Source organism: Luteimonas sp. MC1750, from assembly GCF_016615955.1.
Taxonomy (GTDB): domain Bacteria; phylum Pseudomonadota; class Gammaproteobacteria; order Xanthomonadales; family Xanthomonadaceae; genus Luteimonas.
Genome location: NZ_CP067113.1, coordinates 57,672 through 112,726, shown reverse-complemented (window position 1 = coordinate 112,726; position 55,055 = coordinate 57,672). Strand labels below are relative to the sequence as shown.

At 70.1% G+C, this 55,055-nt stretch carries 54 protein-coding genes and 1 pseudogene (1 of these 55 only partly in view); 26 read left to right on the top strand and 29 right to left on the bottom strand.

Annotated elements, in window-relative coordinates:
• Positions 1-455 precede the first annotated feature (455 nt).
• On the bottom strand, positions 456-1,802 hold the full coding sequence (locus JGR68_RS00545) for a lytic murein transglycosylase (protein WP_234446538.1): 1,347 nt from the start codon (positions 1,800-1,802) through the stop codon (positions 456-458).
• Positions 1,803-1,968: 166 nt separating this feature from the next.
• On the opposite strand from JGR68_RS00545, the gene JGR68_RS00540 reads away from it, so the two are divergent.
• The 5 genes from JGR68_RS00540 (at position 1,969) to JGR68_RS00520 (ending at position 4,170) form a co-directional block, all read left to right on the top strand.
• Entirely contained in the window at positions 1,969-2,451 is a 483-nt protein-coding gene (locus JGR68_RS00540) for an MgtC/SapB family protein (RefSeq protein WP_199363026.1), read from the top strand.
• Between the two features lie 56 nt (positions 2,452-2,507).
• Positions 2,508-2,846 (top strand): I78 family peptidase inhibitor, encoded by a 339-nt coding sequence (locus tag JGR68_RS00535; RefSeq protein ID WP_199363027.1) that lies wholly within the window; start codon positions 2,508-2,510, stop codon positions 2,844-2,846.
• Between the two features lie 5 nt (positions 2,847-2,851).
• Positions 2,852-3,319 carry a ribonuclease domain-containing protein gene (locus JGR68_RS00530; RefSeq protein ID WP_199363028.1) on the top strand — a complete coding sequence of 156 codons (468 nt, stop codon included), beginning with the start codon at positions 2,852-2,854 and terminating at the stop codon, positions 3,317-3,319.
• Positions 3,316-3,738, top strand: a complete 423-nt coding sequence (locus JGR68_RS00525; protein WP_199363029.1) for a barstar family protein — start codon at positions 3,316-3,318, stop codon at positions 3,736-3,738. Before JGR68_RS00530 ends, JGR68_RS00525 begins: the two co-directional genes overlap by 4 nt.
• 87 nt (positions 3,739-3,825) lie before the next feature.
• Positions 3,826-4,170 carry a hypothetical protein gene (locus tag JGR68_RS00520; RefSeq protein WP_199363030.1) on the top strand — a complete coding sequence of 115 codons (345 nt, stop codon included), beginning with the start codon at positions 3,826-3,828 and terminating at the stop codon, positions 4,168-4,170.
• Between the two features lie 27 nt (positions 4,171-4,197).
• On the opposite strand, the gene folE is transcribed toward JGR68_RS00520, so the two are convergent.
• On the bottom strand, positions 4,198-4,797 hold the full coding sequence (gene folE, locus JGR68_RS00515) for a GTP cyclohydrolase I FolE (RefSeq protein WP_199363031.1): 600 nt from the start codon (positions 4,795-4,797) through the stop codon (positions 4,198-4,200).
• A gap of 179 nt (positions 4,798-4,976) precedes the next feature.
• Here folE and JGR68_RS00510 point away from each other — a divergent pair, with 179 nt between their 5' ends.
• Positions 4,977-6,875 (top strand): DUF885 domain-containing protein, encoded by a 1,899-nt coding sequence (locus tag JGR68_RS00510; RefSeq protein ID WP_199363032.1) that lies wholly within the window; start codon positions 4,977-4,979, stop codon positions 6,873-6,875.
• Positions 6,876-7,165: 290 nt separating this feature from the next.
• On the opposite strand, the gene JGR68_RS00505 is transcribed toward JGR68_RS00510, so the two are convergent.
• Positions 7,166-10,603: an amidohydrolase family protein gene (locus JGR68_RS00505; RefSeq protein WP_199363033.1), complete on the bottom strand. Its 3,438-nt coding sequence runs from the start codon at positions 10,601-10,603 to the stop codon at positions 7,166-7,168.
• 119 nt (positions 10,604-10,722) lie between these two features.
• Between JGR68_RS00505 and JGR68_RS00500 the strand changes: the two genes are divergently transcribed.
• Both JGR68_RS00500 and htpG read left to right on the top strand, forming a co-directional pair.
• Complete coding sequence (locus tag JGR68_RS00500) at positions 10,723-11,250, top strand: YetF domain-containing protein (protein ID WP_199363034.1); 528 nt, start codon at positions 10,723-10,725, stop codon at positions 11,248-11,250.
• Positions 11,251-11,304: 54 nt separating this feature from the next.
• Entirely contained in the window at positions 11,305-13,236 is a 1,932-nt protein-coding gene (htpG, locus tag JGR68_RS00495) for a molecular chaperone HtpG (protein WP_199363035.1), read from the top strand.
• 5 nt (positions 13,237-13,241) lie between these two features.
• Here the strand turns inward: htpG and JGR68_RS00490 are convergent, their stop codons facing one another.
• Entirely contained in the window at positions 13,242-13,466 is a 225-nt protein-coding gene (locus JGR68_RS00490) for a hypothetical protein (protein WP_199363127.1), read from the bottom strand.
• Between the two features lie 143 nt (positions 13,467-13,609).
• On the opposite strand from JGR68_RS00490, the gene JGR68_RS00485 reads away from it, so the two are divergent.
• From JGR68_RS00485 to dcp, 4 genes are all read left to right on the top strand, one after another.
• Positions 13,610-14,062, top strand: a complete 453-nt coding sequence (locus JGR68_RS00485; RefSeq protein WP_199363036.1) for a PA2169 family four-helix-bundle protein — start codon at positions 13,610-13,612, stop codon at positions 14,060-14,062.
• 135 nt (positions 14,063-14,197) lie between these two features.
• The gene (locus JGR68_RS00480) at positions 14,198-14,632 is read left to right on the top strand and encodes a DUF3597 domain-containing protein (protein WP_199363037.1); all 435 of its coding nucleotides are present in this window, start codon (positions 14,198-14,200) and stop codon (positions 14,630-14,632) included.
• A gap of 108 nt (positions 14,633-14,740) precedes the next feature.
• A complete protein-coding gene (locus tag JGR68_RS00475) occupies positions 14,741-15,568 on the top strand; it encodes a hypothetical protein (RefSeq protein WP_199363038.1) in 828 nt (275 codons plus the stop codon).
• A 95-nt stretch (positions 15,569-15,663) separates the two neighbouring features.
• Complete coding sequence (gene dcp / locus JGR68_RS00470) at positions 15,664-17,817, top strand: peptidyl-dipeptidase Dcp (protein WP_199363040.1); 2,154 nt, start codon at positions 15,664-15,666, stop codon at positions 17,815-17,817.
• A 71-nt stretch (positions 17,818-17,888) separates the two neighbouring features.
• Here dcp and JGR68_RS00465 read toward each other — a convergent pair whose 3' ends face one another.
• On the bottom strand, positions 17,889-18,815 hold the full coding sequence (locus tag JGR68_RS00465; RefSeq protein WP_234446667.1) for an alpha/beta hydrolase-fold protein: 927 nt from the start codon (positions 18,813-18,815) through the stop codon (positions 17,889-17,891).
• Between the two features lie 205 nt (positions 18,816-19,020).
• Between JGR68_RS00465 and JGR68_RS00460 the strand changes: the two genes are divergently transcribed.
• The 3 genes from JGR68_RS00460 to JGR68_RS00450 are packed head-to-tail and all read left to right on the top strand — an operon-like array spanning position 19,021 to position 20,036.
• The gene (locus JGR68_RS00460) at positions 19,021-19,485 is read left to right on the top strand and encodes a hypothetical protein (protein ID WP_199363045.1); all 465 of its coding nucleotides are present in this window, start codon (positions 19,021-19,023) and stop codon (positions 19,483-19,485) included.
• 27 nt (positions 19,486-19,512) lie between these two features.
• On the top strand, positions 19,513-19,785 hold the full coding sequence (locus JGR68_RS00455) for a hypothetical protein (protein ID WP_199363047.1): 273 nt from the start codon (positions 19,513-19,515) through the stop codon (positions 19,783-19,785).
• Between the two features lie 11 nt (positions 19,786-19,796).
• Positions 19,797-20,036 (top strand): hypothetical protein, encoded by a 240-nt coding sequence (locus JGR68_RS00450; RefSeq protein WP_199363049.1) that lies wholly within the window; start codon positions 19,797-19,799, stop codon positions 20,034-20,036.
• A 162-nt stretch (positions 20,037-20,198) separates the two neighbouring features.
• Here JGR68_RS00450 and JGR68_RS00445 read toward each other — a convergent pair whose 3' ends face one another.
• From JGR68_RS00445 to JGR68_RS00435, 3 genes are all read right to left on the bottom strand, one after another.
• Positions 20,199-21,416 (bottom strand): RtcB family protein, encoded by a 1,218-nt coding sequence (locus JGR68_RS00445; protein WP_199363051.1) that lies wholly within the window; start codon positions 21,414-21,416, stop codon positions 20,199-20,201.
• A gap of 62 nt (positions 21,417-21,478) precedes the next feature.
• Positions 21,479-22,033: a YdeI/OmpD-associated family protein gene (locus JGR68_RS00440; RefSeq protein ID WP_199363053.1), complete on the bottom strand. Its 555-nt coding sequence runs from the start codon at positions 22,031-22,033 to the stop codon at positions 21,479-21,481.
• 130 nt (positions 22,034-22,163) lie between these two features.
• On the bottom strand, positions 22,164-22,547 hold the full coding sequence (locus JGR68_RS00435) for a YchJ family metal-binding protein (protein WP_199363055.1): 384 nt from the start codon (positions 22,545-22,547) through the stop codon (positions 22,164-22,166).
• Positions 22,548-22,690: 143 nt separating this feature from the next.
• Between JGR68_RS00435 and JGR68_RS00430 the strand changes: the two genes are divergently transcribed.
• Positions 22,691-23,086, top strand: coding sequence for a hypothetical protein (locus tag JGR68_RS00430; protein WP_199363057.1), 396 nt, complete (start codon positions 22,691-22,693; stop codon positions 23,084-23,086).
• 46 nt (positions 23,087-23,132) lie between these two features.
• Here the strand turns inward: JGR68_RS00430 and JGR68_RS00425 are convergent, their stop codons facing one another.
• Together JGR68_RS00425 and JGR68_RS00420 are read right to left on the bottom strand one after the other, a co-directional pair.
• A complete protein-coding gene (locus JGR68_RS00425) occupies positions 23,133-23,351 on the bottom strand; it encodes a polyprenyl synthetase (protein ID WP_199363059.1) in 219 nt (72 codons plus the stop codon).
• A 323-nt stretch (positions 23,352-23,674) separates the two neighbouring features.
• Entirely contained in the window at positions 23,675-24,304 is a 630-nt protein-coding gene (locus JGR68_RS00420; protein ID WP_199363061.1) for a rhomboid family intramembrane serine protease, read from the bottom strand.
• Positions 24,305-24,427: 123 nt separating this feature from the next.
• On the opposite strand from JGR68_RS00420, the gene JGR68_RS00415 reads away from it, so the two are divergent.
• Positions 24,428-24,832 (top strand): hypothetical protein, encoded by a 405-nt coding sequence (locus JGR68_RS00415; RefSeq protein ID WP_199363063.1) that lies wholly within the window; start codon positions 24,428-24,430, stop codon positions 24,830-24,832.
• A gap of 12 nt (positions 24,833-24,844) precedes the next feature.
• Here the strand turns inward: JGR68_RS00415 and recD are convergent, their stop codons facing one another.
• The 3 genes from recD to recC all read right to left on the bottom strand — a co-directional run bounded on the left by recD (position 24,845) and on the right by recC (position 34,231).
• Entirely contained in the window at positions 24,845-26,656 is a 1,812-nt protein-coding gene (gene recD, locus JGR68_RS00410; RefSeq protein ID WP_199363129.1) for an exodeoxyribonuclease V subunit alpha, read from the bottom strand.
• Between the two features lie 152 nt (positions 26,657-26,808).
• Entirely contained in the window at positions 26,809-30,678 is a 3,870-nt protein-coding gene (locus JGR68_RS00400) for an exodeoxyribonuclease V subunit beta (RefSeq protein ID WP_234446537.1), read from the bottom strand.
• A 34-nt stretch (positions 30,679-30,712) separates the two neighbouring features.
• The gene (gene recC, locus JGR68_RS00395; RefSeq protein ID WP_199363066.1) at positions 30,713-34,231 is read right to left on the bottom strand and encodes an exodeoxyribonuclease V subunit gamma; all 3,519 of its coding nucleotides are present in this window, start codon (positions 34,229-34,231) and stop codon (positions 30,713-30,715) included.
• Between the two features lie 335 nt (positions 34,232-34,566).
• Between recC and JGR68_RS00390 the strand changes: the two are divergent.
• The 6 genes and pseudogenes from JGR68_RS00390 to JGR68_RS00365 form a co-directional block, all read left to right on the top strand.
• A pseudogene (locus JGR68_RS00390) lies at positions 34,567-35,349 on the top strand (ATP-binding cassette domain-containing protein); the annotation flags it as partial.
• A 161-nt stretch (positions 35,350-35,510) separates the two neighbouring features.
• On the top strand, positions 35,511-36,260 hold the full coding sequence (locus JGR68_RS00385; RefSeq protein ID WP_199363071.1) for an MlaE family lipid ABC transporter permease subunit: 750 nt from the start codon (positions 35,511-35,513) through the stop codon (positions 36,258-36,260).
• 164 nt (positions 36,261-36,424) lie between these two features.
• Positions 36,425-36,946, top strand: coding sequence for an outer membrane lipid asymmetry maintenance protein MlaD (gene mlaD / locus JGR68_RS00380; protein ID WP_199363073.1), 522 nt, complete (start codon positions 36,425-36,427; stop codon positions 36,944-36,946).
• Entirely contained in the window at positions 36,943-37,620 is a 678-nt protein-coding gene (locus JGR68_RS00375; RefSeq protein ID WP_199363075.1) for an ABC transporter substrate-binding protein, read from the top strand. Before mlaD ends, JGR68_RS00375 begins: the two co-directional genes overlap by 4 nt.
• Complete coding sequence (locus tag JGR68_RS00370; RefSeq protein ID WP_199363077.1) at positions 37,607-37,900, top strand: STAS domain-containing protein; 294 nt, start codon at positions 37,607-37,609, stop codon at positions 37,898-37,900. Before JGR68_RS00375 ends, JGR68_RS00370 begins: the two co-directional genes overlap by 14 nt.
• 16 nt (positions 37,901-37,916) lie before the next feature.
• On the top strand, positions 37,917-39,053 hold the full coding sequence (locus JGR68_RS00365; RefSeq protein ID WP_199363079.1) for a VacJ family lipoprotein: 1,137 nt from the start codon (positions 37,917-37,919) through the stop codon (positions 39,051-39,053).
• A gap of 185 nt (positions 39,054-39,238) precedes the next feature.
• Here JGR68_RS00365 and rmuC read toward each other — a convergent pair whose 3' ends face one another.
• The 3 genes from rmuC to JGR68_RS00350 all read right to left on the bottom strand — a co-directional run bounded on the left by rmuC (position 39,239) and on the right by JGR68_RS00350 (position 43,146).
• Positions 39,239-40,816 (bottom strand): DNA recombination protein RmuC, encoded by a 1,578-nt coding sequence (rmuC, locus tag JGR68_RS00360; protein WP_199363081.1) that lies wholly within the window; start codon positions 40,814-40,816, stop codon positions 39,239-39,241.
• A 98-nt stretch (positions 40,817-40,914) separates the two neighbouring features.
• On the bottom strand, positions 40,915-41,697 hold the full coding sequence (locus JGR68_RS00355; RefSeq protein ID WP_199363083.1) for a hypothetical protein: 783 nt from the start codon (positions 41,695-41,697) through the stop codon (positions 40,915-40,917).
• A gap of 279 nt (positions 41,698-41,976) precedes the next feature.
• Positions 41,977-43,146 carry a class I SAM-dependent rRNA methyltransferase gene (locus JGR68_RS00350; RefSeq protein WP_199363085.1) on the bottom strand — a complete coding sequence of 390 codons (1,170 nt, stop codon included), beginning with the start codon at positions 43,144-43,146 and terminating at the stop codon, positions 41,977-41,979.
• A gap of 123 nt (positions 43,147-43,269) precedes the next feature.
• On the opposite strand from JGR68_RS00350, the gene JGR68_RS00345 reads away from it, so the two are divergent.
• The 3 genes from JGR68_RS00345 (at position 43,270) to JGR68_RS00335 (ending at position 46,964) form a co-directional block, all read left to right on the top strand.
• A complete protein-coding gene (locus tag JGR68_RS00345) occupies positions 43,270-44,064 on the top strand; it encodes a rhomboid family intramembrane serine protease (protein WP_199363086.1) in 795 nt (264 codons plus the stop codon).
• A gap of 124 nt (positions 44,065-44,188) precedes the next feature.
• Complete coding sequence (locus JGR68_RS00340) at positions 44,189-45,190, top strand: serine hydrolase domain-containing protein (protein WP_234446666.1); 1,002 nt, start codon at positions 44,189-44,191, stop codon at positions 45,188-45,190.
• A 31-nt stretch (positions 45,191-45,221) separates the two neighbouring features.
• Positions 45,222-46,964 carry a M20/M25/M40 family metallo-hydrolase gene (locus tag JGR68_RS00335; protein ID WP_199363088.1) on the top strand — a complete coding sequence of 581 codons (1,743 nt, stop codon included), beginning with the start codon at positions 45,222-45,224 and terminating at the stop codon, positions 46,962-46,964.
• A gap of 83 nt (positions 46,965-47,047) precedes the next feature.
• Here JGR68_RS00335 and JGR68_RS00330 read toward each other — a convergent pair whose 3' ends face one another.
• From JGR68_RS00330 to JGR68_RS00270, 13 genes are all read right to left on the bottom strand, one after another.
• Positions 47,048-47,380, bottom strand: a complete 333-nt coding sequence (locus tag JGR68_RS00330; protein WP_199363089.1) for a YnfA family protein — start codon at positions 47,378-47,380, stop codon at positions 47,048-47,050.
• A gap of 159 nt (positions 47,381-47,539) precedes the next feature.
• Positions 47,540-47,710 carry a hypothetical protein gene (locus tag JGR68_RS00325; RefSeq protein WP_199363090.1) on the bottom strand — a complete coding sequence of 57 codons (171 nt, stop codon included), beginning with the start codon at positions 47,708-47,710 and terminating at the stop codon, positions 47,540-47,542.
• A gap of 122 nt (positions 47,711-47,832) precedes the next feature.
• Complete coding sequence (locus JGR68_RS00320; RefSeq protein ID WP_199363092.1) at positions 47,833-48,144, bottom strand: hypothetical protein; 312 nt, start codon at positions 48,142-48,144, stop codon at positions 47,833-47,835.
• 179 nt (positions 48,145-48,323) lie between these two features.
• Positions 48,324-48,611 (bottom strand): hypothetical protein, encoded by a 288-nt coding sequence (locus JGR68_RS00315; protein ID WP_199392538.1) that lies wholly within the window; start codon positions 48,609-48,611, stop codon positions 48,324-48,326.
• Between the two features lie 98 nt (positions 48,612-48,709).
• Positions 48,710-49,078: a hypothetical protein gene (locus JGR68_RS00310; protein ID WP_199363096.1), complete on the bottom strand. Its 369-nt coding sequence runs from the start codon at positions 49,076-49,078 to the stop codon at positions 48,710-48,712.
• Positions 49,079-49,204: 126 nt separating this feature from the next.
• Entirely contained in the window at positions 49,205-49,600 is a 396-nt protein-coding gene (locus JGR68_RS00305) for a DUF1801 domain-containing protein (protein WP_199363098.1), read from the bottom strand.
• 499 nt (positions 49,601-50,099) lie between these two features.
• On the bottom strand, positions 50,100-50,432 hold the full coding sequence (locus JGR68_RS00300; protein WP_234446536.1) for a hypothetical protein: 333 nt from the start codon (positions 50,430-50,432) through the stop codon (positions 50,100-50,102).
• 193 nt (positions 50,433-50,625) lie between these two features.
• Complete coding sequence (locus JGR68_RS00295) at positions 50,626-50,841, bottom strand: hypothetical protein (RefSeq protein WP_199363103.1); 216 nt, start codon at positions 50,839-50,841, stop codon at positions 50,626-50,628.
• 148 nt (positions 50,842-50,989) lie between these two features.
• Positions 50,990-51,490: a hypothetical protein gene (locus JGR68_RS00290; RefSeq protein WP_199363104.1), complete on the bottom strand. Its 501-nt coding sequence runs from the start codon at positions 51,488-51,490 to the stop codon at positions 50,990-50,992.
• A 431-nt stretch (positions 51,491-51,921) separates the two neighbouring features.
• Positions 51,922-52,215, bottom strand: coding sequence for an addiction module antidote protein (locus tag JGR68_RS00285; RefSeq protein ID WP_199363105.1), 294 nt, complete (start codon positions 52,213-52,215; stop codon positions 51,922-51,924).
• A 2-nt stretch (positions 52,216-52,217) separates the two neighbouring features.
• Complete coding sequence (locus tag JGR68_RS00280) at positions 52,218-52,514, bottom strand: type II toxin-antitoxin system RelE/ParE family toxin (protein WP_199363106.1); 297 nt, start codon at positions 52,512-52,514, stop codon at positions 52,218-52,220.
• Positions 52,515-52,626: 112 nt separating this feature from the next.
• Positions 52,627-53,298, bottom strand: a complete 672-nt coding sequence (locus tag JGR68_RS00275) for a PhoU domain-containing protein (RefSeq protein WP_199363107.1) — start codon at positions 53,296-53,298, stop codon at positions 52,627-52,629.
• A gap of 1,299 nt (positions 53,299-54,597) precedes the next feature.
• Positions 54,598-55,055: the 3' portion of a hypothetical protein gene (locus tag JGR68_RS00270; RefSeq protein ID WP_199363108.1), read on the bottom strand. The gene runs 49 nt beyond the window's last position; only the last 458 of its 507 coding nucleotides appear in the window; the start codon falls outside the window, past its right edge; its stop codon occupies positions 54,598-54,600.

Below are 55,055 nucleotides of genomic sequence, written 5' to 3'. Positions count from 1 at the left end.
GCCGCCCCCGTAGCACCGAGGCGCCAAGCCAGCCTGCGCGTGGCACAGCCGTCGCAAGGCGTCCCAGCGTGCGAACCCGCACACCCCCGCACACCCCGCGCAGACCCCCGCAGGCACGCCGGGCGCGACGTGCCCACCGAGCACAGGCTGCGAATGGGTGCGGCGCGCCCGGCGTGCCCTGCCCCGGCTCCCGCACCGCGAGTCCTTGACCTGCCAACCAGCGAACCGAGGTGATCCGCAGCGGCGCGTGGCCTGCGCGACAACCAAGCGAATCACGTGGAGCGACTTGTCGCGTAGGCCACGCGCCGCCGCTGCGAGCCAGCTGTCCGTGGCGGGGAGGGGAAGTCGCGGCTGCGATCCAACTGTCCTTGACCGGGAAGGGGATCGCGGCTGTAGCCGCTCCTACAGATGGGTTGGCGCAGATGGGTTGGTGTCAGCGCGGCGTCGGCGAGGCGTCAGCGCGGCGGAGGAGTGCCGGCCGCGGCGTCGGCGCGCAGGGCCTCCAGGACCCGCAGGCCCGCGCGCCCATCCACCGGCAGCAGGCCCAGGCGGCGCTGCTCCTCCGCGATCGCCCGCCGCGTCAGCGTCCCGACCATGCCGTCCGCCTCGCCGATCGCGTGCCCCCGCCCCAGCAGCAGCGTCTGCAGCTCCCGGCGTTCGGCGCGCCCGATGCCCGGATCATCCGTCGGCCATCGCGTCGCGAACGCCCCGCCGCCGCGCAGCCGGTCGGCCAGGTGCGCGATCGCCAGCGCATAGCTTTCCGCCGCGTTGTACGAATAGATCGCATCGAAATTCCTGAACACCACGAACGCCGGCCCCGCGCCCCCGGCTGGCAGGATCACCGCCGCGCGTGCATCGGCCGCGACGCCGTCGAACGCCTTGCCGTCGACACGCCGCACGCCCTGCGCCACCCAGTCGGACAGGGGCCTGCGGTTCGTGCGCCCCGCCTGGCCCGCGTTGAACCCCGGTGGCAGGGTCACTTCGTGGCCCCAGGGCTCGCCCGTCCGCCAGCCCGACCGCTTCAGGTAGTTCGCCGTCGAACCCAGCGCATCCGGGATGCTGCCGACCAGGTCGCGCCGCCCGTCGCCATCGAAATCCACCGCGATCCGCTGGTACGTCGTCGGCATGAACTGGGTATGGCCGAAGGCGCCCGCCCAGGACCCCGTGATGCCCGGATCGCGCAGGTCGCCGCGCGCCAGGAGCTGCAGCGTGGCGATGAACTCGCCCTGGAAGAACGGCTGCCTGCGGCCAAAGCACGACAGCGTCGACAGCGAGACCAGCAGCGGGCGCTTGCCGAAGCTGCGGCCGTAGTCGCTTTCCACGCCCCACACCGCCACCACCGTCGCCGGGTCGACCCCGTACGCGGCCTGCGCGCGCTGCAGGGTGGCCTCGTGCGTGCGCAGCATGGCCAGGCCGTCATCGACGCGCTGCTGGTCGACCAGGGCCGCCAGGTAGTCCCAGATCGGCGTGGTGAACTCGGGCTGCTGGTCGAGCAGCGGCAGCACGGTCATGTCGGGCGCCAGCCCCTCGGCCAGGCGATCGAAGGTGGCGGAATCGACGCCCTTGCCGGCGGCCGCGGTGCGCAGCCGGCCCATGCATGCGCGGAAGGTGGCGGACTCGGCGTCGGTGGGCGCGGGAGGCGGCGCCGGCGCTGCAGGCGCAGGGCTCGCAACCTCCGGGACGGCAGGCTCGGGCGCCGGGCTGGGCGTGGAGGTCGGCGTCGTGGCCGTCGGCAGCGGCGGCTGCGCGCAGGCCACACCCAGTGGCAGGACCAGCAGCAGGGACTTGGCAAACAGGCGCATTGCGGGCTCCGGGTCGAATCGCCCGGATTGTAGGCATGCCCCCGCATGCGCCGGCGTCACGGCGCGCAGGCATGGCGGCTTCATGGCTTCATGGCTTCGGCTTCGGCTTCACGGCCACGAGACTGTCACTGCGTTGTCATCGCCGTCCCCCACAGGAACGACTTCGATGGACGCACTGCACAACGGCGAACTCTGGATCCTGGCGCGCGTCGCCGCGGCGATGGCCCTTGGCGGCGTGCTCGGCATCGAACGCGAGCTCGGCCGCCATGCCGCGGGCCTGCGCACCCACATGCTGATCGCCGGCGCGGCCGCGCTGATCGTCGGCCTCGGCGACGTCGTGGCCCAGCACTTCACCCAGGAGCAGTACCGCGACCTGCTGCGCATCGACCCGACCCGCCTGATCGAGTCGGTGGTCGCGGCGGTCGGCTTCGTCGGCGCCGGCGCGATCCTGCGCGCGCGCGGCGAACAACAGGTGTCCGGCCTGACCACCGCCAGTTCGCTGCTGATGGCCGCGGCCATCGGCATCGCCGCCGGCCTGGGGAACTACCTGCTCGCGCTGGGCGCCTCGCTGCTGTGCGTCGTGGTGCTCGCCGTGTTCCGCCGCCTCGAGCACCGCATCGGCACCGCCACGCCGCCGGAGCGCGACTGAGCGCAGCCCTGCCGCCGTTGCGGCATGATCCTTCCACGACCCCGCGAGGAGTTCCCATGCAGACCATCTCCACCGCACGCCGCTTCGCCACCCTGCTGTCCGCGCCGCTCCTGCTCATGGCCACGGCGTGCGCGTCGACCGATGTCGGCAGCGGCGGCCAGCGCGAACCCGTGGTGCGGGACGGTTTCAGCGGCAGCTGCGACGGCAAGGCGGCAGCCGCCTATGTCGGCCAGACGCTCAGCGAGCAGGTCGCCGGGCAGGCCAGGCAGGCGGCCGGCGCCAGCGGCGTCCGCATCATCCGGCCGGGCATGGCCGTGACCATGGACTACCGCGCCGGCCGGCTGAACCTCGAGGTCGATGACGAGGGCCGCATCATCAAGGCCAGCTGCGGCTGACGCCGATGGCGCGCGGTCGCCCCGGCGGGAGGACACCGCGCAGCTGGATCTGGCTGGTGGCGGTGCTGGTGCTGGCCGGCAGCTGGCAACTCCTGCAGCGCGAAGCCGGGCCGGGCACGCCGTCGGTGGCCGAAACCTACCGCGCGCCGGCGGGCGGTGCCCAGGGTGAATCGACCGACACGCGCGACCCCGCGCTCGCCTTCCTGCCGCCCGAGGCCCACGCGACCCTGGCGCTGATCGATCGCGGCGGGCCGTTCCCGCACCGGCAGGACGGCGGCGTGTTCCAGAACCGCGAACGCCTGCTGCCGCCGCGCCCGCGCGGCCACTACCGCGAATACACCGTCGACACCCCCGGCCTCGACCACCGCGGCGCGCGGCGCATCGTCACCGGCGGCGATCCGCCCGTGGAATGGCACTACACCGCCGACCACTACCGCAGCTTCCGCGCCTTCGAGCGCAGGCCGGCGCCATGATCGACGTCGAACTCGGGGCCCTGCTGGCCGACGCCAGCCAGTCCGCCGCCTACTTCGTCGACGTCCGCGACCGGGCCGCGGTGGTCGAGGCGGCCACCGCGCTCGACTTCCACGTCGCCACGGCCAATCTCGCAACCGCCGACGACAAGGCCGCGCTCCTCGCCGAGGTCGCCGAGGCGCTGGAGTTTCCGGGCGACTTCGGCGGCAACTGGGATGCGCTGGCCGACAGCCTGGGCGACCTGTCCTGGCTGGGCGCGCCCGGCTACCTGCTGCTGATCGACCACTGCGGCGACCTGCGCGAGGACGCGCCGGAGGATTTCGCCACCCTGCTGGACATCCTCGACGAGGCCGCGCGCGTGCATGCGGGCCAAGGCGTGCCGTTCTGGGCCGTGCTGCCGGTGGCGACGCCCGACCACTGAGCGCCGCGGCGCATTCACATCACGACGACATCCCCGACACGCCGGGGCCGGGATACTCGGCCCACGCCCATCCCGTGGGATCCCGCCATGAACCGACTCGTGCCCGTCGCCGCCATCGCCACCCTGGCGCTGGCCCTCACCGCCTGCAACGATCCGTCCGAGGCCTACACGCCGGTGGACCAGCTGCCTTCGGCCAGTGACCCCGCCGCCACTCCGCCGCCGACCACCACGACGCCGACGCCGCCGCCGTTCGAGGACGACACCACCGCCGATCCGGTCGATCCCATGGATCCCATGAACCCGACCCCGGTGCCGACCGATCCCGAAGTGCCGCCCCCGATGGATCCGGTGCCGCCGATCGATGACGCGACCCGTCCGCCGCCGGTCGACCCGACGATGGACGAGGATCCGCAGACCCAGCCCACGACCTGACGCATCGGGCCAGCGCCCGCGCGCGGCTCAGCCGCGCCGGTCGCCGATGAAGCGCAGGAATTCCTGGCGGGTGCGGGCGTCGTCGCGGAAGCCGCCCAGCATCTTCGACGTGACCATGCTGACCCCGCGCTTGTGCACGCCGCGGGTGGTCATGCATTCGTGGCTGGCTTCGACCACCAGGCCGACGCCGCGGGGCTTGAGCACGTCCTGGATCACCGCGGCGATCTGCGCGGTCATCTTTTCCTGCACCTGGAAGCGCCGCGCATAGGCCTCGACCACGCGCGCCAGCTTGCTGATGCCCACCACCTTGCCGTCGGGCAGGTAGCCGACGTGGGCGCGGCCGATGATCGGCGCCATGTGGTGCTCGCAGTGGCTCTCGAACTGGATGTCGCGCAGCACGATCATCTCGTCGTAGCCGCAGACTTCCTCGAAGGTGCGCTCCAGGTAGGCGCGCGGGTCTTCGGCATAGCCGCTGAACCAGTCGCCATAGGCATCGGCCACGCGCTTGGGCGTGTCGAGCAGGCCCTCGCGCGACGGGTCGTCGCCGGCCCAGCGCAGCAGCGTGCGCACGGCCGCCTCGGCCTCGTCGCGGCCCACGCCGTTGCGCTGATCGTCCGGATTGGCCATGGCCCTGCTTTCCTGTCGGCGAAAAACGCCATGGTACCCCGGCGCACGCGTGCGCCCGGGCGGCGACCGGGACCTATGGGCGTGATCCGGAGGCGGATTTCGTGGGACAGTCGGCGCGGTCCGGGTTCCACCGCCCCCGTCCCGACCCTTCCCGCCATCCTGTTCCGGAGAGAGCCCCGATGCCCATCGCTTCCGCCCGTTCGCCCCTCGCCATCGCGCTGGCGCTGGCGCTGCCCCTCGGCCTGGCCGCCTGCGACGGCCCGGCCAACGCGGCCACCGCCGGCCAGCCGGCCACGCCCGCCGCCGCCAGCGCGTCCCCGGCCGACCTCGAGGCCGAGACCGCCCGGCTCAACGCCTGGTTCGAGACCAAGTACGAAGAGCAGCTGCAGTTCAGCCCGATCCGCCTGACCTTCCTCGGCCGCAAGGAGCTGTACGACCAGATCGACGACGCCTCCGACGCCGGCATCCGCCGCCAGCTCGACTGGCTCGAGGCCTCGGTGAAGGAGATGGAGGCGCAGTTCGACTACGACCGCCTGGAGCCCGAGGCCCAGCTGTCGTGGAACCTGTGGAAGAAGGAGTACGAGAGCGCACGCGACGGCATGCCCTTCCTGCTCAACGGCTACCCGTTCGACCAGATGAACGGCATGCACAGCATGGCCCCGACCTTCATGATCAATTTCCACAAGGTCGAGGACGAGTCCGACTACCTGGCCTATGTCTCGCGCCTGCGCAAGCTGCCGGCGACCTTCGACATCCTGCTCGAGCGAACGCGCCAGGCGGCCGCACAGGGCATCCGCCCGCCCGGCTTCGCCTGGGAAGGCGTGGCCGACCAGTCGCGCAAGATCATCACCGGCGCGCCCTTCGACGACGGCGCCGACAGCGCGCTGTGGGCCGATGCCCAGGCCAAGGCCGACGCGCTGGCCACCTCGGGCAAGGTCAGCGCCGGACGCGCCGCGGAGCTGAAGGAAGACGCCCGCAAGGCGCTGCTCGAGGACGTGAAGCCGGCCTACGAACGCATCCTCGCCCTGGCCGCCGAGGAGCTGCCCAAGGCCGCGGTGAACCCCACCGGCGTCGGCAGCACGCATCCCAACGGCGCGGCGTACTACGCCTACCAGCTGGGCGAGAACACCTCGACCGACATGACCGCCGACCAGATCCACGCGCTCGGCCTGGCCGAGGTCGCGCGCCTGCGCCGCGAGCTGGAGGCGGTGCAGAAGCAGATCGGCTTCGAGGGCGACCTGCAGGCCTTCTTCAAGCATGTCCAGGCCGACCCCAAGCGCCTGTACCCCAACACCGACGCCGGCCGCCAGGCCTATATCGACGACGCCACGAAGGCGATCGACAACATCAAGCAGCAGCTGCCGAAGTACTTCGGCCTGCTGCCCAAGGCCGACCTGGTGGTGAAGCGCGTCGAGGCCTTCCGCGAGCAGGACGGCGCCGCCCAGCACTACAACCCGGCCTCGCCGGACGGCAAGCGCCCGGGCGTGTACTACGCGCACCTCTCCGACATGAACGCCATGCCGAAGACCGAGCTGGAGGTGATCGCGTACCACGAGGGCCTGCCGGGCCACCACATGCAGATCTCGATCGCGCAGGAACTGACCGGCGTGCCGACCTTCCGCACCCAGACCTTCGACACCGCCTACAACGAGGGCTGGGGCCTGTACTCGGAGTGGCTGGCCAAGGAGATGCCCGACACCTACCAGGATCCGTACTCGGAATACGGCCGGCTGATGTCGGAGATGTGGCGCGCGATCCGGCTCGTCGTCGACACCGGCATGCACGCCAAGGGCTGGACCGAGGAACAGGCGGTGGCCTACTTCCGCGAGAACAGCTCGGTGCCCGACGCCGCGATCCGCTCGGAGATCCGCCGCTACCTGGTGTTCCCGGGCCAGGCCACCGCCTACAAGATCGGAATGATCCGGATCCAGGAACTGCGTCGGAAGGCCGAGTCCGAGCTGGGCGCAGCCTTCGACATCCGCGGCTTCCACGACACCATCCTCGGCGGCGGCGCGATGCCGCTCGACCTGCTGGAACAGCGCGTCGACCGCTGGATCGCCGCGAAGAAGGCCGGCTGACGCGCGCAGCCGGGCGCGCCCGCACCTGCAGGCCCGCATCCGCGGGCCTGCCTTGCGCCGCCGGCCGAGGCCGGCCTGCCGACACGGACCTCCCGCGCCCTTGCACCTGCCTGCCACGCCCTTGCACCTGCAGGAGCGGCTACAGCCGCGATCGGCATCACGGCGAAACCGCATCGCGGCTGTAGCCACTCCTACAGTGGAGGTTTTCGCGCCGCCATCCGCGTGGCTTCATCCGCGTAGATCCGCGCTTGATCCGCGTGGATCCGTGGCAAAGGCTTTTGACCCGTCCCTCAGTGCACCCCGTGGCACACCGACGTCGGCCCGAAGCTTTCGCCGAACGTGTTCCCGTGGCCATGGTGCTGCCAGTAGAACGTCGGTGCCGGCACCGCCTGGTTGCCGATCTCCGCCATGTCGGCGGCCACGTCGAACAGGCGGCCATCGACCATCACGTAGCGGGTGTCCGCGGTGTGGCGGATGTTCTCCAGCGGGTTGCCGTCCAGCACCACCAGGTCGGCACGCTTGCCGACCTCCAGCGAGCCCAGCTGCGATGACAGCCCGATGTAGTCGGCGCCATCGATGGTCGCCGCGCGCAGCGCCTCGAAGTTCGAGAAGCCACCCTGGGTCAGCATCCAGGTCTCCCAGTGCGTGGCCATGCCCTGCAGCTGGCCGTGGCCGCCGACCTGCACCTTGACCCCGGCGTCGCGCAGCACCTTCAGCGACTTCGCGACCTCGATGTGGTGGTAGTCCCAGTCGGGCGCGGTCTCGCGGCGGATCGAGCGCGCGTCCAGCGTCTCGCGCGGGAAGAAACGGTTGAGCTTGGCGTCCTCCCAGACGTTGTCGCGCGCATACCACCAGTACTCGCCGGACAGGCCGCCGTAGCTCACCACCAGGGTCGGCGTGTTGCGCACGTCGGTCTCCTTCCACAGGTTGACCACGTCGGCGTACAGGGGGGCGATCGGCAGGTTGTGCTCGATGCCGGTCGCGCCGTCCAGGATCATGGTCATGTTGTGGTGGAAGGTGGAGCCGCCCTCCTCGACCACCAGCATGCCGAGCTCGCGCGCGGCCTGGTTGACCTGCTGGCGCTGCGCGCGCCGCGGCTGGTTGTAGCTCTTGACCGAGAACGCACCGTGCGCCTGCATCCGCCGCAGGTGGCTGCGCGCGTCGTCGAGTGAATCGATCTCGGCCTTGAAGCCACCGTCGGCGCCATAGAGGATCGTGCCGGTGGAGAACATGCGCGGGCCGACCATGCGCCCGGCCTGCAGCAGCTCGGACTGCGAGTAGACGAACTCGCTGGTCGCCGACGGGTCGTGCAGGGTGGTGATGCCGAAGGCGAGGTTGGCGTAGTAGGCCCAGTTCTGCTGCGGCACCACGCCCTGGCCGAAGTTGGACGCGTGCGCATGCACGTCGATGATGCCGGGGATGATGGTCTTGCCGGCGACATCGACCACCCGCGCGCCCGAAGGCACCTGCACCGATCCGCCGGCGCCGATCGCGGTAATGGTGTTGCCGTCGACGACGATCGTGCCGCCCTCGATCACTTCCTGTGCCTGCTCCGCGTCGCGCATGGTGACGATGCGCGCGTTGGTGAAGGCCACCACGTCGCGCGCCGCGTACACCGGCGCGTCCAGGCCCACGGCGGTGCCGCCGCCGGCCGCCGGGGCCGCGATGTCCGCCGGCGCACCGGGCAGGAAGTCGAAGGTCTGGTCGAGACGGCGCGAGTGGTAGCGGTCGCCGACCATCCAGTGCAGCGAGCCGGAATCCGCGGCCCAGTGCAGGTAGCTGCCGACATCCGCGCTGACCGCGCGCACCGGCACGGCCTTGGTCTTGCGGTCCAGCGCGATGGTGCGGCCGGTCTCCGGCATCGGCGCCACGTAGGCGTTGAAGAGCTCGGTGAAGGCGACCCACTTGCCGTCCGGACTCACCTGCACCGAGTCGACGTACTTCAGGTCGAACACCGCGCGCGGCTCCTCGCCGTGCAGGCCGACCGACATCAGCTTCTTTTCCATGCCGTTGCCGGCCAGGTACAGCACGCGCGTGCCGTCATGGTTGAACTGCGGCGACTGGCCGGTCTCGGCCACGCGCACCGGCTTGCCGCCGGCCACGGGCAGCACGTAGATGCCGCGCTCACCCGACCAGAGGCTGCCAGTCAGGCCGCCGCCGCCGCTGCGGCTGTAGACGACCTGCCGACCGTCCGGCGAGAAGCGCGGGTGGTAGTAGAAGCCGGGCTCCTGGGTCAGCTTGCGGCCCTCCGCGGTGCCGCCGGCGCCGCGGACGTGGATGGCGCCCAGGCCCTGGTCCGACCAGGTCGTGTAGAGCAGCTGGCGACCATCGGCGCTGAAGCTGGGCTGGTACTCGTAGACGCCGCTGCCGCCGGTCAGCCGCGTCGGCGCGCCGCCCGGCAGCGGCTTGCGCCACAGCTGGCCCAGCGCATGGAAGACCAGGCTGCCGCCGTCGGCCGAGGTGGCCACGTCGCGGATCATCCGCGGCTGGAAGCGGCCCTCGGGCAGCGTGTGCGCGAACTGCAGCGGCTGCGAAACCACCTGCTCCACCTGGGCGGTGAACGGAATCTTCGATGCCGCGCCGCTGGTCATGTCGACGCGCCACAGTCCGCCCTGCGCCCACAGCACCACCGACTTCGAATCCGGCGTCCAGTTGAACCCGCTGTAGGGCCCGAAGATCGCCCAGGCCTCCTGCTGGTCGTGGCTGAGGCCGTCCCATACCGGGCGCACCTCGCCGCTGGCGATGTCCATGCGGTGCAGCACGCTGGCATCGCGCACGCGCTTCACGAAGGCCAGCGTCTTCCCGTCCGGCGACACCTGCGGGCGCACCGCGCCGCCCGGCGTGGCGACGATGGTCTCGGTCTTGCCGGTCTGGCGGTCGAAGCGCTTGATCGCGTAGATCACGCCGTGCGGGTCGCGGTTGTAGTCGAACGCCCCGCCGCCGCTCACGTCCTGCGAGAAGTACACGTAGCGCCCGTCGGGCGACACGCTGGGCTCGCCGATGTCCTGCTGCTCGTTCGGCTTCTCCACCAGCTGGATGCCGCCGGTGGTGCCGGCCGCGTGGTACAGCCAGAGTTCCCCGGCACCCAGGGAGCGCGTGGAGGTGAAGTGCTTGCGCGCCACGATGTACTGCCCGTCGGGCGTCCACGTGGCGTTGTTGAGCAGGCGGAAGTCCTCGTCGGTCACCTGGCGCGCGTCGCCGCCGTTCGTCGCCACGGTCCAGATGTTGTTGGCGCCGTTGCGGTCCGAGGTGAAGGCGATGCGGCGCCCGTCGGGCGACCAGCGCGGCTGCACGTCCCAGGCGCGGCCGCTGGTGATTCGGGTGGCGGCGCCACCGCCAATCGGCATGCGGTAGAGGTCGCCCAGCAGCGAGAACGCCAGTTCGCGGCCGTCGGGCGAGACGTCCACGTCCATCCAGGTGCCTTCGCTCGTCTCGAAGCGCACGGTCTTCGCCTGGCCCTGGGTCGATTCGACGTTCCACTTCGCGTCCGCGTCCTGGCCGTTGGCGTCCTGGCGCAGGCCGCGCGCGCTGTCCAGCGGCGCCTCGGCCGGATCCTGGCCGGTGCGATCGAGGGCTTCCTGCTCCAGCTCGATGTTGTCCGCGCGGTCCTGCGCATCGTCCTGTGGTGCCGGCGCCGGCGGTGGCGCGGGCGGCGGCGGGTCCTGGGCGAGCGCGGGAGCGGCGGCAAGCGCGGCGGCCAGGGCGAGGGCGAGCGTGGTTCGGGTCATGGGGTCGTCCGGTGGGCAAACCCGCGCAACATAGCCCGTCGTGGCCCCCCGGCGCCCGGGACGAAAGTCGTGCCCGGGCGTTCACGCCGGACTCCCGGCCGCCGGACCAGCATCGCCGCATGGAGTTCCTGCCCGACAGCTGGTCCACGCTGTGGACGCTCGAGACGCCCGTTCTGGAGCTGCTGGCACGCGGCGCCTTCATGTACCTCGGCATCCTGTTCCTGCTGCGGGTGATGCCGCGGCGCTCCGGCGGCGAGCTGGCGACGATGGACCTGGTGATGCTGCTGCTGGTCACCGAGAGCGCCACCCACTCGCTGGGCGACTACAGCTCGCTCGCCGACGGCTTCTTCCTGATCCTGACCGTCATGGGGATTGATTACGCGGTCAACGCCCTGAGCTACCACGTGCCGTGGTTCGAGCGCCTGGTGTCCTCGCCGCCCCTGCCCCTGGTGCTCGACGGCAAGCTGCAGCGGCGCAACATGCGCCGCGAGTTCGTGACCGAGGAGGAGCTCAACGGCCTGCTGCGCGCCCATGACGTCGACGACCTGTCGCAGGTGAAGCGCGCATACGTGGAGAGCGAAGGCGAGATCACCGTGGTCACCCGGAAGGACGGCGACCGGAACCGGGCGGGCGCCCCGCGGCCTTGAAATCCGGGGCGTGCGCGCGCATATCCGCGGCTCCCAGGCTTCAATGGACCGCCCATGAGCTCCACCACCGAAACCCGCCGCTTCGAGGCCGAAGTGGCCCAGGTGCTGCACCTGGTCACCCATTCGCTGTACTCGCACAAGGAGATCTTCCTGCGCGAGCTCGTCTCCAATGCCTCCGACGCCTGCGACAAGCTGCGCTTCGAGGCGATCGCCCAGCCGGAGCTGCTCGGCGGCGCCGGTGACCTGCACATCGACGTCAGCTGCGACCGCGAGGCGCGGACCATCACCATCCGCGATACCGGCATCGGCATGTCGCGCGACGAGGTGGTGGAGAACATCGGCAGCATCGCCAGCTCGGGCACCCGGCGCTTCCTCGAGGCCATGGGCAGCGAGCAGAAGGCCGACGCGCGCCTGATCGGCCAGTTCGGCGTCGGCTTCTATTCCGGCTTCGTGGTCGCCGACCGGGTCACCGTGCTGACCCGGCGCGCCGGCGCGGCGCCGGATACCGGCGTGAAGTGGACAAGCGACGGACGTGGCGAGTACACGCTCGAGGACGTCAGCCTGCCCGAGCGCGGCACCACGGTGGTGCTGCAGCTGAAGGACGGCGAGGACGAGTTCCTCGAGGACTGGACGCTGCGCTCGCTGGTCCGCAAGTACTCCGACCACGTGGCCTTCCCGATCCGGATGCCGAAGGAGGTCGCGGGCACGGACGCGGATGCGGATGCCGCAACCGATGGCGAAGCCGCGGCCGCGGCGGAAACCGGATCCGTGGCCGCGCCCGCGTGGGAGGCCGTCAACGACGCCTCGGCGCTGTGGACGCGCCCCAAGTCGGAGATCAGCGACGAGGAATACCAGGGCTTCTACAAGGCGCTCGGCCACGACTTCAACGATGCAGCGGCCTGGACCCACAACCGCGTCGAGGGCAGCCAGAGCTTCACCACCCTGCTGTACCTGCCGGCGCAGCCACCGTTCGACCTGATGATGGGCGGCCGCGACGAGCGCAAGGGCCTGAAGCTCTACATCAAGCGCGTCTTCATCATGGACGCGGCGGAAGAGCTGCTGCCGAACTACCTGCGCTTCGTGCGCGGGGTGGTCGACGCCGACGACCTGCCGCTCAACGTCAGCCGCGAGATCCTGCAGCACAACCGCCAGCTCGAGCGCATCAAGGGCGCCTGCGTCAAGCGCGTGCTGGACCTGATCGAGAAGCTCGGGCGCGACGATCCGGATAAGTTCACCACCTTCCTCAAGGCCTTCGGCAACACGCTGAAGGAAGGCATCGTCGAGGATTCCGGCAACCGCGAGCGCATCGCGAAACTGCTCCGCTTCAGCTCGACAAAGGGCGAAGGCGAGGCGCGCGACGTCGCGCTCGACGACTACGTCGGCCGCATGCAGGAGGACCAGGACGCGATCTGGTACGTCACCGCCGACGGCCACCGCGCGGCCGCGGGTAGCCCGCAGCTCGAGGCGTTCATGGCCCGCGACATCGAAGTGTTGCTGATGTCGGACCGCATCGACGAGTGGATGCTCGGCCACCTGCGCGAGTACGCCGGCAAGCCGCTGAAGCACGTGGCCAAGGGCGAGCTGCCGCTGGACGAGGCCGGCAAGCAGAAGCTGGCCGACGCCGCCGGCGCCGCCGCCCCGCTGCTGGAGCGCATCAAGACGCTGCTCGGCGAGCGCGTCGACGAGGTCCGCGTCTCCACGCGCCTGACCGACTCGCCGTCCTGCCTGGCGCTGTCGGAATGGGAGATGGCGCCGCACCTCGCACGCCTGCTGCGCGACGCCGGCCAGGACGTTCCGGAGCAGAAGCCGGTGCTGGAGATCAACCCGCAGCACGCGCTGGTGCGCCGGCTGCAGGGCGAGGCGGACGACGCCCGCGCCACCGACCTGGCGCACCTGCTTCTCGAGCAGGCGGAACTCGCCGCCGGCGCGCCGCTGCCGGATCCCGGCGCGTTCCTGCAGCGCATGAACCGGCTGCTGGCGGGCTGACCTGCCTATTCGAGCCGCGCCGCGTAGCGGTCCCGCACGTGCTGGTTGATGTAGGTGTTGAGTCCCTCGCCGGCCTCGGCGAGTGCCTGCATCGCCAGCACGTCGCGACGGCCGGGCCTGGTGGCGTCGTACAGGTAGGCGCCACCGTGGTGGAAGCGGACCGAGATCCAGCCCGGACCCAGCGCGTAAGCGGCGACGCCCGAGTCAGCGCCGCCGCGGTAGGCCTTCATCCTGTCCATGCGCGCGAACTTGGCCGGGCGCGGCGCACGCGAGCGTGAACCGCAGCATGCGCGCGCGTGGCGATGCCGCTGCGTTCCACGTGGACTTCATGGCCGCTCCGCCAGAGTGGGGTTCTCTTTCCACGGAGATCCCCATGACTGACCGCAAGATCCAGCACACCCTCAACGACCTGATCGAGATCGCCCGCGACGGCGGCGAGTTCTACACCGAGGCCGCCGGCAAGGTGGAAAACGCCGAGCTTTCGGCGCTGTTCACCCGCATGGCCGGGCACAAGCGCGAGATCGTGAGCGGCCTGAGCGCGGAAGTCGCCGCCGCCGGTGGTGATCCGGCCGACCACGGCACGATGGTCGGCTCGATGCGCCAGGTCTATGCCAAGGCGCGCGCCGCGCTGGGCGAGACGAACTACGCCTACGTCGCCGAACTCGAAGAGCTGGAAGATCGCCTGCTCGACGCGTTCAAGGACACGCTGGAAGACAGCGACACCCCGGTTGTGGCCCGTGCCGCGGCGCAGAAGTTCATGCCACGCGTCACGGAGTGCCACGACATCATGCGCAACCGCAAGCTGGCGATGAAGACCGCGCACTGATGCAGCCACGGTGGCGTGCCTCGCACGCCGCCAACCGACGCGAGGCCCCGGCTTGCCGGGGCCTTCGTCCTGACTGGCCATGCAATTTCCCCGCCACCGCTGCAGAATCGCAGCCACCTCTCCAGGAGTCCGCCCATGGGCCTGTTCTCGAAGATCCGCGACCGCATCCTCGGTCGGAAACCCGAAGCGCCGTCCACCCCCGCCGCGAGCAACAAGCCGGCGCCGGTCATTTTCGACGGCGGCGTCGATGACCCGAAGGTCGCCCCTCCGGCCTTGCGTCCGGCCCCGGCCACCCCGGCCCCGGCGCCCGAACCCGTCGACGTGGAAGCCGTGCTCGGCGACATGGCGCGCGCAAAGGGCGGCGAGAGCAACTGGCGCAGCTCCATCGTCGACCTGCTGAAGCTGCTCGACCTGGATTCCAGCCTCGACGCACGCAGGGAACTGGCCACCGAGCTCGGCGTCAACGCCGGCGCCCACGGCAGCGCCGAGCAGAACATCGCCCTGCACAAGGCGGTGATGCGCAAGCTGGCCGAAAACGGCGGCAAGGTGCCCGACGACCTCAAGGACTGAGGCGCCCGCCCGTACTGACGTGGCGATCCCGCCGCGCCATGCACTGCCTCACGCACCCCGGCCCCGGCCGGGGTGCTTGCGTCTGCGCGCTGCGTGACCGCGCGCCGCATGACAGCAGGCCCCGCGACACCGACTGCGCCGCGTGCGCCGCGCGGCGACCGCCTGCAGCGCCAGGCCGCCGCGGTCGCCACCCTGCTGCTGCATGCGCTGCTCCTGCTGCTGGCGCTGACCGCCCGGCCGCTCACGGTCTCCAACCCCGAAGGCGGCTCCGGCGGGGGCCGGATCGAGGTGGTGTTCATCGATGCGCCGCAGGACATTCCCTCGCCGCCGCCCCCGTCGCCGGCGCGCACCGCGCGCAGGCCGCGGCCGGTCGAGCCCGACCCGGCCGAACGTCCCGATCCCTCGCGCCTGCAGGTGGTGGAAGTGGAGCAGGCCGACGCCCCGCTGCCCGAGGCGCCCGAGCGCCCGCGCGAGGCCGCACCGCCTCCGGCGCCGGCCAGTCCGCCGCGCCGGCATGCCAGCCAGCGCGCCTGGGGCCAGCCGCCGGGCACGCTCCCCGAGCAGCACGCGGCGGTGAACGCCGGCCCCGCGCCCAGCCCGAACGTGGCCTCGGGCCGCCGCCACCAGGGTTCGTCCTCCGAACCCAACCTCGAGGCCGGCGGCTTCCAGGTGGTCTACGACCTCATGGCCGAGACCCGGTTGCGCGGATGGCGCGACGCCGGCATGACCGAAGTCTCCCTGCCGCTGCCCGGCGTGCGCCAGCTCATGGTCTGCCCGCTCGAGACCGCGCTGCGCCGCGGCTCCGGCCCCTGCCGCCTGGTCGAGCCCGACGATCCGGCGCTGGACGCGATCGGCGACGCGCGCGAAGTGATCGCGATGTACCAGGTCTACCGCCGCGGCGAGCCGGTCTGGCGCGGCCCCGGCCCCTACCGCTGAACCCCGGCGAGGTGTCGAACGGCACGTCCACGGCCACCGCCGGCAGGCGCATCCTCACCGCCACCCTTGCCTCGGCCGCTCCGGAGCCCCATCCCATGCTGCGTACCCTCCTGCTTTCTTCCGCGATCGCGCTGGCCCTGAGCGCCTGCGACCGCGCCGCCACCGAGTCCCCGATGCCCACGACCGCCGCCGCGCCCGCCGAGCCCGCCCAGGGCAAAAATCCGCTCCTCGTCGCCAGCACCCTCGCCTTCCAGGCCCCCGTGTTCGACCGCATCCAGGACGGCCACTACCAGCCGGCGATCGAGGAAGGGATGCGCCAGCACCTGGCCGAGGTGCGCAGGATCGCCGACAACCCCGAACCGCCGAGCTTCGCCAACACCATCGAGGCGCTCGAGCGCAGCGGCGAACTGCTGAGCCGCGCCGGCGCCGTGTTCTTCGCCATGACCTCGGCGCATACCAACGAAGCGCTGCAGGCCGCCGAACAGGCGCTGGCGCCGAAGCTGGCCGAGCATGCCGACGCGATCCACCTCGACCCGACGCTGTTCGCGCGGGTTAAGACCCTGCACGACGGGCGCGCGCAGCTGGGCCTGACGCCCGAGCAGCTGACCGTGCTCGAGCGCACCCATGACAACTTCGTCCGCGCCGGCGCCGAGCTGGACGCCGACAGCCAGGCCGAACTGCGCAAACTCAACAGCGAGGAGTCTTCGCTCACCACCGCGTTCTCCAACATGCTGCTGGCCGCGACCAAGGCCGGCGGCGTGCTGGTAGACGATGTCGCGAAGCTTGATGGACTCGACGAGGCCACCATCGCCGCCGCCGCCGAAGCCGCCAAGGCCGACGGCAAGGACGGCCAGTGGCTGCTGGTGCTGCAGAACACCACCCAGCAGCCGGTGCTGGCGTCGCTGACCAACCGCGAACTGCGCGAACAGGTGATGGCCGCATCGCTTGCGCGCGCGCAGAAGGGTGATGCCAACGACACCCGCGCCACCATCCAGCGCCTGGCCGAGCTGCGCGCGCGCAAGGCCGAGCTGCTGGGCTACCCGAACTACGCCGCCTACAGCATCGCCGACCAGATGGCCGGCACGCCCGAAGTCGCGCTGAAGCTGCTGACCGACACCGTGCCCGCCGCCACCGCGCGCGCCCGCGCGGAGCTCGCGAAGATCCAGTCCGTGGTCGACGCGCAGGGCGGTGGCTTCCAGGCCGGCGCCGCCGACTGGGACTTTTACGCCGAGCAGGTGCGCAAGACCGAGTTCGATCTCGACGCCGAACAGATCAAGCCCTACTTCGAGCTCGACCGCGTGCTCAAGGACGGCGTGTTCTTCGCCGCCGGACAGTTGTACGGCATCACCGCCAAGGAACGCACCGACCTGCCGGTCTATCACCCCGACGTGCGCGTCTTCGACATCTTCGATGCCGACGGCACCCAGCTTGCCCTGTTCTACCTCGATCCGTTCCAGCGCGAAAGCAAGCAGGGCGGCGCCTGGATGGGCAACTTCGTCGAACAGAACGGCCTGACCGGCACCATCCCGGTGATCTACAACGTCGAGAACTACACCAGGCCGGCCGCAGGCCAGCCCGCGCTGCTGAGCTTCGACGACACCACCACCCTGTTCCACGAATTCGGCCACGCGCTGCACGGGATCTTCTCGAAGACCACGTATCCCAGCGTGGCCGGCACCAACGTGCCGCGTGACTTCGTCGAGTTCCCCTCGCAGTTCAACGAACACTGGGCGCTGGACCCGAAGGTGTTCGCCAACTATGCGAAGCACTACCGGACCGGCGAGCCGATGCCGCAGGAACTGGTGGAGAAGATCGTGCGCGCGCGCACCTTCAACCAGGGCTATGCGACCACCGAGTACCTGTCGGCGGCGCTGCTGGACATGGCCTGGCACACGCTGCCGGCGGGTGACGCGAAGAAGGATGTCGAAGCGTTCGAGAAGGAGGCGCTGGCGAAGTACAGGGTCGACCTGGCGGCCGTGCCACCGCGCTACCGCACCAACTACTTCAGCCACATCTGGGGCGGTGGCTATGCGGCCGGCTACTACGCCTACTTCGGCGCCGAGGTGCTGGACCACGACGCCTTCCAGTGGTTCCGCGAGAACGGCGGGCTGACGCGCGCGAACGGCCAGGTGTTCCGCGAGAGGATCCTCTCGATCGGCCACTCGCGCGACCTGGCCCAGGCCTACCGCGAATTCCGCGGCAAGGAGCCGAGCGTCGAGCCGCTGCTCGAGCACCGCGGCCTGAAGTGACGCACGAAGCCGGAGCGTCGTGGTGGACAAGGCCCGCGCTTGCGGGCCTTCTTCCGTCCCGCCGTCGCGAACTACTTCGCGCCCAGCAGGAACTTCAGGCCGTGGGTGAAGCCGCGTGGCGCGACGCTCAGGTGGTCCTCGTCTTCCAGCACGTCAAGCCGCAGGCGCAACGACGGATAGCCCCGCGCCGTCAGGGCGGCCTCCATCCTTCTTGCGTCGCCCACCATGTCGTAACGCTTCCCGGACCGGGGTGACTCGTACTCGCCGATGTACATGTAGATCGAGGCCGGCAGGTCGGCGTGGGCCTCGGCGTAACGGCGTTCGAAGTCGTCCATGACGTTGCCGTCGTACCAGAACGACGGGCTTCCCAGCACGTAGCCCGAGAACAGCGCCGGCTCCGAGAACAGTATCTGCGCGCCCAGCAGGCTGCCGTACGAGTGCCCAAGCAGCAGCCGCCTCGCCTCGTCGCTGCGGTAGCGGGACGCCACTAACGGCAGCACCTGGTCGCGCAGGTAGGCGGCGTAGGCTGCTCCCTCGCCGTGGAGATCGCCGGCTCCGGACTGGCCGTGGCGCGGCGCCGTCGGCGTGTAGTCGCGGCGGCGGCTGGTCATGCCCCCGTCCCCGAGCGCATAGGACAGGCCGACGAGGATGAAGTCCTCGATCGCCGGCCCTTCCACGTTCAGGCGCCTGGCGATGCTGCGCACCACCGGGAAGGCGTAGTCCGCGTCGGTGACGTAGAGCACGGGATAGCGCCGGTCGGGTTGCTCCCCGTAGGCGGCAGGCAGCGACACGAACACCTGGTAGTCCCGCCCGGAGACAGGGTCCGGCACGGTCCAGGTTTCGCTGTCGCCGATCTCATAGGGCTGGCCCTGACCGCGCTGGCCAGCGCGTGCCGATGCGTTGGGGGCCGGCGCGTCCGCCGACGCGGCGGGCGGCGCGCCGTCCTGGACGGGCCTGACCGCTGCATCTTCGGTCTTCGCGCAAGCCACGGCGCAGATCAATGCAGGTAGCAGAACAAGCAGGTGCTTCAAACTGTGGCCTCGCGGGTTGGTGTCACCAGGCCGGCATCGTACTGGCGTTACCCGCGGTCGAGCACTGATGTCCGTGCCATGCGCCCCCGCGCGTTCCTCCACACGCAGGGGTTCAAACGCGTCGTGTCGCCGCACACCGCAACGGTGCAGGCACGCCGCCCAGGAGCACGCCGTGGCTACCGCCCGATCCCATGCACCGACCCGCCCGATCCCGAACCTGCCCACTTACGAGGAACCCAACGTCACGCGCCTGCTGGTCGTTTCCGGCTCGGACGGCGGCTTCCTGATCCCGAGCGACGCGCACCCGCTCGGTGACGTCCACATCCAGGGACTCGACGCCCCGGGCGTCGCGCCCGGCATGCCCGCGGTCCTGCTGTTCCGCACCCAGTACACCCGCGGCGCGCGCTTCTCCGTGCGCCTCAACAGCTCATCCGAGTTCCGGTTCCAGGCCGATGAATCCGCCGCCAAGTCGTGGCACGAACTGCTCGCCCCCGGCGTGCTGCGCGAACAGGACAACGCGCTGACCCTGGCGGTCGGCCCGGAGGGTCAGGTCGTGTTCTCGGAGATCGCCATCCTCTACACGTCGAACAAGCTCACGGTGACCCGGCCGATCGTCCTGGAACCCACGCCCGGCTGAGGCCCCCAACCTGCTGGAGACATGCACATGGCAGATCTCGCACGCCATCATTTCGGCTGGGTCGGACACGGGTTCCATCCCGGCGTCGAGCACCACTGGTGGTTCGGCCCGATCGCGTTCGGCGACGTCGTGCACGTCACCGCCCATCCCGTGCAGCGCGTGGACCGGGAGGCGATGGTGCAGGACCTCCGCGCACGCGTCGACGCCGCCGGTACGCGCACGCTCCGGTTCACGGTGCGCAACACCGGCGCGAACAGCATCAGCGGCTACGGCCTGGATTTCAGCATCGTCAGCGACTGAAGGACACCACGATGAAACTGATTGCACACGTCGCGCCGGACGGCCGCCTGGACGCGCTGGTCGCGGCGCCCGATGGCAGGCTGGAGGCCGGCCTGGTCCCCGGACCGGGCCTCCAGGTCTGCGAGCTCCATGGCCACGGCCTCGAGGGCGATGACTTCGAGCTTGAACGGCTCGCATCCCTGCTCGAGACCCACACGGTGCGGCTGACGCCGGCACGGGGCGAGCTGGTGCGCGACAGGCTGGCTGACTGACCAGCGGGTAGACCCGCGCACAGGCGCCGGAGGTCACGCGCCGGAATTGAAGTGGTCTTGAAGTCGACCCGGCGCGACGCGGGCGTGCAGCGCCTGCTCGCCCAGACCTGGGACAACGGCGCGGTGCTGGCGGCGGTGTGCCTCCGCGACCATAAGCCGCCCCTAGCCCTTCACGCACACCACCTGCCGCAGCGTGTGCACCACTTCCACCAGGTCGGCCTGCGCCGCCATCACCGCATCGATGTCCTTGTACGCGGCCGGCGATTCGTCGATCACCGCCTGGTCCTTGCGGCATTCCACGTGCGCGGTGGCCTCGCGGTGCTGCTTCAGGGTGATGCTGTTGCGCGCCGCGGTGCGGCTCATCACCCGGCCGGCGCCATGGCTGCAGCTCTCGAAGCTTTCGGCATTGCCGAGGCCGCGCACGATGAAGCTCTTCGCACCCATGCTGCCGGGAATGATGCCGAGCTCGTCCCTGCCGGCGCGCACCGCGCCCTTGCGGGTGACGTACACCTCGCGGCCGGCGTGCGTCTCCTTCTGCACGTAGTTGTGGTGGCAGTTCACCGCCATGGCCTGCAGCTTGAACCTGGGCAGTTCCGCGCGCATGGCGTGCAGCACGCGCTGCATCATCGCCTCGCGGTTGGCGCGGGCGTAGTCCTGGGCCCAGCCGACGGCTTCCACGTAATCGTCGAACAGCGGCTCGCCTTCCATGAAGAACGCCAGGTCCCTGTCGGGCACGTGGTAGCCGAGCACGCGCCTGCCCAGCTCCTCGCGCGCGCGCTGCATGAAGTACGTGCCGATCAGGTTGCCGGTGCCGCGCGAGCCGGAGTGCAGCATCACCCACACCGCCTGGCCCTCGTCCAGGCAGACCTCGATGAAGTGATTGCCGCCGCCGAGCGTGCCGAGCTGCTTCTCAACCTTGTCGAGGCGGATCTTCGGGTGCTTCGCCTTGATGCGCTCGAGCCGCTGCCACAGGCCGGAACCGGCGAGCGCGGTTTCGACGCTGTCGGGCAGCTTGCGGTGCTCCCCGCCCGGACCGGTGCCGACCGGAATCGCACGCTCGATCGCCGAGCGCAGCCGAGTCAGGGAGTCCGGCAGGTCACGCGCGTTGAGCGTGGTGCGCACCGCCGCCATGCCGCAGCCGATGTCCACGCCCACCGCGGCCGGGATGATCGCGCCCTGCGTCGGCACCACCGAGCCCACCGTGGCGCCGATCCCCAGGTGCACGTCCGGCATCACCGCCACCCACGGCCCGACGAAGGGCAGGCTCGCGATATTGCGCAGCTGCGCGCGCGCCTGGTCTTCCAGCGGCACGCCGCGGACCCAGCCCTTGATGGGGGTCTCGCCTTCGCGGTGCAGCCAGTCGTAGTGGGAGGTGTCCATGCCGCCCATGGTTTCCGATCGGCGATGAATCGTGCGTGGCCGTCGCAGCACTGCTGGGCAGGTCAGTCCGCCGCTTCGGGCGGCCCCAGCTTGCCGCGGCTGTACCTGCCGGAGCGGTCGAAACAGCAGGCGCGGCGCTTGCCCGAAGCCAGCATGTCGCAGGCGGTGGCGATGCGCTTCACGCGGGTCTCCGCTTTCTTGCCCGAGGTCATCCACTGGATCCAGTCGCGACGGGCGATGGCGGTGATGTCGTCCCAGGTGGTCTTCGCGGTCGGATGCTCCGCCAGGGCCTTGCGGACATCAGCGGGCACATCCGGCTCCGGCTCCTCGGCCACCGGCGTGACCTCGAGCGCCACCGCATCGCCAACCTGCGCGCCTGCGGCCTCGAGCAGCGGTTTCTCGACCTTGAGCCAGTGGCTGCCTTCGCCGTCCGGCTCCAGCGTGGCCTGGAACGCCTGGCCGGCGAAGCGTCCGTCCACCGTCACCTGGCCGCGCGCAGGCAGCTTGCGGCTTGCCGCTGCCGGCAGAAGCAGGAAGGCCCAAGTGGCGCGCTGCGGCCGGGCCGGCCGGCGCAGGACGGCTTCGAAGGACACCGTGGCGGGCGCGCGCTTGGCCATGGGCGCAACGGTAACACCGGCTCCTGCGGGGATCATTTGCATGCCGGGCCACGCCCGCGGAGCCACAGTTCCCGCAGTCACCATGGGTCATGGCCCCGCCTCAGAACCTGCAAAGTCGGCGCGCGGCGCCTTACCGCGGAAACTCGCCGTCGACGTACAGCCAGCGCCCATCCACGCGCTCGAAGCGGCTGACCTCGTGCAGACGCACCGCTGGTGCGCCACCGGGTTTGTAGCGCGCGACGAACTCGACCACCGCGGTCTCGGCCCCCATTTCGGCCTGGCGCCTGATCTCCAGCCCGAGCCAGCGCAGGCCCGGCGTGTCATCCAGCTCGAACGGATCGGGGCGCGTGGAGGGGTGCCAGGTGGCTGCGAGGTAATCGCGCAGGCCGAGCACGTAGGCGCTATAGCGGGAGCGCATGAGGGCCTCGGCGCTGGCGGCGGGCGTGCCGTCGTGCAGCGGCTGGCAGCAGGTGGCGTAGGCGACCGAAGGGTTGCAGGGACAGGTTTTTGGCATGGTGCCCGCAGGGTACGGCGCATCGCTGTCGATCGCATCGCCCGCACCCGCAACACGCCGCTTGCGGGCCTTCACAACGCTGCATGGCCCACCGGACAAGACTCCCGCTGGGCCCGTACCCGCCAGACGAAAGGAGCGACGCCATGAATCCGGACGACATGATGCGCCTGCTGCAGGCCGCCGCCGTGCTGTTCACCCTGGCCGCCCTCGGCGGACTGGTGATGGCCTGCATCCGCTTCATGGGCCGCCACAACCCCCCGGCCTGGATCGCCATGCTGCATGGACTGCTGGCAGCCGCGGGCATCACCCTGTTGGCCTATGGCTGGTACGCGTATGGCATCCCGGCTGCGGCCCTGCTGGCACTGCTGCTGTTCCTGCTCGCGGCCGCCGGCGGCGCCGTGCTGAGCCTTGCCTACAAGTGGAAGCAGCGGCTGCTGCCCGCCGGCCTGGTGATCGGCCATGCGGTCGCGGCGGTGGCGGCGTACGTGCTGCTGTTGCTTGCGGTGCTTGGCGATGGCGGTGCCCTCGCCGGAGGCTGATGGCGAGAGGCGTGCGGCCTTGAGGAACCGGCCGGGTGCCGCAGGCTCAGCGCTTGAGGCCAGCCACGATCTCCGAGACATCGACGCCGACTTCCAGCTGCACCCGCACGTACTCGCGCTCCTTGCGCGACAGCGTGCGGCCGACTTCGACGCGCACGTCCTCCGCCTGCAGGATCCGCATGATCCGCGGCAGCGCGGACCCGATCGCATCGGGCCCGTAGCCCGCTTCGCGGAGAGCGGCGCGGAGGAGAGCTTCAACGTCCATGGCAGATCCTGGTGTTGCGAGGGGGAGCATTGTGCGGCATGGGAGGGGGTGCGGACGCGCCGTCAGCACAGGCCGAAGCTGGCTCGGTCCGCCGCTTCGGGCGGTCCGGCATTGCCGCGGCTGTACATGCCGGACGGCCATTCCTGACCTTATCGGCGTGATGGGCGCTCATCGCATTTCCCATTGCGTGGCACCGTCAGATCTGTGCGAAGTGTGAGGGACTCGGTGTTCCTCAGCATCATCGAAGCACTTCGGACGACGGCTGGCGCGCCGCAGGAGGAATCGCTTCGACCGGCGCATCGGCCCGGAGCGGGCCTTTATCCTTATCGTCGTGTCGCAGTCCTACTCTGTCTTTCGGACACCGAGGCGATCAAGTAGCCGAGCAAGAGGCCCGTAACATGGCCAGGTTTCGGATAATGGGCATCGATCAGATCGAGCGTCAGCGCCAAGGCAATCGTAAGCGTGACCGGCAGCAGCAGAGACTTCGAACGATCCATGCCCGTGATGGCCAGCCAAAGCCCAGCGCCGGCAATCGCCATGATCGCCTGGGATGCACCGGTTCCGAGGTTCCACGGCGGCGGCGCGAAAAGCGTGCTGATCAACGTTGCCATCGAGCCACCAATCAGCCAGAGCACAAGCAGGCGGATGGGGCCCATGTGTCGCTCGACAATCGTGCCAACTAGGAGCAGGCAAAACACGTTCGACAGCATATGCAGTTGCTTGACATGGACAAGCTGAGCCGTGATCAGTCGCCAGAGCTCGAGGTCCTGGATGTGCTTGAAGCGCAGACCGTAGCGCTCGAGTTCGACGATCCGCACTCCTCCGAGCCACGTTCCGCTGACTTCAATCGCCGCGTCAAGGCTCATGGTGACGGTCGCTGCACAAAGCAGAAGCGTGATCCAGGGAAGGCGGCGCGACTTCGAGGGCGCGGCGGTTGTTTGCGCGTGGGTCATGCCAAGTCCTGTTGTGGTCGTGCCCCCAGCCGTGCCGCATTGGCCCGCAGCTGTGACACGAGACCGCCGGCCGACGGGTGGTTCGGCTAGCCAATGCATGGCTTGACGCATAGTCTCATTCACATGGCCCTGCTCTTCATCCTTCTGCTGCTCGCACTGACCTGGAGCCTCGGCGGCCTGCAGCTGTGGCCGCGCATGGGCTGGACCCGCGAGCTGCCGTTGTGGCTCGGCGGCGCACTGGCGCTGGGCGCGGCAGCGTGCGTGGCCTGGGGGTTCGCAGGCGTGCTCCGGTTTGCCGACTGGCAGGCCCTGTCGATGGACCAGGCCGCACATCGCATCTTCGGTACCGGGTCGCTGTGGTTCCAGCGCTCCGGCTGGGCGCCGCTCGACCAGGTGACGAATGCCTACGTGACGCTCGATCTGATGTTCACGCTGGTGGCATTGAGCGCTGCTTCCATGCATGGATACGTGTTCTGGGCCGGGGCAGCGGAGCGCCGGCGGCAGGCGGGGGTGCGTCGGCGACGCTGAGGGGCCGTCCAGCTAGCTGCTCAGTCTCCAGCCAAGGCCGGACCATCGCCCGGCGTGCCGTGCCAGCGCATCACCGATGGCATCCGCATGCGCGACCACGTGCAACTCGCTCCGCGCCCGCGTGAGCCCCGTGTACACCAGCTCCCGCGTCAGCACGCGGTTGGCGCGTTCGGGCAGCACCAGCCACACCTCGTCGAACTCGCTGCCCTGGGCCTTGTGCACCGTCATCGCGAACGCGCTGTCGTGCGCAGGCAGCGCAGCTGGATGGAACGGTCGCGGGTTACGCGGGTCATCGCCGGGGAACCACGCCATCAACGTGCCGCTGCCGTCGCGCAGGCAGATGCCGATGTCGCCGTTGAACAGGCGGTGGCGGTAGCTGTTCTCGGTGACCAGCAGCAGGCGGCCGTGGAAGTAGCGGCTGGAGGCCGAAGCGGGGCCGGCGCCGCGGCGCATGCCGGCGAGCATGTCTTCGATCCGGGCATTCAGGCCGCGCGCACCCTGCGGGCCATCGCGCACGGCGGTGAGGATGCGAAGACGACCGGCGAGCGCGAGCGCGTCGGCAGGGTCGGTGGTGTTGGCCAGCGCGGTCCAGTGGGCGAGCAGGTGGTCATGCTGGGACTGCAGCGGTTCGGCGAGGGCTTCGTGGAAGTGGACTCCGACGAGCGTGCCGCCGCGCAGCAGTGACAGCGCGCTCGCGACGTCGCCGTCGCGGACGGCGGTGGCGAGTGGCGCGAGGTCGAGCGCCGCGCTCTGCCGATAGCCGCGGGTGAGGTGCACATGGCGCGCCGGGAAGTTGGCGTCGAGCCCGCCGGCTTCCGCTGCGCGCAGGATGCCGGCGAGCACGTCGCCTGCCTCCACCGAGGGCAGCTGGTCTGGATCGCCCAGAAGCACCAGGCGCGCGCCGTTGGGCACGGCTTCGACCAGCTTGGCCATCAGCGGCAGGTCGATCATCGAGGCTTCGTCCACCACCACCACGTCGAACGGCAGGGGGTTGTCGGCGTGGTGCCGGAAGCGCGGCGAGTCGGGGATGGTGCCGAGCAGGCGGTGCAGCGTGGTGCCGGTGGTGGGCAGCCGCGCGCACAGCGCTGGCTCGACGCCGAGCGCGGGCAGCGCCTGCACGGCGTTGCGCACGCTCTCGGCCATGCGCTCGGCGGCGCGGCCGGTAGGCGCGGCCAGGGCGATACGCGGCGGCGCGGCGCCGGCTTCCAGCGTCTGCGCGGCCAGCAGCACCAGCATGCGGGTGATGGTGGTGGTCTTGCCGGTGCCGGGGCCGCCGGTGACGAGCAACAGGCTGTGCCGGAGCGCGGCGGCGGCGGCGTGGGATTGCGGATCGTCGCTGGTGGCGGCCTCGGGGAAGAGCTGAGCGAAGAGCGGCGCGAGGCTCGCGGGGACGTGCGCGTCGTCGCCATCGCTTGCGGCTGCGCCTGTGCGCGGGACGGCGCGGCCGATGCGGCGCAGACCGTCGGCCAGGCGGCGCTCGTACTCGCGGTAGCGGCGCAGGTAGACGAGGCCGTGTTCGTACACGAGCGGGGCGTCGGCGGCGGATTCGGCATCGCCGGTGTCGGGGCGGGCGACCCAGCGCGAGGTTTCGAGCGCGGCGGTCCACGCGTCGGGCGTGGGCCAGTCGATGGCGGCGTCGACCAGGCGCTGCGGCTCCGCGGGGTCGAAGCCGGCGTGGCCGGAGGCGACCGCGAGCGAGGCCAGCGCCGCCGCCGCGAGCACGCTGTCTGGCGTTTCCGGATCCAGCCGGCGCAGGCTCTGCGCCAATGCGTGGTCGAGGGTGCGCAACGCGCCGACCTTGGCAAGTTGTTGCAGCAAGCCCAAGCGGCGCGTTTCGTGTGCCTGGTCCGGCGGCAGCGCATGGTGCACGTCTGGCGCGATCGCTTCCGCGTCGACGACCGTGTCGGCCTTTTCGGCCTTGTCGGCCTTGTCGACTGCGTCGCCAGCCTGGCTTTCAGGAAACAGCGGGAGCGTGCTCATGCCGCAACCTCCACGGAGTGGCCAGAAAACAGCGCGTCGAGTTCTTCGACCAGCTCCGGATCAAAGCGCCAAGCCTGCACGCCCTGCGCATCCGTGCGCGCGGCATCCAGGCCGCGGCAGAACACGTAACGCACGCCGCCGAAGTCGCGGGCGTAGTCGTACCTGTCATCCAGCCGGAAGTGCAGCCAGCGATGCAACGCCAGCGTGTAGATCAGCGCCTGCAGGTCGTACTCGCTGTGCGCCATCGCCTCATCCAGCTGCGCGGAGCCGTAGCCGGGCAGGCGGTTGGACTTGTAGTCGAGCACGTACCAGCGACCGTCGTGCACGTAGGTGAGGTCGATCAGGCCGGTCATCAGGCCTTCCAGCCGGCGGCGCGCGCCGAAGCCCTGGCGCGCGGTGAGCAAGCCGTGGCGGTGCAGCAGCGCGAGCAGCGCGTCGACGCGCGTGGGCGCGAGCGCGAACTGGAATTCGATCTCCGGGCGGCGCCGGTCCGCGGGTACGTCGGCCAGGCGCACGCCTTCGGGCAGGGCCACGGTGAGCGTGTGGCCGATGAGCGGGGTGAGCACACTGATGCCGTCGTCGATGTCTTCGGCCGGGTAGCCGCCGGCGCGCAGGCGTTCGGCGATCAGCGCGGTGTCGTCGGTCGTGGGCGCGGGCGCACCGGGCGTCCACGTGGACCAGCGCGCGAAGTCGGTGTGTTCCAGCACGTCATGCAGCACCACGCCGAAGCGGGTTCCGGCGAAGCGCGGGTCGAAGACGTGGGCCGCTGCGCCGGCGCTTGGCGGATGCAGGGCGTCTCGCGCGCCGATGCCTGCGTCCCCGGCGACGTCGTCGTGCGCGTCCGCGCCCGCGGCGGCGGCGTCGCGAATGCCCTCATCCGCAGGGACGGCGTCGCGAATGCCCCGGCCCGCATCAACGCGCGCGCTCGCGGACATCGTCACGTCCACGTCGGCATCGACCTCGCCCGAGGGCTCGTCCTGCCCACCCGCCGCCGGCTGCGTCGCACTGGCCGCCGTGTCCTCCTGCCCTTCGGCATTCGCCAGCTGGGTGAAGCTGTAAACCCACCAGTCGCTGGCGAGCGACCGCGCGGCGGTGCGTGCCGGCGGCACGACGTCGGCGGAGGCCGGCGGCAGCCACGGCAGCGAGGCCGGCGGCGCGTCGCTGTCGATCGCGACGACGTCGGGACCCAGTGCGTCCACCAGCGCCTCCGGCTTGGCCACCATGTGCTGCAGCGGCGACCTGTCGTGGTTGCACAACATCCCCGTCGCCAGCCACAGCGCATGGCGCGCGCGGGTCAGGCCGACGTAGAGCAGGCGCGCGTCCTCGGCGCGCTGGGCGAGCGTCCACGCATCCTTCGCCTCCTCCCAGCCCGACTGCGACGCCAGCAGCTTCCAGTGCAGCACGCGCCGGCCCTCGATGTTGACCACGGCGCGCTGGCCCGGATTGCGCGCATGCGCGCCGATGGCGGCGAAGGGCATGAACACCAGCGGGTATTCGAGGCCCTTGCTCTTGTGCAGGGTCACCACCTGCACGCGCTTCGCGTCCGACTCCAGGCGCAGCAGCTGGCTCTCGTCGTTGGCGTTGGCGTCGGCGATGGCGTTCGCCAGCCAGTCGACGAGGCCGTGCAGGCCGAGCGCGCGTGACTGCGCGTCCTGCAGCAGCTCGGCCAGCTGCAGATAGTTGGTGAGGCGCCGCTCGCCGTCGAGCAGGCCGAGCACGCGGCCGGCGTGTTCGGCGCCCAGCGCATTGACCAGGGCCAGCGGGCCGCCGCGCTGCAGGCGCTCGCGCCAGCCCAGGGCTTCGAGCTGCCAGTGGCGCAGCGCGTCGCCGTCCTGGTCCATCGCGGCGATGGCGGTCGCGTCCAGGCCGACCAGCACGGTCGACAGCGCCATGCGCAGGCGGCCGTCGTCGGCGCCGTGCAGCAGTGCGAGCAGCAGGGCGTGCAGGTCGCGCGCCTCGGGCGTGGCGAACAGGCTCTGCTTGCCGGCGGCCACCGCGGGGATGCCGGCCATCGCCAGCGCGTGGCGGATGCGCGTGGCCTCGCTGTGGGTGCGCACCAGAACGGCGATGTCGCCGGCCTGCACGGGGCGGCCCTCGATGCTCGCCCTGCCGGCGCGCGCATCGCACAGCACGCGGTGGATCGCGGCCACGCAGGCGGCGCTGGCGAGCTCGCGCGAGCGGCCGGCCCTATGCGGCTTCAGCTTGCCCTTGCTGTCGACGTCGTCCGGCAGCGGCGCGCGCCACAGGGTGAGTGCGGGTGCAGCAGCGCCATCGCGCAGGAAGTCCGCGTCGCTGCGCACGCCGCCGGGCAGCACTTCGCGGAAGCCGATGCGCGGGTCGATGAAGGGCGGCGGGATCGTCCTGGCCGGATCCGCCGACGCGTCGGCATCGGAGGTTGCCTGCGCCTGTGCGTACAGCGCCGACACCGCGCGCAGCACCGAGGGCCGCGAGCGGAAGTTCCGCGACAGCGGCGGCGCGTCGCGCGCCGTGTCGCGCGCGGCGAGGTAGGTCTCGACGTCGCCGCCGCGGAAGCCGTAGATCGCCTGCTTGGGATCGCCGATCACGAACAGTGCGGGCGACTGTCCGTGCAGCGTGGCGCTGGCGGCGCCGAAGACATGGTCGAAGATGCGCCACTGGCGGGCATCGGTGTCCTGGAACTCGTCGACCAAGGCGACGCTGTACTGGGCGCGCAGGCGTGCGACGAGTTCGCCGGCGCCGGGACCGTCGATGGCATCGGCCACGCGGTCGATCAGGTCGTCGTAGGTCTGCACGCGCTGCTGGCGCTTGGCGCGGGCAACGCGCTGGCGGGCGTCGTCGCGCAGGCGATGCAGCAGCTCGACCCGGCGCGCGTCCTGCCACTCGGCCATCGCGGCGAGTGCGTCGAGGTAGGCGGGCACGGCATCGCAGACGGGCGAGTCGGGCGTGCGGCCGGCGTGCTTGACGCTGGTGCGCTGCTGCAGGGTGTCGCGCGTGAGCTGCGGCAGCTTGGCGTGCTGGAAGGGCGTGCCGCGTTCGCCGGCGTGGCACCACTGCCGCAGCGAGTCGAACAGCTCGGCGATCCACGCGGCCTTGTAGCTGCCGCCGTGCAGCACCTTGCCTTCCACCGCCGAGACCAGCGACGCGCGGAAGTCGTCGCCATCCGCGCGGAAGGCCTCGGCCAATGCCTCGCCGGTCGCGTGCAGGCGCGGCGCGGGGTCGGCCGGCAGCTCGGACAGCATCGGGCGCAGCGTGTCCTCGCGCACCAGCAGCGGCAGGTCGCAGGCCAGCGACGGCGGGCCCTGCGGCCACAGCGCCAGGAGATCGTCGGCCGCCTCGCCGTCGCTGCCATGCGTGCGCCAGAGGTCGGCCGCGATGGCCTCGTACAGCGGCGCGTCGCTGGTCAGCAACTCCGGCGCATCGAAGGCCTGCCCCGCTTCCAGCGCGTGCTCGCGCAGCACGCGGGCGCAGAAGCCGTGGATGGTGAAGATGGCCGCGAGGTCGATGTCGTTGGCCGCCGCGTGCAGGCGGCGGCGCAGGGCGTCGGCGCTCTCCATGCCGCGCGCGAGGTGTGCGTCGAGCACGGCGTGGGTCAGCGTGGCGTCCGGCGCGGCATCGGCCGGCGGCGGCGTGCCGACCAGCTGCTCGGCCAGCAGCAGGCGCGCGCGGATGCGGCTGCGCAGCTCCTGGGTCGCGGCCTCGGTGAACGTCACCGCCAGCACGTGGCACACGCGCAGGCCGCGCTCGACGACCAGGCGCACCACCAGCGTGGCCAGGGTGAAGGTCTTGCCGGTGCCCGCCGAGGCCTCGATGGCGTGGACGCCGTCGAGCGCGAGTTCCAGGTACGGATCACCGGGCGACAAGGACGCAGCGCTAGTGTCCGGGGTCATTTCTTCCGCCTTGCTCATGTCGTTTCAGCGCCACTCATTCCGCCTCCTCCACGTCGAGCCCGGCGGCAATCGCGCGCAGCGCGGCGAGGTCGGTCCCGGCATAGAGCTCGCCCTTGGCCACGGCGCCGTAGATCCGCATCGCCAGGTCGACAAAGGCGACCTGCGTGGCCTCGTCGGCGAACGGATCGCGCCCGCGCAGCGCCAGCTGCAGCGCCTCGCCGGTGCTTTCGCCCCAGCTGAAGTCGCCGCCATGCCACTTCTTCGACGCGGCCTCCAGGCCCTTCCGCATGTCGCCGGCCTTGAAGAACTCCCAGCCGCTGTAGGGTGCGAACGGCAGCGGCTCGCGCAGGCCGCGGTCCTGCAGCGCGACCAGCATGCGCAGCAGCGCGCGCGCCTGCGCCGGATCCAGCGGCGCGCGCAGATGCGGGCCGGCGCCAAGCTCGCGGTCTTCGTGGAACTCGACCAGCGGCTTGGCCAGGCCCGCGGCGCTGGCCAGCAGCCAGTCCAGGCCGTTGCGGATCGCCGACTGGCCGGCGGGTGGATCGAAGCGCACGCGCACGATGCCGTGGTCGTAGACGTCGGCGAGGCGGCCCTGCAGGGTCACGCCATCAAGCGCCACCTCGAGGCGATGCGCGTCCGGCGTGGCATCGCCGCGCCAGCCGCCGAACGCCAGCGCGTAGGGATCGACCTGTCCGCGCATCTGCTCCAGCGCGCGCCGCCCCAGCGGACCCGACGGCAGCAGCCCGCGCGCGCGCAGCAGGGCGTGGGTGGTGGCGTCATCGTCGCCGCGCAGCACGGCGTCGAACACCGCCTTCTGCAGGACCTGACGCGCGAAGCCCCGGCCGGGTGCAAGCAGCGGCTCGACGTCCGCGTCGACGTCTTCGATGTCGGCCAGCCGCAGGCCGAGGCGCTGGCGGAGGAAGGCTTCGGCGGGCGCCTGGAGGAATCTGCGGAGCGCATCGAGCGCGAGCACGCTGTTGCCGCCCGCCCTGCTGTCGCTTGCCGCGCCACCTGAACTGTCAGCCTGCACAACGTTTACAGAGCCGCCTGTGCCGCCGGACGTGTCGCTGCCACCGCTCTCGCCTGCATCCATCGCAGGCAAGGCGACCCCATCAAACCACGCCGGCAACGCCACCCGCCGGGCGAACGGCTGCGCTGCCGCCGGCCACCACTGTGCGCTGTACGAGAAGCGTCTCGGTTCGTCGCCGCCACCGAACGCCGCCGACGCGAACGGCTGCAGCGGATGCCGCACCACCAGCGCCTCGGCCGCCTTCGCCTCGGGCGCGTGCTGCGCATCGGCGGCGGCCAGCAGGTCGGCCACCAGCACCGACGGCTCGCGCACGCTGCCGTCGCGCGGGTCGGCGCCCTGGTAGCTGACGTAGAACACGTCCTGCGCGGCGGCGAACAGCTGCAGGAACAGGAAGCGGTCGTCGTCGCGGGTCGAGCGGTCTCCGGGCAGGCGCCGTCCACCACCGGCCAGCTCCGAGGTGAGCCGGTCCAGGCCGCCGGCGGGATCGCGGCGCGGGAAGGCGCCGTCGTCCATGCCCAGCAGGCAGATCACGCGGAAGGGCAGCAGGCGCATCGGCACCATGCGCGCGATGCTGACGCCGCCGGTGAGCAGCGGTGCGCGGGTGTCGGCCTCGGACAGCGCGGCCGCGAAGTGCGCGCGCACGATCTCGGCTGGCACCGGCAGCTCGACGCCGGCGCGACGGGCGTCGGCGGCGAAGTCATCGACCAGCGTGCGCAGACGGTCGAGCGCGCGGCGCGTGGCGGGCGATGCAGGCGGCCGCGGCAGCAGCGCGTCGAGCAGGCCCAGCAGCCGCTCGCGCCAGCCGTCGGGCGTCAGCGCTTCATCCAGCACGCGGGCATGGCGGGCGAGCACGCGCAGCAGCCGCACCAGGGTGTCGAGCGCGTCGAGCGCGCTGCCTTCCAGCTCCGGCATCGGTGCGACGGTGCCGCCGTCGGCGCCGGTGATCGGCGCATCGCTGCCGGTGGCATGGCCCAGCAGCAGCCGGTCGAGGGCGAAGGCCCAGGTGTAGGCATCGTCTGGCGGCGCATCCAGGCGTGCGCGGTGCGCGGCATCCAGGCCCCAGCGCGCGCCGGCGGCGTGCAGCCTGGCGTGCAGGCGATCGAAGGCGGCCGCGTCCAGCGCAGCGGCTTCGGCCAGCGGCGGGCTGGCCAGCAGGTCCAGCGTCTCGACCAGGCCGAAGCGCGCCACCGGCAGCGCCAGCAGGCGCAGGAAGACATCGGCCAGCGGCTCGCCGGCCAGCGGGCTGGCATCGGCGACGGCATAGGGAATCGCCTGGTTGAAGCCGGCGTCCGCGCGGCCGCGGCCGCCGAACACGGCGTCCAGGTATGGCAGGTAGGGATCGATGTCCGGCGCCAGCACCGCGACGTCGCGCGGCTGCAGCGGCGGATCGAAGCGCGCGCCTTCGGGCGAGCCGGGCTCGAACAGCGCGCGCAGCTGGTCGTGCAGCACCTGCAGCTCGCGCAGGCGGGTGTGGCAGGCGTGCACCTGCAGGCTGGGATCATCACGGCGCAGCGCGGGCAGGCGCGTGCGCGGATCGTCCGCGGTCGGCGCCGGCGGCGGCGACGGCAGACGGTGGAACAGGTCCGACTGCAGCCGGCGCAGCAGGCTGCCCTGGAGCGCGCCGCCGCCTTCGCCGGGATCGGCGTCGCCGCGGAACTCGATGTCCGGGTGCACGACTTCGTAGTTGCCCAGCACCGCCATGAAATCGCGTCCGGCCGCGCCCCAGGCGCGCAGCAGCGGGTTCTCGCCGGCCGCCGCGTCCGGATCGCCGCCGCGCGCGCGCTGCAGGTCGCCCCAGTAGTCGCGGCTGGGCGAGGGCACGTACAGGTGCAGGGTGCCGACGCGCGCAACGCTTGCGATCACGCGCAGCACGTCGGGCGAGACGTTGAGGATGGCGAAGGCGAACAGGCGCTTCGGCAGTCCCATCGGCAGCGGCGCGCCCGGCGCCGCGAAGCCGCGCAGGTAGTCCTCGATGCGTCGCGCACGGTGCCCCGTGCCGCCGGCCACGCGCCGCCACAGCGCGGCCTGCGGATCACGCGGCGCCTCGCCGGCCTCCCATGCGAGCAGCCACTCGCGGCGCCAGGCCTTGTACTTCTCGAAGGCCTGCGCGAGTTCGCCGGCCAGCGACCAGCCCTTGAGCGGATCGGGCGCGGAGTCCAGGTACGCGCGCATCGGCTGCAGCGCGCGGTCGCGCAGCACCGCCGGATCCGACAGCGCCGCGTGGATGCGCCAGCGCAGCGCCGCGGCGTCGAGATCCTCGCCGCGGCCGGGCACGTTGGCATCCAGCGCGCGCTGCACGAACTCGCCCGGCGTCAGGAACTCCAGGTTGGCCGCCACGCCGTGCGCCTCGGCCAGGCTGGCCTGCAGCCAGCGGCGCATCGCCGGCTGCGGGATCAGCACGACATCGGGCTCCAGCAGGCCCTGTCCCGGCGCCGGCGTGCGCAACTCGGCGGCCAGCAGGCCGGCCAGCACGTCGAGCGCGTTCGAGTGATAGAGGCGGAAGTCGCCGGTCCCCTGGGTCATGCAGCCATGATGCCGCAGCCCCGTCGCAGCCGCTGATACCGCCCCTGCAGACGCGACCACTGCAGGAGCGGCTACAGCCGCGATCAGGCGTGTGGCACCCCTCTGTAGGAGCGGCTACAGCCGCGATCCGCGCTGGCGGCACCCCTGTAGGAGCGGCTACAGCCGCGATCCGCGCTGGCGATGATGATGGTCGCCTTGCCGCGACCGCGGGCCATCGCGGCTTTAGCCGCTCCTACAGGGGACATGCGCGATAATCATGGGGCGATCCGCTCCGCCCGCGTTCAGCCGTGACGCGAGATGCTTCCGCGGTTCTGTCCCCGCTACCGTCCAGGCCCATGCCCCACGCTGCGCAGCCCGCATCGCACGTCCCCGCCGTCCGCCTCTCCGGCGTGCGCCTGGATCGCGGTGCGCGCACGATCCTGTCGGGCATCGACCTGGAGGTGCCGCGCGGCAGCGTGACCGCGATCCTCGGCCCGTCCGGCAGCGGCAAGTCGACCCTGCTCGCGGCGCTGACCGGCGAGCTGGTCCCGGCCGCGGGACGCGTTGAAGTGTTTGGCCAGCCCGTGCCGCGCCGTCATCGCGAGCTGCTGGAGCTGCGCAAGAGCATCGGCGTGCTGCTGCAGGGCAATGGCCTGCTGACCGACCTCAGCGCCGGCGAGAACGTGGCCCTGCCGCTGCGCGCGCACACCCGGCTTCCGCTGCCGGTGATCGAGCAGCTGGTGTTGATGAAGCTGCACGCCGTTGGCCTGCGCACCGCCGTCGACCTGTACCCGCGCGAGCTGTCGGGCGGCATGGCGCGCCGCGTGGCGCTGGCGCGCGCGATCGCGCTCGACCCGCCGCTGATGCTCTATGACGAGCCGCTCACCGGCCTCGACCCGATCGCGTCGGGCGTGATCATGTCGCTGATCGCGCGCCTCAACGCCACCCTGGGCATGACCAGCATCATCGTCAGCCACCACGTGCGCGAGACCCTGCCGATCGCCGACCAGGTGCTGGTGACCGCCAACCGCGGCATCGTCTTCGCCGGCACGCCGGCCGAGCTCGAAGCCAGCGACGACCCGCTGCTGCGCCAGTTCCTGCGCGGCGAACCCGACGGTCCGATCGCCTTCGACCCGGCCTCGGCCCAGCCCAGCGCGCGCGATGCGCTGGCGCGTGCCGAAGCCGCCGAGCCTGCGCGCGTTGTGGCGCCCGCAGCCGGCGCCACCGTTGGGACCCCGGGCGTGGCGCACGCCGCAACTGGCGCCACCCCTGCGCCGCATCCCGACGCCGAGGCCCGCTGATGCCCTTCATCTCCAGCACCCGTTCGCTTGGCCGCGCCGGACTGTTCTCGCTGTCGGTGTTCAGGGCCTCGAAGCCGACGCCCGACTTCTTCGCCGAGCTGCTGCGCGAGATCTACAAGATCGGCGCACGTTCGCTGCCGATCATTGCCGTGGGCGGTGCCTTCGTCGGCCTGTCGCTGACCCTGCTCGGCTATCGCGCGCTGGAGACCTACGGCGCCGCCAACCAGGTCAGCGTGCTGATCGGGCTGGGCCTGTACCGCGAGCTGGCGCCGGTGCTGACCGCGCTGCTGTTCATCGGCCGCGCTGGGTCCTCGATCGCCGCCGAGCTGGCGCTGATGCGCGCCACCGACCAGATCCAGGCCCTGGGCCTGATGGCGATCGACCCGGTGGCCAAGGCCGTGGCGCCGCGCTTCTGGGCAGCGGTGATCTGCGTGCCGCTGCTGACCGCGTTCTTCGTCAGCCTGGCGCTCTCGGCCAGCTGGTTCGAGGCCGTGCAGATCCTGGGCGTGGAGAACGGCACCTTCTGGCAGACCATGCGCGACGTGGTCGATTTCCACGACGACTTCCTGGTCGCCTTCCTGAAGTCGGCGATCTTCGGCGGCACCGCGGCCCTGGTCGCGGCCTACGTCGGCTTCCACGCCGAACCGACCATCGAAGGCACCTCGGTCGCCACCACCCGCGCGGTCGTCAACGCCTCCCTGCTGGTCCTGATGTTCAACTTCGTCCTGTCCGCGCTGCTGTTCCGGTGATGGACGGGAGAGCATTTTTGCCACGGATTTACGCGGATGCACACGGATTCACGCGGATAGGTCCAAAGCGTTCCTATTGAAAAGCTCTATCCGTGTAGATCCGCTCTTATCCGCGTAAATCCGTGGCAAAAAAGCTCTTGCCCTTCGTGCCCCCCGAGGTCCCCATGAACACATCCCGTGGTCCCAGACTCGAATTCGCCGTCGGAGCGTTCCTGCTGCTGGCGCTCGCCTCCGTGCTGGTGCTGGCGGTGGCCTCGACCAATGGCAAGTTCGGCTTCGCCCGCGACAGCTACGAGTTGACCGCGCGCTTCACCAACCTCGGCCAGCTGCGTCCCAACGCGCCGGTGAAGGTCGGCGGCGTGACGATCGGCAGCGTGTCGGCGATCGACCTTGATCCGGTCAAGTTCGACACCATCGTGACCCTGGCGATCGACAGCCGCTTCAACGAGATCCCGATCGACACCTCGGCGCAGATCCTCACCGGCGGACTGCTTGGCGAAAGCTATGTTGGCCTGCAGCCGGGCGGCGACCTCGAGGTGTTCCAGCCCGGCGAGGAACTGGTCTACACCCAGCCCGCCGTCGACCTGATGCAGATGGTCGGCAAGTACATGTTCAGCGGCGGTGGCGAGGATGGCCCCGCAGACCCCGCAACCGATACCCCGCCCCCCACGGAGCCCACCCCATGACGTTTCGTCCCCTGATTCCCCTCGTGCTGGCCTCGGCGGTGCTTGCCGCGCTGCCGCTGTCCGCGCACGCCCAGGCCGGGCCCGCCGCCGCGGCCAAGCCCGCCACCGCCGCCGCCACCACGCAGGGCTCGCCGAGCAAGCTCGTGCTCGACAACAGCCAGCGCATCCTCACCACGCTGGAATCGCGCCGCGCCGAGTTCACCGCCGACCGCGGCAAGCTGCAGGCCTTCATCGCCGGCGAGTTCGACCAGATGTTCGACCGCGAGTACTCGGCCCGCCAGGTGCTCGGGCGCCACGGCCGCGGCGCCGACGATGCCGAGGTCAAGGTGTTCGCCGATGCGCTCGCCGACAGCCTGATGCGCCGCTACGGCAGCTCGCTGCTCGACTTCAACACCCGCCTGCGGGTGCGCGTGAAGGCGGAAACCCCGCTGCCGCGCGGCCTCGGCGTCAAGGTGTCCAGCGAGATGCTGCGCCAGGGCGGCGAGCCGATCCCGGTCGACTACCTGATGCGGCAGACCGCCGACGGCTGGCGCGTGTTCGACGTGATGGTCGAGGGTGTCTCGTTCGTGCAGACCTTCCGCCAGCAGTTCGACACGCCGCTGTCGCGCAAGCCGATCCGCGACGTCGCCGCCGACCTGCGCGCCGGGCGGATCCAGGCCGATGCCGGCACCTGACGCCGCCATAAGCCGGGACGGCGACGCGCTGCGCGTCAGCGGCGCCGCCACCGGCGACACCGTTCCCGCGCTGTGGCGCAGCGCACGCCCGCAGTGCGCGGGCGCGCGCCGCATCGACATCGCCGGCGTGACCCGACTGGACAGCGCCGGCCTGGCGCTGCTGTCGGCACTCGCCGACGCCGCCGGCAGCGCGGGCATCGAGGTCGTCGGCACCCCCCCCGGCCTCGCCGACCTGCGCGCCGCCTACCGCCTGGACGCGGCGCTGGGCTTCGGCGCCTGACATGGACGCACACCACATGCACAGCCCGTCATCCACTCCGCGGCGGCTGGCCGTATTCGCCCTGGGCGTCGCCCTGCTGGCCGGCTGCGCGGGCACGGCGCCGCGCGCGCCCGCACCGTCGGGCGCGATGCCGGTTGCAGCCACCGAAGCGCCGGCGCCAACGGCCGGCGACGCTGCGGGCCATGGCCAGGATGCAGCGACGTCCGCAGCCGTGGACGTTCCGCCCGACGCGGCCACGAACCAGACCGGCGACGGTGCGCTTGCCGTTGAAGAAGACCCGGGCGGCGCGCCGATGGCCGCCGATGGCTCCGGAGCGCCGGCCGCCCAGGGCCCCGTGTCGGCCGCCACCCAGGCCGAGCTCGACTTCGCCGCCATCTACGGCGGCGACGTCTACGACCCCATCGCCGATCCGACCCTGCCTGAACCGGCGACGGTCGGCTCTCCCGGGCATGACCCCTGGGAGAACTGGAACCGCCGCGTCCACGGCTTCAACATGGCGATCGACCGCGCCGTCGCCGAGCCGCTGGCGCGCGCCTACGTGAAGGTGGTGCCGCGCCCGCTGCGCCTGGGCGTGGGCAACTTCTTCTCCAACCTCGGCCAGCCGGTCAGCGCGCTGAACGCGCTGCTGCAGGGCAAGCCGAAGCAGGCCGGGCAGTCGCTGGGCCGGTTCGTGGTCAACGCCACCATCGGCATGGCCGGCCTGTTCGATCCCGCCACCCACCTGAAGATCCCCAACCGCAGCGAGGACTTCGGCCAGACCCTGGGCGTGTGGGGCTGGGAGCAGTCGCGCTTCGTCGAGCTGCCCCTGTTCGGGCCGCGCACGGTGCGCGATGTCTTCGGCCTGGTGGGCGACGGCCAGGTCTCGCCCACCCGGCAGATCAACGACGACACGGTGCGCATCGGCCTGCAGGGCCTGCAGCTGGTCGACCTGCGCACCCAGCTGTTCGCGGTCGACCGCCTGCGCGAAGGCGCCGCCGACGAATACGCCCTGGTGCGCGACGCCTGGATGCAGCGCCGCAACTACCAGATCCACGGCGACCGCATCCGCCGCGACCAGCAGCAGGACCTGCCCGACTACCTGCTCGACGACGAGACCAACCCCACCGTCCCCGTCGACGTGATGCCGATCATCCCGGGCTCCAGCCCGCCCTGATTCCTGTTGGATCGGCCGCAGCCGCGACGCGGCCTGGCGATCGCGCCCCCCGCCCGCGATCCCACTCTGTAGGAGCGGCTACAGCCGCGATCACCGCCACCGCAAGGTCCTATCGCGGCTGTAGCCGCTCCTACAGGGGCGATTGCGGGTTGCACCGCCAGGCCGAATCGCGGCTGTAGCCGCTCCTACAGGGGTTCGTCGGTGCTTTCGGCTTCGGCGGGCTCGTCGAAGCCGTCCCCGGTCGCGGTCAGCGCCAGCCCGGCGGCATCCGGCTTCAGCTCCTCGCGCAGCGCCTTCTTGCCGCGCACGCCCAGTTCGGTCAGCCGGCGCGCGCGTGCCAGCACGCTGCGGTTGGACTCGTCCAGCCGGCGCTTGGCGTTGCCGTACGACTTCTGCACCGCGTCCAGCCGCGTGCCCACCTGTTCGAAGTCCTCCAGGAAGCCCTGCAGCGCGTCCAGCAGCAGCCCGCCGGTCTCGCCGATCTGCAGCGCCTGGCGGTGGATGCGGTCGCGCGTCCACAGCCGGTCGACCACGCGCAGCAGCGCCATCAGCGTGTTCGGCGAGGCGAACACCACCTTGTTCTCGAAGGCGAAGGTCTGCAGCGTCGGGTCCGAGCCCAGCGCCGCCGACAGCGCGCCCTCGATCGGCACGAAGGCGATGGTCACGTCGAGCGCGTCGGGACCGATCGCCGCCGGATAGGAACGGTCTGCGAGGTCCTTCACGTGGCGCCGCAGCCCGTCGCAATGGCGGCGCAGCGCGACCGCATGCAGCTCGGGCTCGTCGCTCGCGTTCATGGCCTCCTGCCAGGCCACCAGGTTGACCTTGCTGTCGACCACCACGCTGCGCTCGTCGGGCAGGAACACCACCACGTCCGGTCGCAGCGCGCGGCCTTCGTCGTCGCGCGCGGCGGCCTGGCGTTCGAAGTGCACGCCCTCCTCCAGCCCGCTGCCGCGCAGCACGCTTTCCAGGATCAGTTCGCCCCAGTCGCCGCGCACCTTGCTGCTGCCCTTCAGCGCGCGGGTCAGTGCCGCGGTGTGGCCGGCCATGTCCTGGTTGAGGGTCTTGAGCTCGGTCACCGCGCCGAACAGCGCCGAGCGCTCCCTGGCCTCGTCGCTGTAGAGCGTGTCGATGCGGGTGCGGAACTCGCCCAGCCGGTCCTGGAATGGCTTGAGCAGGCCCTCGATGTCGGTGCGGCCCTGCGCACTGGCCGCGCGCACGCTGGCTTCGAACTGCTTGCCGCGTTCGTCGAAGACCCTGCCGGCCAGCGCCGCGAAATCCGACGACAGGCGTGACCGCGCCTCGTCGATGAAGGCCTGCATCTCGGCGCGCGCGCGGTGCGAATGCTCGAGATTGGCGGTGAGTTCGGCGCAGCTGCGCTCGGAGCGCTGATAGTGCTCGCGCAGTTCGCCGCAGGTGCTTTCGGACGCTTCGGCGCGGCGCAGCGCCGAGGCCAGCGCTTCGCTGCGTTCGGCCAGGCTGCGTTCGGCCAGTCCCGCCTGCGCGCGTGCGGCTTCCAGTTCGCCGCGGATGTCGGCCAGCGCCGCGGCGTCGCGCTCATGGCGGCCGCGTGCGGCCTCGAGCTCGGCGGTGACCGCACCCAGCTGGCCCTGCAGCCGCCCGGCGGCCTCCACCGCACCGCGATTGGCCTCGCGCTCGGCGCGCAGCTCGGCGGCCAGCGGGTTGCGGCGCAGCTGCACCAGCAGCATGACGATGGCGGCGATCGCCACGGCCAGGACCAGCATCAACACCAGTTCGACGTTCATGCGGCCAGTGTAAGCCGCGGCGATCGCAGCCTCTGCGACCGCTGGAAAAAGACACGTGCCCGCCGACTGTCACCCGGCCGGCAGGCACGCGGGCGCGATCAGAAATCCCATCGCGCCGAAAGCGTCACCGGCACCGAGAAGCGGCTGCCCGTGTCGTTGATGGTGGCCAGGCCCAGGCCACCGATCGCGCTGTCGTCGTCCTTCAGGTCAGCGGTGTAGCGCACGCCGCTGGCCAGGGTCATGCTGAAGGTCTCGCCGATCGGCACGATCACGCCCACGTCCAGGCCGCCGCTTGCCACCCAGCCCGAGTCGTAGAACGGCGCGTCGGGGATGATGATGCCGGCGTCGGGGATCTCGAACGTGGCGCGGATCTCGTCGACGCGGGTCGCACCGACCCGCGCACCCACGAAGGGACGCGCCGTGCCGGGGGTGCCGAAGTACAGGCGGTAGCCGACCTCGGCCGACAGCGCGGAATAGTCCTCGAACGTGCCGTAGACCGGCAGCTCGACGTCGAGTGCCGGCACGTAGGCGCCGCCCACCTGCACCATGCCGTCATCGGCCTCGGTGCGCCGGACCTGGCCGAAGAATTCGGTGCGATCGCTGGGGGCGTAGGCGAACTCGATGCCGACGGTGCCGGCCGTGTCGTAGATGCGGTCGTGCCCGCGCGCGCCGATGCGCAGTTCGGCGTCGACGCCGGCCAGGTCGGGATTGAGCGGGCCGAGGTCGGGCACGTTGGCGATGGCGCCATCGTGGACGTCGCCATTCACGGGCACGTCGACGCCGCCCACGAGGGACATCGACCAGCGGCCGGCCTCGGGACCCGCGGCGTGCGCGGAGGTGGCAACGAGGGCGGTGAGAGGAAGGATCAGCCAGGTACGCATGGGAGGCTCCGGAGCGGTGACAAGGGAGGGATGTCCGCGTCCCGTGCCACGGATCCGTGGCCTGACGCGGCACGCCTCACGCTAGGGAGTGACCGGTTAGCCCCTGATCAACCTTTAGCCTGTACAAACCCTGTGCAAACCGCGAGCCGCAGCCCCTGTAGGAGCGGCTACAGCCGCGATTGGAGGCATCCGGCAGACCCGATCGCGGCTGTAGCCGCTCCTACAGACGCGGGAGAGCCGGGAAACCCCGGAAGCCTGAAACCGTCGGGAACTGCCGCGTCAGTCCAGCACCCGGCAGAACACCGCCTTCAGGTAGCGCGATTCCTGCGCATGCGCCATGAACGGATGGTCCGGCCCCGCACCCGACACCTTCAGCACCTGCACCGTGCGGTTGGAGAAGAACGCCGCGCGCCGCAGCATGTCGAGGAACTGGTCCTCGGCCACAAGCCCGGTGCACGAGAACGTTGCCAGCAGCCCGCCCGGCTTCACCACCGACAGGGCCAGCTTGTTCATGTCCAGGTACTTCTTCAGCGCCGGGATCACCTGCTCGCGGTCGCGGGTCATCTTGGCCGGGTCCAGGATCACCACGTCGTACTGCTCGCCGGCGTTCGACGCGTCGCGCAGCCACGGGAAGATGTCGGCCTGCACGAAGCGCGGGCGCACGCCGTTGAGCTTGGCGTTGCCCTTGGCGAGTTCGATCACGTCGGCGTCGATGTCCACGCCCACCACGTCCGCCGCGCCGCGCACCGCCGAATACACCGCGAAGCCGCCGGTGTTGCAGCACAGGTCGAGCACGCGCTTGCCCGCCACCTGGCGGCTCAGCCACTCGCGGTTTTCGCGCTGGTCGGCGAAGAAGCCGGTCTTGTGCGCGCCCGCCGGATCGGCACGGAAGCGGATGCCGTGCTCGGTGATGATCGCGGGCTCGGTGCCGGGCGTGCCGTGGAAGTCGAAGCTTTCCTGCTTCTGCACGTGCTCGTCGGCGAAGGCGTGGAAGCGGCAGCCCGGGAACTGCTCGCGCAGCGCCTCCATGATCCACTCGCGGTGGCGGAACATGCCGGCGCTGAAGTATTCCAGCACCAGCAGGTCGGCGTAGCGGTCGACCACCAGGCCGCTCAGGCCGTCGCCCTCGCTGTGCACCACGCGCCAGGCGTCGCTCACATCGTCCAGGCGCAGCACGTCGCGGCGCAGCGCCACGGCGTCGGCGATCTTGCGCGAGAACCAGCCCGCGTCGACCGGCACGTTCGGATCGGTCTCGAGGATGCGCACCGCGATCCGCGAGTGGCCGTTGTAGAAGCCGCGGCCGATCCACTCGCCGTCGATGCCGGCCACGTCGACGATGGTCCCGGGCTTCGGCCGCGGGTTCGGCTTCTCGACCAGCTTCTGGAAAATCCACGGATGGCTGGACCGCCAGGCATTGCGCAGGCGGACGACGGGGAGGGCTTCGTTCATGGCGGCGATTCTACCGGGTCGCGCGTGGGCGCCTGCCGCCGTGCCCGGCGTCAGCCGAGTGAAAGCGCGGCGTGCCGCGGCCGCCACCCTTGCGTTGCCGGCATCCGCCGCCATGCTTCGACCATGCACCTGCCCGTCCACGACCATCCGCCCGATTCCGCCGCCCAGCGCGCGGCCGACTGGCGGCGGTTCCGTCGTGCGGTCGGCGCGTCGGCCCTGTTCGTCGCCCTGCTTGCGGTGGTGTATGCCGCCCAGTCCGGCTTCGACGCGCGCCTGTTCGCGGTCTCCCCCGGCAGCGCGCGCGGGCTGTTCGGCATCCTCACCGCGCCGCTGCTGCACGGCTCGCTCGACCACATCGTCGCCAACGGCGCGGCGGTGCTGTTCCTCGGCACCCTCGCCGGCTGGGTGTATCCCAGGGCCTCGCTGCGCGGGCTGCCGCTGATGTGGCTGGGTTCGGGCCTGGGCGCCTGGGCGCTCGGCGCGCCGGGGTCGTGGCACCTGGGTGCCAGCGGCGTGACCCACGGGCTGATGTTCCTGGTGTTCGCCCTGGCCGTGCTGCGCCGCGACCGCGCCGCCATCGCCGCGACCATGATCGGCTTCCTGTTCTACGGCGGCATGCTGCTGACCGTGCTGCCGCGGGAACCCGGCGTGTCCTGGCAGTCGCACCTGGGCGGCGCGCTGGGCGGGATCGTCGCGGCCTGGCTGTTCCGCCGGCTGGACCCGGCGCCGCCGCGCAAGCGCTACAGCTGGGAGCTCGAGGACGAGCAGGCGGCCGCCGACGCCGCGCGTGCCGCCGCCGAGCGCGCGCAGTTCGAACCGGCCTTGCCGGATGACGTGCCGGTGCTGTGGCAGCGGCCCGAGCCCACGGATGACGAACGCGGCAAGGTCCTGCCGTTCCCCCCGCGCGATCGGTCCTGACGGGATCGGCCCTGACGGCATCGGCCACGGCCTCGCCGGGTAGACTCCGGCGATGCGCCTGCCCACCGCCGTCCTGCTGCTCGCCGTCGCCCTGCCCTGGGCCCCCGCCACCGGACGCGACGCCATGACCGAAGCCGACGCCCGCCTGCAGCGCTACACCGGCGAAGTGCCGGGCGCGGCCCTGCTGGTGCTGCGCGACGGCGAGCCGGTCCTGCGCCGCAGCGTCGGACTCGCCGACGTCGATGCCGGCACGCCGGTGACCCCGGCCACGAGCTTCCGCCTGGCCTCGGTCAGCAAGCAGTTCACCGCCGCCGCCGTGCTGCTGCTGGCCGAGGACGGCCGCCTGCGCCCGGACGATCCCGTGCGCCGCTGGCTGCCGGGGCTGCCGGCCAGCGCCGATGGCGTCACCCTGCACCACCTGCTCAGCCACACCTCGGGCCTGCACGACTACGAAGACCTGATGGCCGCCGATTTCCAGGGCCAGGTGCGCGACGCCGGCGTGGTCGACCTGCTGGCCAGCGGCGGCGAACCCTACTTCGCCCCGGGCAGCGCCTACCGCTACAGCAACTCCGCCTACGCCCTCCTCGCGCTGGTGGTCGAACAGGCCTCCGGCAAGCCCTACCAGGACGTGCTGCGCGAACGGATCTTCGTTCCGCTGGGCATGACGCACAGCGTCGCCTTCGTCGATGGCCTCAACACCGTCGACGCCCGCGCCTACGGCCACAGCGCCGACGGCCACGGCTGGCGCCGTACCGACCAGTCCACCACCAGCGCCGTGCTCGGCGACGGCGGCATCTATTCCTCCATCGACGACCTGGCCAGGTGGGATGCCGCGCTCGCCGACGACCGCCTGCTCTCCGAAGCCTCGCGCGCGCTGGCCTTCTCGCCGCAGACCACCACGCCCACCGGCGAGGCCGACGTCGCCGCCTACGGCTACGGCTGGCGCCTCGACGGCCGGGGCCTGCTGTGGCACTCCGGCGAAACCATCGGCTTTCGCAACGTGATCCTGCGCTGGCCCGCACAGCGCCTCACCGTGGTCATGCTGACCAACCGCAATGCGCCCGAACCCTATGCCGACGCCCGCGCGATCGGCGAGGCGTTCCTGCGCGAGGCCACCGCACGCTAGGCTTGTGGCCTTCACCGCCGCCGGACCCGCCATGCCCGTCGCCCCACGCCGTCGTAAGACGCGCGCCCTCGCGCTCGCCACCGCCGCCACGCTCGCCCTGCTTCCCGGCCTGTCGGCCTGCAAGCGCGGCGCCGATCCGGACGCCGCGGCGGCATCCAGCGCCACCGAAATACCGCAGGACCCCGCCGCCGCGCGCATCGAGGCCGACGTCCGCGCGCTGGCCGACGACCGAATGCAGGGCCGCGAAACCGGCACGCCGGGCCATGACCTGGCCGCCGACCACGTCGCCGCGCGCTTCGCCGAGGCCGGCCTCGCCCCCGGCGGCGACGACGGCGGCTGGTTCCAGCGCGTGCCGCTGCTGCGCGCCACCCTGGTGCCGGAGGGCGCCAAGCTGCAGGTGCAGCTCGAGGGCGCCGCCGTCGCGCTGGCCTTCCAGGACCAGTTCCTGCCGATGGCCAACTTCAACGCCGCCGATGCCGCGGTCAACGCGCCGGCGGTCTTCGTCGGCCAGGCGATCCATGCGCCGGGCCTCGACCATGACGATTTCGCCGGCCTCGACCTGCGCGGCAAGGTGGCGGTGATGTTCGGCGGCGCACCCGAGCGCTTCGACGACACCCGGCGCGCCTTCCATGCCGCGCTGGACGAGAAGCTGCGCAGCGTCGCCGAGCGCGGCGCGGTGGGCGCCGTGCTGGTCGGCACCGCCGCCGACGAAGTGCGCACGCCCTGGGCGCGCAGCGCGGAGGCCTGGGACCGGCCGGCGATGCGCCTGCGCGATGCCGACGGCCGTGGCCTGGACACGTTTCCCGCGCTGAAGGTCGTCGCCCGCGTCAGCGCCGCGGCCGCCGACACCCTGTTCGCCGGCGGCGAGCGCAGCGCGGCCCAGCTGGCCGAGCGCGCGCGCTCCGGTGAAGCCGGCGGCTTCGCGCTGCCGGTGCAGCTCTCGCTGGCCGTACGCACGCGGGTCGAGCCGCTGGAGTCGCGCAACGTCGTCGGCGTGCTGCGCGGCCGCGACCCCACGCTGGCCGACGAATACGTCGTGCACACCGCGCACCTCGACCACGTCGGCACCGGCATCGCGGTCGATGGCGACGCGATCTACAACGGCGCGCTCGACAACGCCCTGGGCGTCGCGATCATGGCCGAGGCCGCGCGCGCGCTGGCCGCCGCCAGCCAAGCGCCGCGCCGCTCGCAGGTCTTCGTCGCCGTCACCGCCGAAGAGCAGGGCCTGCTCGGCTCGCGCTGGTTCGCCCGCAACCCCGCCGCCGGCGGCACCCTGGTGGCCAACATCAACCTCGACATGCCGGTGCTGACCGCGCCCAGCCGCGACGTGGTGCCGATCGGCGTCGAGCACTCGTCGCTGAAGGCCGTGGTCGAGGACGCCGCGCGCGACGTGGGCGTGCGCGTCTCGCCGGACCCGTTCCCAGAGGAGGCGGTGTTCGTGCGCAGCGACCAGTTCTCCTTCGTGCGCGAAGGCATTCCCGCCGTCTACCTCGACGGCGGCATCGAGCCGGCCGACCCCGAGCGCGACCCCAAGGTCTCCGCCACCTGGTTCATGCGCAACTGCTACCACCGCCCCTGCGACCAGGCCGACCTGCCGATCCACTACGGCGACGCCGCGCGCCTGGCGCGGCTGTCGGCAAGGATCGCCCAGGGCATCGGCGAGGCGGATGCGCGGCCGGTGTGGAACGAGGGTGACTTCTTCGGCGAGCGCTTTGGTGGCGGCTCAGGTGCCGGTGCTGGTGCCGGTACTGGTACTGGTACGGGTACGAATTAGGGTTCGGGATCGGGTTCGGCAAAGGGCCAAGCGCCGGGCACGTGCGCGGCGCGCCAGCCCGCCGCGTGGGCTCCGCGCATCGCTCAGCCCTGGCGTGCGCCGAGCATGATCACCGCCATCCCCAGCAGGCACAGGCCAACGCCGATCCAGTCGGTCAGCGAGGGTCGCACCGCGTCGACGGCCCACAGCCACATCAGCGCCACCGTGACGTAGACCCCGCCGTAGGCCGCATAGACGCGCCCGGCCGCCTGTGGATGCAGGGTCAGCAGCCATACGAACACGGCCAGGCTGAGCGCCGCCGGCAGCAGCAGCCACGCCGAGCGGCCCTGCTTCAGCCACAGCCACGGCAGGTAGCAGCCGATGATCTCCGCCAGCGCCGTGGCGACGAAGAGCGCAAGGATCCTGGGCAGTTCCATCGCTGCGCGCCCCGGTCAGGCGCCCTGGCCAAAGACGTAGACAGCCACTCCCGACGCCACGCCGGCCGCGACTCCCCTGGGTCCTTGCATGGTCCTCTCCTGGTGCTGCCCGTGGGCGGGGCCGGCCGCGTTCCATCGTACGGCCCGCCTGATGACGTGTCAGCGGCGCCGCGAGAGTGCCGCGCCGGCGACGAGACCGACGGCCACCCCGGCCGCGAGGCCAGCTGGCAGGTTGCCGAAGACAATCCCCAGTGCGCTGCCGAGTCCGGCGCCTGCGGCCAGGCCGATGCCGACCATCCATGCGTTCGAGCGCGGTGCACTGCGGGTCATGGCGTTCTCGCAAAATCGTCCGGGGTCAGTGCAGGACGCCCGGGCCGGAGAACTGTGACCCTTCGGTGCGGCAATCCCGTACACGCGACGGCGGCCGATCCCGCAGGTCGCGGGGCGCCGCGTCAGCCGCGCTTGCCAGGCCCGGACACGTCGACACCCGCCGCCGCAAGCTGCGCGCGAGCCTCGGGATCGGCTTCGAGCACGCGGCGCAGCGTGTGGAAGACATACACGCGGCACAGGCCTGGCCAGGCGACCAGCAGGTAGAGCGCTCCCGCCACCAGCCAGTCCGGGCGCGCCACCGGCTTCCAGCCGCCCAGGTGTCCCGCGGCGGTGTAGCCCAGCACGGCGAGCAGCACCCAGCGGAACCACGCCCAGAAGCGCGTGCCCCACAGGACATTCCTGAAGTGGCGGATCTCATCCTCGGTCAGCGTCATGCCCTGCCTCCTTGCGTGGTGCACCCATGAAGCCTCAGCCCCACAGGCCGAAGATCACGCCGAACAGTGCGGCGAGCAGGACGATCCAGACGTTCACGGCGGTTCCCCTTGAGCATCGGCGGGGCGGGCCGCCCGATTGGCAGAAGAGTAGCAACGAGCGGCGTTTTCGAGGGCGGTGCTTACCCGGCCAGGAAGAACTCGACCTTCCCGCAGCCAGGACATGCGTATGTGTCGAATCCCTCGCGGTTGGTGAAGAGCTTGCCAACGTCAAGCAGCAGACCGGGCAACAGGCTTCCCTCATGCAGCTTCATGCGGCGAACGAAGCTCAACCCGGTTCCACAGCGCAGGCACGCCAGGGTTCGCTGTGTTTCCCCTGGCGCCAGGGCGTCGGGAACGAACTCCGCGGCCGGCGGGCTGCCATCGACGCCGGTGCCACACTTCCAGCAGATCGTGTAGCCGTTCTCCACGGCTTCGCCGCAGGTCTTGCATGTTTCCCGGCCCATATACGCTCCATTGCAACCCGGCACCTGGCGTCAGGACGCATCGTCAACGCGGATGCGCCCGATCAGGCCATGGGCCGAAAGCGTCTCCTCGCCCAGGCTCCCATCGCCCAGAGCAAAGTAGAGCATGCACCGGCCAGGACCGTCACGCTGAGTACCAGCCATACCAGCCCGCGGCCACCGCTGAAATTGAGCTGCGGGTTGCCTGCCAGGACCACCGAGACGGGAAGCCAGAGCATGGCCGCGACCAGCGAGACCAGCGAGGCGGCGCGAAGCGTGGAACGCGGCAGGCTCAGCAGGCATGCAGCGCCCGCAAGTGCACACAGACCTGAAGCGACCAGCCCGTTGCCGAGCGGCAAACCACCCGGCAAAGGTGCCTCGAGCCAGGCTGCGCCGCGAATCAGGGACAGCGCGGCGAAGACGGCGAACGCCACCAGCGCCGAAGCGACCGCCGCGGACCCTCTCATGCCCGCGGCGATACTTTCTGCCGCCGCGCGATCGCCACGGTGCTCACTGCAGCGACGGCCGGAAGACCGAGACGTGCGTGTCCTTGAACGCAGCTACACATGCTTGATCCACTCCCGGACGACTGCAACCAGCGGCTCACGCTTCACCACAAGGTCCTCCCGACCGGCGAACCTGACCGATGCACGGTCTGGTCCAAGCCACTTGAGGATCCCATGGGGATCAGGGATCCAGCCCGGCGGCAACGCCCGCTTGGACCTGGCTCCCAGATGGAGAATGAGCTGCACCGAGTCCTTGGCCCTCAGAGGCATCGTGGCGAAGTGCTCTGACGTCCTGAAGCTCGGTGCGTTCCATTTGTTCTCCTCGGAGATCCCCGGGTCCGCGCCGAGGAGGATGTGCCTGAGCGCGACAATCTCCTGCTTGAGCGGATGATCCAGTGCCGCAATGAAGGCCTGTACCGTAAGCAATGATCCGGCGCCCTTCCCAAGCATTTCCGCACCTCGTCCCATGCCGCCTGACGCCAGACTACGCCGCGCCGCGAAGCGGTGTGGGCTCGACTGGACGGCCACGCTGCGGCCCCTCAGGAAGGTGGTCCGCGGCCAGCAACCTGAACTGCTTTTGCTGCTCGAGTGAGAGCACGCGGAACGGTATCGGCATGGCGCCGCTTTCGAGCTCGACAAGAAATCCCGGGCTGTAAATGTGGACTGCCTTCACCCTGGCCCAGGCAACAGAGCCCGGGCCACGCCTGGTGCGCCTGCTCACGCCCGCAGCGTCGATCGTGAAGTCGCATCGGCCGACACGCGACGATTTGTACACGAACCCGATTGCTGCAACACACAGCAGCGTAAAGCGGGCCACATGTCGCCTTGCCCCCGTCAGGGTCTGCAAGGACTCCTCTGTGTCGAACGCGTGCTCCGTTACGAAACGAAGGTACTCTCCAAGCCGATAGCGGACTGCGAACTCGATGCGGAGCGAGGAATCCATCGCTGCCTAACGAACAAGCGGGGCCGAGCCGCACGACAGCCTGCCCCAGGACTGCCGGAGGCCCACAAGGTGGACGATGCCGATCAGCAGGCAGATTGAAGAGCTCACGAGCCAGAACACCATGCTGTTGCCAGGGAAGTACGCCATGACCGGCACGAACGCGACGCCCCGGACCATGTAGATGGCCGTGACGGCGGACAGGACAGTACGGCGCAACGGCAGCCTGCGAATCACGCCGGCGCCGGACAGGGCGTAAGCACTCCAGGCAGCAAGAACGCCGGCAATCGCCAGGGTCACGACGGTGGGATACCAGTGGCCGGCCCCGTGCAGCTGTGCCATCTGCTCTCCGGCGCCCAAGAGCCGAAACAGCGGAGCGCCCACGACAAGACACGCCAGATGTACCAGCGCTGCGAGTCCGCTGAGGGCAGCGGCGAATACGAGAAGCTTGTTGGTTGGACTGGCCATGTGGCTCCCTGCGACTTGGCACCGGAATCAAGCCGTGCCGCGAAGCAGTAGCGGCTTGAATGATTTGCTAGGCCTGCGGCCGGCGTTGCATCACCAACGTCACGCGGCCGATCACATACAGAACGAGGCCGGCGATGAAGCTCCCGTAGGCAACCCTGAATCGCATGTCGCTGTGGGCGATCGCGGCAGGCTGGAAGAAGATCCAAGCCGCCAGAATGGCGCTAACGGCAAGCAGTCCGAGTCCGACCAGGAGGTAGATGTTTGTGACGCCAAATCGAGCCATTGAATCTCTCCACCCTCTGCATGGCCAAATGCGGACCTGACACCTGGGCCAAGCCGAGACGCGGAATGGAGCGAAGCGGCTTCGTCTCGAACGCTTTGCCAGGCCCCACCCATGCCGCCCTCTCTGACGTGATGGCTGAGTGTGCGGGCTAAAACAGCCCGACGGCAACTGGTGCAAGGCACGCAACGCCGATCAGAAAAGGGGTGATGCGCCGCCAGGTCCTTGTGGCCTGATTCGTAGCCATGACATAGCCAAGCACAACGACGAGAACCAGCAGCGCGCACAACGCTGCTACAAGAGTCCACGTTGCCGCCTGCCAGATCATTGGATCCGCGGGAAACGTAAAAAGGATGCCAGCCGCCGCTACGCAAATGCCGATCGCAAGCCAGGTGAGAGCGGTTGTGAACATGAGTTTGCGAAATGCTGCCATTGGCGCCAACCCCCAAGTCAAGCCAAGACGCGCCAAGGCGGGCACTTGCGGTTCTGCCCTCTCGCGCCAGTCTGCGTCAGCGAGACAACATGAAAGGGGGCTGTAAAGCGACTCGGCAACGTCGGCGACGGAGACGCCGGGAAGCTCACTCAGGCGAACTGCGGTGGCCTTGAAATGATCGGTGTAACGGTAGGTTGTTATGGGGCCTGGTGTGAGCATGAAGACACTCCTGATCGTTAGGTCAGGGTGTCCACTGAAGCGAAGGAACTACCGTGTCGGCTTGAACGCACTGTCATGCCCAGCCGCCGCCGTTGTCACCACGAGAACGTGGCGTCGACTTACCGACCTTACCTGGCCGCCGGCTGGACAATGCGAGTGCAGCGGCAACGCCCAGAGCGATGCCTAGCCCGATGCTCAGGGCAGGGCTACCAAGGACAATTCCGAACGCTGCGCCGATTGCGACGCCAAGCGCCATTCCCGCGCCCAGGTTTCGACGCATCTTCTCGTTGCCGCCCTTCCACATCGCCATGCACCTCCCAGCGGGGCCTAACGCCCAAGTTAAGCCGCGCCGCAGCGGGGCGTGAAGCACATGGCAAGCTGTACCTGCCATGTGGTTTGCGCCCCGATGTGGTGTCGGCTTGAACGCATTGTTAGGTCGCTGCCACCGTGATCTTTAGGCCAAGCGCATGCGCGACCTTGGATACGGTAGCGAAGCTCGGGTTGCCTTGCCCCGAAAGAGCCTTGTACAAGCCCATTCGGGTCATGCCGGTTTTCTCGGCGAGCTGGGTCATGTTGCGAGCTCGGGCCACATCTCCGAGCGCAGCCACCAGCAGCGCGGGATCATCTTCTTCTGCGCATGCGTTCAAGTACGCAGCAATGTCCGCTTCCGTCTCCAGGTAATCTGCGGTGTCGTAGCGGCTGAACTTCTCTTTTACTTTGGTCATGGCTAGTCCTCCCATTGCTTGGCAATGCTCTGCGCAAGCTTGATGTCTTGGCTTTGGGTGGATTTGGTGCCGCCGCAGAGCAGCAGCACAAGTGTTTGATTACGAAAGGTGTAGTAAACCCGATACCCGGGGCCGTGATCTATTTTGAGCTCGCAGATCCCACCCTTGAGCGCTCGGTGCTGCCCTGGGTTCTCCAGCGACAACCGCCGGATACGCACCTCTATGCGAGCCTTTACTTGACGGTCGCGCAAAGCGCGTAACCATGCATCGAAAGTGTCGCTCTTGAGGATCTCGACCATGGCAGGGAGAGTAAACCACGGTTGTCTATGTGTCAACCACGGTTGACTATCACCAGCGGCCTAACACCTGAGTTAAGCCGTGCCGCGAAGCGGCATCGGCTTGAATGAATTGTTAGGCGCCACTGCGGAGGTCCAGCTTTATCTGGCCCAATTCCTTCAAGAATTGGTCGACGTCGGTTCTAGGAAGCGTTAGCACAAACGAGAACTTATTCCCTACGCCGGCAAACGATGTTCCGAGCAATGTTCCATTTCCATGAGAGTCGATGATCACGCGGTCATGTATCAATTCCGTCTCGTAGTACGAAGCGTCGACACCTCGCTCAGCAATGCGCCTCTTGAAGTTCTGGAAAATAATTCCCTCTGGCCCGGGAAGGTGAAAGATCTCTACTGATCTCAGTTCTGGACTCGATAGAAGATCGATCAGGTAATCAACGTAGTCATTCTTGTTCTTAAACCCTTTGGTCGGCTTGTTGAACTGAAAGAAGTATGGGTCACATATTACGAGATGGGCCGAGTTCTTAGTTTTTTTCCTGACGTGCTTCTGATCCGAACCGATGTTGCCCGGGACGCCGGTCAGGAGCTGTAATATTCCCTCTCGTTCATTAGAGCTACCGGAGAGCGCACAGCATCCATGATGCGAAGACATCTCGTCTAGCTTTTCTTCAATTCTGGCCAAGCGGTGAAAGAATTCATTCTCCCGCCGGAACAATCGTTCGGCGTGCCACCTGTCTCGCCTCTCGAATGCGGATATCAATCTTTCAACTTGCTCTTCAGTCAGATCCATCGTCTCCCCCCGTGGCGCCTAACACCAGAGTTAAGCCGTGCCGCGAAGCGGCATCGGCTTGAACGAATCGTTAGGCCGCCGTTCCCCGGCACCTGCGCCCGACGTGCGGCAGCTCAACCCCTGAGGCGAACAGTACAACAAGCGCCGTGTCTGGTGCTGCCGAAAAGCACCATGCGCGCGGCCAAGTACTCTCACCGTGCACTGCCCGAAGCCGACCCGGTAGGTCGAATCTGGCGAAGAGTCGCGCCTGTCCGAAGCCGAGGTGCTGCAGGACAGACTGCCGATGCCTGCACCGCGCGTGCGAGGTGCAAACGCTGCGGATGAGCGAGGCGCTACAGCTTGCCTGGAACCCGGCAACAACAGTGCGGGAAACAAGGCCTAACACCAGAGTTAAGCCGAGCAGCGTAGTGAAGCAAAACACATGGCAAGCTGTACCTGCCATGTGTTTTGCGTAACGAAGCGGATTCGGCTTGAACGACTTGTTAGGCCGCCGCTGCCCGGAACTTACGCCCGACCCGCGATAGCCCAACCCCGGAGACGAACAGTACAACAAGTCTTGCTGGAGAGCTTGACCTGGCACTTGGCGCGAGCGAAGCCTAGAAGATCAAGTCGCGCGGCCAAGAGCTCTCACCGCGCACTGCCCGAAGCCGACGCGGCGAGTCGAACCTTGCGGAGAGTCGCGCCTGGCCGAAGCCGAATTGTTGCAGGGCTGACTGCCGACGCCCGCACCGCGCGTGCGAGGTGCAAACGCTGCGGATAAGCGAGGCGCTACAGATCGCCTGGAACCTGGCAGCAACAGTGCGGGAAACAAGGCCTAACACCAGAATTAAGCCGTGCCGCGAAGCGGCATCGGCTTGAATGAATCGTTAGGCCGCTGATACCTGGCACCTGGCCCAACCCCTGAGCGGAACACTACAACAACTTGCCTGGCGCTGGCCGTGCCTGGGGGGCTGAGCCAAGACCGACAGTTCGCGCGGCCAAGAGCCTGCACCGACAACTTGAACGAGCCGACTCAGGATGATCGTACTTGTGCTGAAGCTGCGCCTGTCCGGAGCCGAGCTGCGCCACGAGTGACTGCCGATGCCGTCACCGCGCGTACGAGGAACCAACAGTCACGAAAGAGCCCGCTGCCGCAGGCGAGCACAAACCCTGTTGCAACAGTGCGGGAAACAAGGCCTAACACCTAAGTTAAGCCGCGCCGCAGCGGGGCGTGAAGCACATGGCAAGCTACACCTGCCATGTGGTTTGCGCCCCGATGCGGTGTCGGCTTGAACGCATTGTTAGGCGTCACGTGGAGCACTAGACGCCTGCTCGCTTGAGAAGCTCAATCTCGCTTTCTGGCTCTAGCGGCGGAGGGCCGAGAGGAAATCCATTTACGCGTAGAAGGACCCCGTCCTTGATGTAGTAGAGATATCGGTAGCTCTTCAGCACGTATGGATTGTATTGCGCTGGATCCGGCGGCTCGTCGCAGGACCGAATGCTGTCCAAAGTGGGGCTGTCGCGCTTCGGATTGACGCGCAGCCACATCTTCGCGGATGCAAAGCTGTCCGGATGACCTTTGATGGTCGCGTCTACCGTTATATGGGCCAGCTGAGCGTACGGGCCGTCAGACAGTTGGGTGACGTCGCTGACGGTTCCGGTAAGTATCTGATCTACGTTTTGAGCCAGGTTGGTGAGGTACGCTTCCTCGCTCTTGCGGCTTCGCTGCCAGTAATCCTCCATTTGGTCGGCCGTAGGCTCGCACGCCCCCGACTGCG

Bases quoted from the DNA above. Each gene is read 5' to 3' on its own strand.
- JGR68_RS00450 (WP_199363049.1), top strand. From the start codon at position 19,797: ATGAAACTGATTGCACACGTCGCGCCGGACGGCCGCCTGGACGCGCTG.
- JGR68_RS00545 (WP_234446538.1), bottom strand. From the start codon at position 1,802: ATGCGCCTGTTTGCCAAGTCCCTGCTGCTGGTCCTGCCACTGGGTGTG.
- JGR68_RS00425 (WP_199363059.1), bottom strand. From the start codon at position 23,351: ATGGACGTTGAAGCTCTCCTCCGCGCCGCTCTCCGCGAAGCGGGCTAC.
- JGR68_RS00290 (WP_199363104.1), bottom strand. From the start codon at position 51,490: ATGCTCACACCAGGCCCCATAACAACCTACCGTTACACCGATCATTTC.
- JGR68_RS00325 (WP_199363090.1), bottom strand. From the start codon at position 47,710: ATGACCCGCAGTGCACCGCGCTCGAACGCATGGATGGTCGGCATCGGC.
- htpG (WP_199363035.1), top strand. From the start codon at position 11,305: ATGAGCTCCACCACCGAAACCCGCCGCTTCGAGGCCGAAGTGGCCCAG.
- JGR68_RS00370 (WP_199363077.1), top strand. From the start codon at position 37,607: ATGCCGGCACCTGACGCCGCCATAAGCCGGGACGGCGACGCGCTGCGC.
- JGR68_RS00335 (WP_199363088.1), top strand. From the start codon at position 45,222: ATGCCCGTCGCCCCACGCCGTCGTAAGACGCGCGCCCTCGCGCTCGCC.
- JGR68_RS00415 (WP_199363063.1), top strand. From the start codon at position 24,428: ATGGCCCTGCTCTTCATCCTTCTGCTGCTCGCACTGACCTGGAGCCTC.
- JGR68_RS00355 (WP_199363083.1), bottom strand. From the start codon at position 41,697: ATGCGTACCTGGCTGATCCTTCCTCTCACCGCCCTCGTTGCCACCTCC.
- recC (WP_199363066.1), bottom strand. From the start codon at position 34,231: ATGACCCAGGGGACCGGCGACTTCCGCCTCTATCACTCGAACGCGCTC.
- JGR68_RS00525 (WP_199363029.1), top strand. From the start codon at position 3,316: ATGATCGACGTCGAACTCGGGGCCCTGCTGGCCGACGCCAGCCAGTCC.
- JGR68_RS00295 (WP_199363103.1), bottom strand. From the start codon at position 50,841: ATGGCTCGATTTGGCGTCACAAACATCTACCTCCTGGTCGGACTCGGA.
- JGR68_RS00510 (WP_199363032.1), top strand. From the start codon at position 4,977: ATGCCCATCGCTTCCGCCCGTTCGCCCCTCGCCATCGCGCTGGCGCTG.
- JGR68_RS00430 (WP_199363057.1), top strand. From the start codon at position 22,691: ATGAATCCGGACGACATGATGCGCCTGCTGCAGGCCGCCGCCGTGCTG.
- JGR68_RS00345 (WP_199363086.1), top strand. From the start codon at position 43,270: ATGCACCTGCCCGTCCACGACCATCCGCCCGATTCCGCCGCCCAGCGC.
- JGR68_RS00485 (WP_199363036.1), top strand. From the start codon at position 13,610: ATGACTGACCGCAAGATCCAGCACACCCTCAACGACCTGATCGAGATC.
- JGR68_RS00505 (WP_199363033.1), bottom strand. From the start codon at position 10,603: ATGACCCGAACCACGCTCGCCCTCGCCCTGGCCGCCGCGCTTGCCGCC.
- JGR68_RS00530 (WP_199363028.1), top strand. From the start codon at position 2,852: ATGGCGCGCGGTCGCCCCGGCGGGAGGACACCGCGCAGCTGGATCTGG.
- JGR68_RS00320 (WP_199363092.1), bottom strand. From the start codon at position 48,144: ATGACGCTGACCGAGGATGAGATCCGCCACTTCAGGAATGTCCTGTGG.
- JGR68_RS00400 (WP_234446537.1), bottom strand. From the start codon at position 30,678: ATGACCCCGGACACTAGCGCTGCGTCCTTGTCGCCCGGTGATCCGTAC.
- JGR68_RS00375 (WP_199363075.1), top strand. From the start codon at position 36,943: ATGACGTTTCGTCCCCTGATTCCCCTCGTGCTGGCCTCGGCGGTGCTT.
- JGR68_RS00480 (WP_199363037.1), top strand. From the start codon at position 14,198: ATGGGCCTGTTCTCGAAGATCCGCGACCGCATCCTCGGTCGGAAACCC.
- JGR68_RS00275 (WP_199363107.1), bottom strand. From the start codon at position 53,298: ATGGATCTGACTGAAGAGCAAGTTGAAAGATTGATATCCGCATTCGAG.
- JGR68_RS00520 (WP_199363030.1), top strand. From the start codon at position 3,826: ATGAACCGACTCGTGCCCGTCGCCGCCATCGCCACCCTGGCGCTGGCC.
- JGR68_RS00455 (WP_199363047.1), top strand. From the start codon at position 19,513: ATGGCAGATCTCGCACGCCATCATTTCGGCTGGGTCGGACACGGGTTC.
- JGR68_RS00535 (WP_199363027.1), top strand. From the start codon at position 2,508: ATGCAGACCATCTCCACCGCACGCCGCTTCGCCACCCTGCTGTCCGCG.
- JGR68_RS00300 (WP_234446536.1), bottom strand. From the start codon at position 50,432: ATGGCACAGCTGCACGGGGCCGGCCACTGGTATCCCACCGTCGTGACC.
- JGR68_RS00420 (WP_199363061.1), bottom strand. From the start codon at position 24,304: ATGACCCACGCGCAAACAACCGCCGCGCCCTCGAAGTCGCGCCGCCTT.
- JGR68_RS00490 (WP_199363127.1), bottom strand. From the start codon at position 13,466: ATGAAGGCCTACCGCGGCGGCGCTGACTCGGGCGTCGCCGCTTACGCG.
- JGR68_RS00475 (WP_199363038.1), top strand. From the start codon at position 14,741: ATGACAGCAGGCCCCGCGACACCGACTGCGCCGCGTGCGCCGCGCGGC.
- folE (WP_199363031.1), bottom strand. From the start codon at position 4,797: ATGGCCAATCCGGACGATCAGCGCAACGGCGTGGGCCGCGACGAGGCC.
- JGR68_RS00435 (WP_199363055.1), bottom strand. From the start codon at position 22,547: ATGCCAAAAACCTGTCCCTGCAACCCTTCGGTCGCCTACGCCACCTGC.
- rmuC (WP_199363081.1), bottom strand. From the start codon at position 40,816: ATGAACGTCGAACTGGTGTTGATGCTGGTCCTGGCCGTGGCGATCGCC.
- JGR68_RS00365 (WP_199363079.1), top strand. From the start codon at position 37,917: ATGCACAGCCCGTCATCCACTCCGCGGCGGCTGGCCGTATTCGCCCTG.
- JGR68_RS00340 (WP_234446666.1), top strand. From the start codon at position 44,189: ATGACCGAAGCCGACGCCCGCCTGCAGCGCTACACCGGCGAAGTGCCG.
- mlaD (WP_199363073.1), top strand. From the start codon at position 36,425: ATGAACACATCCCGTGGTCCCAGACTCGAATTCGCCGTCGGAGCGTTC.
- JGR68_RS00330 (WP_199363089.1), bottom strand. From the start codon at position 47,380: ATGGAACTGCCCAGGATCCTTGCGCTCTTCGTCGCCACGGCGCTGGCG.
- dcp (WP_199363040.1), top strand. From the start codon at position 15,664: ATGCTGCGTACCCTCCTGCTTTCTTCCGCGATCGCGCTGGCCCTGAGC.
- JGR68_RS00280 (WP_199363106.1), bottom strand. From the start codon at position 52,514: ATGGTCGAGATCCTCAAGAGCGACACTTTCGATGCATGGTTACGCGCT.
- JGR68_RS00500 (WP_199363034.1), top strand. From the start codon at position 10,723: ATGGAGTTCCTGCCCGACAGCTGGTCCACGCTGTGGACGCTCGAGACG.
- JGR68_RS00445 (WP_199363051.1), bottom strand. From the start codon at position 21,416: ATGGACACCTCCCACTACGACTGGCTGCACCGCGAAGGCGAGACCCCC.
- JGR68_RS00440 (WP_199363053.1), bottom strand. From the start codon at position 22,033: ATGGCCAAGCGCGCGCCCGCCACGGTGTCCTTCGAAGCCGTCCTGCGC.
- JGR68_RS00385 (WP_199363071.1), top strand. From the start codon at position 35,511: ATGCCCTTCATCTCCAGCACCCGTTCGCTTGGCCGCGCCGGACTGTTC.
- JGR68_RS00350 (WP_199363085.1), bottom strand. From the start codon at position 43,146: ATGAACGAAGCCCTCCCCGTCGTCCGCCTGCGCAATGCCTGGCGGTCC.
- JGR68_RS00305 (WP_199363098.1), bottom strand. From the start codon at position 49,600: ATGCTTGGGAAGGGCGCCGGATCATTGCTTACGGTACAGGCCTTCATT.
- JGR68_RS00285 (WP_199363105.1), bottom strand. From the start codon at position 52,215: ATGACCAAAGTAAAAGAGAAGTTCAGCCGCTACGACACCGCAGATTAC.
- JGR68_RS00540 (WP_199363026.1), top strand. From the start codon at position 1,969: ATGGACGCACTGCACAACGGCGAACTCTGGATCCTGGCGCGCGTCGCC.